Annotated in this window: 52 protein-coding genes (1 of these 52 cut by a window edge); 21 read left to right on the plus strand and 31 right to left on the minus strand. The window is 71.9% G+C overall.

The window, feature by feature from the left end:
- Positions 1–216: 216 nt before the first annotated feature.
- Both ACGF0J_RS30990 and ACGF0J_RS30995 read right to left on the minus strand, forming a co-directional pair.
- The gene (locus ACGF0J_RS30990) at positions 217–639 is read right to left on the minus strand and encodes a roadblock/LC7 domain-containing protein (RefSeq protein ID WP_393151476.1); all 423 of its coding nucleotides are present in this window, start codon (positions 637–639) and stop codon (positions 217–219) included.
- Positions 636–3,551, minus strand: coding sequence for a nitrate- and nitrite sensing domain-containing protein (locus tag ACGF0J_RS30995; protein ID WP_393151478.1), 2,916 nt, complete (start codon positions 3,549–3,551; stop codon positions 636–638). The genes ACGF0J_RS30990 and ACGF0J_RS30995 overlap by 4 nt, the downstream gene beginning before the upstream one ends.
- A gap of 493 nt (positions 3,552–4,044) precedes the next feature.
- Here ACGF0J_RS30995 and ACGF0J_RS31000 point away from each other — a divergent pair, with 493 nt between their 5' ends.
- The 5 genes from ACGF0J_RS31000 to ACGF0J_RS31020 all read left to right on the plus strand — a co-directional run bounded on the left by ACGF0J_RS31000 (position 4,045) and on the right by ACGF0J_RS31020 (position 8,957).
- On the plus strand, positions 4,045–5,040 hold the full coding sequence (locus ACGF0J_RS31000; protein ID WP_393151480.1) for an ABC transporter substrate-binding protein: 996 nt from the start codon (positions 4,045–4,047) through the stop codon (positions 5,038–5,040).
- Entirely contained in the window at positions 5,037–5,846 is an 810-nt protein-coding gene (locus tag ACGF0J_RS31005; RefSeq protein WP_393151483.1) for an ABC transporter permease, read from the plus strand. Before ACGF0J_RS31000 ends, ACGF0J_RS31005 begins: the two co-directional genes overlap by 4 nt.
- Positions 5,843–6,619, plus strand: coding sequence for an ABC transporter permease (locus tag ACGF0J_RS31010; protein WP_393151485.1), 777 nt, complete (start codon positions 5,843–5,845; stop codon positions 6,617–6,619). The genes ACGF0J_RS31005 and ACGF0J_RS31010 overlap by 4 nt, the downstream gene beginning before the upstream one ends.
- A 9-nt stretch (positions 6,620–6,628) precedes the next feature.
- Positions 6,629–8,086, plus strand: a complete 1,458-nt coding sequence (locus ACGF0J_RS31015; RefSeq protein ID WP_393151487.1) for a dihydroorotase family protein — start codon at positions 6,629–6,631, stop codon at positions 8,084–8,086.
- An 88-nt stretch (positions 8,087–8,174) separates the two neighbouring features.
- A complete protein-coding gene (locus ACGF0J_RS31020) occupies positions 8,175–8,957 on the plus strand; it encodes an ABC transporter ATP-binding protein (protein WP_393151489.1) in 783 nt (260 codons plus the stop codon).
- Between the two features lie 95 nt (positions 8,958–9,052).
- On the opposite strand, the gene ACGF0J_RS31025 is transcribed toward ACGF0J_RS31020, so the two are convergent.
- The 6 genes from ACGF0J_RS31025 to ACGF0J_RS31050 all read right to left on the minus strand — a co-directional run bounded on the left by ACGF0J_RS31025 (position 9,053) and on the right by ACGF0J_RS31050 (position 16,554).
- Positions 9,053–9,583, minus strand: coding sequence for an ATP/GTP-binding protein (locus tag ACGF0J_RS31025; RefSeq protein ID WP_357912534.1), 531 nt, complete (start codon positions 9,581–9,583; stop codon positions 9,053–9,055).
- A gap of 28 nt (positions 9,584–9,611) precedes the next feature.
- Positions 9,612–10,016: a DUF742 domain-containing protein gene (locus tag ACGF0J_RS31030; protein WP_235996047.1), complete on the minus strand. Its 405-nt coding sequence runs from the start codon at positions 10,014–10,016 to the stop codon at positions 9,612–9,614.
- 21 nt (positions 10,017–10,037) lie between these two features.
- Positions 10,038–10,460 (minus strand): roadblock/LC7 domain-containing protein, encoded by a 423-nt coding sequence (locus tag ACGF0J_RS31035; RefSeq protein ID WP_101790364.1) that lies wholly within the window; start codon positions 10,458–10,460, stop codon positions 10,038–10,040.
- The gene (locus ACGF0J_RS31040) at positions 10,457–13,636 is read right to left on the minus strand and encodes a nitrate- and nitrite sensing domain-containing protein (RefSeq protein ID WP_393151491.1); all 3,180 of its coding nucleotides are present in this window, start codon (positions 13,634–13,636) and stop codon (positions 10,457–10,459) included. Before ACGF0J_RS31040 ends, ACGF0J_RS31035 begins: the two co-directional genes overlap by 4 nt.
- A 249-nt stretch (positions 13,637–13,885) precedes the next feature.
- On the minus strand, positions 13,886–15,283 hold the full coding sequence (locus tag ACGF0J_RS31045; protein WP_393151493.1) for an aminobutyraldehyde dehydrogenase: 1,398 nt from the start codon (positions 15,281–15,283) through the stop codon (positions 13,886–13,888).
- Between the two features lie 2 nt (positions 15,284–15,285).
- On the minus strand, positions 15,286–16,554 hold the full coding sequence (locus ACGF0J_RS31050) for a glycosyltransferase (protein ID WP_393151495.1): 1,269 nt from the start codon (positions 16,552–16,554) through the stop codon (positions 15,286–15,288).
- Positions 16,555–16,678: 124 nt separating this feature from the next.
- On the opposite strand from ACGF0J_RS31050, the gene ACGF0J_RS31055 reads away from it, so the two are divergent.
- Positions 16,679–17,284 carry a TetR/AcrR family transcriptional regulator gene (locus ACGF0J_RS31055; protein ID WP_393151497.1) on the plus strand — a complete coding sequence of 202 codons (606 nt, stop codon included), beginning with the start codon at positions 16,679–16,681 and terminating at the stop codon, positions 17,282–17,284.
- Between the two features lie 17 nt (positions 17,285–17,301).
- Here ACGF0J_RS31055 and ACGF0J_RS31060 read toward each other — a convergent pair whose 3' ends face one another.
- Genes ACGF0J_RS31060 through ACGF0J_RS31075 form a run of 4 tightly spaced genes read right to left on the minus strand, consistent with a single transcriptional unit; the run spans position 17,302 to position 21,225 of the window.
- Positions 17,302–18,456, minus strand: a complete 1,155-nt coding sequence (locus ACGF0J_RS31060; RefSeq protein WP_393151499.1) for an ABC transporter ATP-binding protein — start codon at positions 18,454–18,456, stop codon at positions 17,302–17,304.
- A complete protein-coding gene (locus ACGF0J_RS31065; RefSeq protein WP_393151501.1) occupies positions 18,443–19,222 on the minus strand; it encodes an ABC transporter permease in 780 nt (259 codons plus the stop codon). Before ACGF0J_RS31065 ends, ACGF0J_RS31060 begins: the two co-directional genes overlap by 14 nt.
- The gene (locus tag ACGF0J_RS31070) at positions 19,215–20,084 is read right to left on the minus strand and encodes an ABC transporter permease (RefSeq protein ID WP_393151503.1); all 870 of its coding nucleotides are present in this window, start codon (positions 20,082–20,084) and stop codon (positions 19,215–19,217) included. The genes ACGF0J_RS31065 and ACGF0J_RS31070 overlap by 8 nt, the downstream gene beginning before the upstream one ends.
- A gap of 19 nt (positions 20,085–20,103) precedes the next feature.
- A complete protein-coding gene (locus ACGF0J_RS31075) occupies positions 20,104–21,225 on the minus strand; it encodes a spermidine/putrescine ABC transporter substrate-binding protein (protein WP_393151505.1) in 1,122 nt (373 codons plus the stop codon).
- Positions 21,226–21,394: 169 nt separating this feature from the next.
- Here ACGF0J_RS31075 and ACGF0J_RS31080 point away from each other — a divergent pair, with 169 nt between their 5' ends.
- The gene (locus ACGF0J_RS31080; RefSeq protein ID WP_393151507.1) at positions 21,395–22,528 is read left to right on the plus strand and encodes a hypothetical protein; all 1,134 of its coding nucleotides are present in this window, start codon (positions 21,395–21,397) and stop codon (positions 22,526–22,528) included.
- The gene (locus tag ACGF0J_RS31085) at positions 22,525–23,490 is read left to right on the plus strand and encodes an SIS domain-containing protein (RefSeq protein WP_393151509.1); all 966 of its coding nucleotides are present in this window, start codon (positions 22,525–22,527) and stop codon (positions 23,488–23,490) included. Before ACGF0J_RS31080 ends, ACGF0J_RS31085 begins: the two co-directional genes overlap by 4 nt.
- A 9-nt stretch (positions 23,491–23,499) precedes the next feature.
- Here the strand turns inward: ACGF0J_RS31085 and ACGF0J_RS31090 are convergent, their stop codons facing one another.
- Together ACGF0J_RS31090 and ACGF0J_RS31095 are read right to left on the minus strand one after the other, a co-directional pair.
- Entirely contained in the window at positions 23,500–23,814 is a 315-nt protein-coding gene (locus ACGF0J_RS31090; protein WP_393151738.1) for a DUF742 domain-containing protein, read from the minus strand.
- A 66-nt stretch (positions 23,815–23,880) separates the two neighbouring features.
- The gene (locus tag ACGF0J_RS31095) at positions 23,881–26,478 is read right to left on the minus strand and encodes a nitrate- and nitrite sensing domain-containing protein (protein WP_393151511.1); all 2,598 of its coding nucleotides are present in this window, start codon (positions 26,476–26,478) and stop codon (positions 23,881–23,883) included.
- A 343-nt stretch (positions 26,479–26,821) separates the two neighbouring features.
- Between ACGF0J_RS31095 and ACGF0J_RS31100 the strand changes: the two genes are divergently transcribed.
- The 5 genes from ACGF0J_RS31100 to ACGF0J_RS31120 are packed head-to-tail and all read left to right on the plus strand — an operon-like array spanning position 26,822 to position 32,697.
- Positions 26,822–27,988, plus strand: a complete 1,167-nt coding sequence (locus ACGF0J_RS31100) for a glycine betaine/L-proline ABC transporter ATP-binding protein (RefSeq protein WP_393151513.1) — start codon at positions 26,822–26,824, stop codon at positions 27,986–27,988.
- On the plus strand, positions 27,985–29,919 hold the full coding sequence (locus ACGF0J_RS31105; protein WP_393151515.1) for an ABC transporter permease: 1,935 nt from the start codon (positions 27,985–27,987) through the stop codon (positions 29,917–29,919). Before ACGF0J_RS31100 ends, ACGF0J_RS31105 begins: the two co-directional genes overlap by 4 nt.
- Positions 29,916–30,881, plus strand: a complete 966-nt coding sequence (locus ACGF0J_RS31110) for an ABC transporter substrate-binding protein (RefSeq protein WP_393151517.1) — start codon at positions 29,916–29,918, stop codon at positions 30,879–30,881. Before ACGF0J_RS31105 ends, ACGF0J_RS31110 begins: the two co-directional genes overlap by 4 nt.
- 51 nt (positions 30,882–30,932) lie before the next feature.
- Positions 30,933–31,865 (plus strand): ABC transporter substrate-binding protein, encoded by a 933-nt coding sequence (locus tag ACGF0J_RS31115; protein ID WP_393151519.1) that lies wholly within the window; start codon positions 30,933–30,935, stop codon positions 31,863–31,865.
- Between the two features lie 31 nt (positions 31,866–31,896).
- The gene (locus tag ACGF0J_RS31120) at positions 31,897–32,697 is read left to right on the plus strand and encodes a TetR/AcrR family transcriptional regulator (RefSeq protein ID WP_393151521.1); all 801 of its coding nucleotides are present in this window, start codon (positions 31,897–31,899) and stop codon (positions 32,695–32,697) included.
- Positions 32,698–32,769: 72 nt separating this feature from the next.
- On the opposite strand, the gene ACGF0J_RS31125 is transcribed toward ACGF0J_RS31120, so the two are convergent.
- Positions 32,770–32,970: a hypothetical protein gene (locus ACGF0J_RS31125; protein ID WP_393151523.1), complete on the minus strand. Its 201-nt coding sequence runs from the start codon at positions 32,968–32,970 to the stop codon at positions 32,770–32,772.
- 55 nt (positions 32,971–33,025) lie between these two features.
- On the opposite strand from ACGF0J_RS31125, the gene ACGF0J_RS31130 reads away from it, so the two are divergent.
- Positions 33,026–33,772 carry a helix-turn-helix domain-containing protein gene (locus tag ACGF0J_RS31130; protein ID WP_393151525.1) on the plus strand — a complete coding sequence of 249 codons (747 nt, stop codon included), beginning with the start codon at positions 33,026–33,028 and terminating at the stop codon, positions 33,770–33,772.
- Between the two features lie 168 nt (positions 33,773–33,940).
- Here ACGF0J_RS31130 and ACGF0J_RS31135 read toward each other — a convergent pair whose 3' ends face one another.
- The 8 genes from ACGF0J_RS31135 to ACGF0J_RS31170 all read right to left on the minus strand — a co-directional run bounded on the left by ACGF0J_RS31135 (position 33,941) and on the right by ACGF0J_RS31170 (position 43,368).
- Positions 33,941–34,519: an ATP/GTP-binding protein gene (locus tag ACGF0J_RS31135; protein WP_393151528.1), complete on the minus strand. Its 579-nt coding sequence runs from the start codon at positions 34,517–34,519 to the stop codon at positions 33,941–33,943.
- Positions 34,500–34,862 carry a DUF742 domain-containing protein gene (locus tag ACGF0J_RS31140; RefSeq protein WP_101790383.1) on the minus strand — a complete coding sequence of 121 codons (363 nt, stop codon included), beginning with the start codon at positions 34,860–34,862 and terminating at the stop codon, positions 34,500–34,502. Before ACGF0J_RS31140 ends, ACGF0J_RS31135 begins: the two co-directional genes overlap by 20 nt.
- A gap of 26 nt (positions 34,863–34,888) precedes the next feature.
- A complete protein-coding gene (locus ACGF0J_RS31145) occupies positions 34,889–35,311 on the minus strand; it encodes a roadblock/LC7 domain-containing protein (protein ID WP_113700549.1) in 423 nt (140 codons plus the stop codon).
- A 25-nt stretch (positions 35,312–35,336) separates the two neighbouring features.
- A complete protein-coding gene (locus ACGF0J_RS31150; protein ID WP_393151530.1) occupies positions 35,337–38,387 on the minus strand; it encodes a nitrate- and nitrite sensing domain-containing protein in 3,051 nt (1,016 codons plus the stop codon).
- A gap of 133 nt (positions 38,388–38,520) precedes the next feature.
- Positions 38,521–40,863 (minus strand): [protein-PII] uridylyltransferase, encoded by a 2,343-nt coding sequence (locus ACGF0J_RS31155; RefSeq protein ID WP_393151740.1) that lies wholly within the window; start codon positions 40,861–40,863, stop codon positions 38,521–38,523.
- A complete protein-coding gene (locus tag ACGF0J_RS31160) occupies positions 40,797–41,135 on the minus strand; it encodes a P-II family nitrogen regulator (protein WP_393151532.1) in 339 nt (112 codons plus the stop codon). Before ACGF0J_RS31160 ends, ACGF0J_RS31155 begins: the two co-directional genes overlap by 67 nt.
- Complete coding sequence (locus ACGF0J_RS31165) at positions 41,132–42,442, minus strand: ammonium transporter (RefSeq protein ID WP_393151534.1); 1,311 nt, start codon at positions 42,440–42,442, stop codon at positions 41,132–41,134. The genes ACGF0J_RS31160 and ACGF0J_RS31165 overlap by 4 nt, the downstream gene beginning before the upstream one ends.
- A gap of 182 nt (positions 42,443–42,624) precedes the next feature.
- Positions 42,625–43,368, minus strand: a complete 744-nt coding sequence (locus tag ACGF0J_RS31170) for a CGNR zinc finger domain-containing protein (RefSeq protein ID WP_393151536.1) — start codon at positions 43,366–43,368, stop codon at positions 42,625–42,627.
- Between the two features lie 57 nt (positions 43,369–43,425).
- Between ACGF0J_RS31170 and ACGF0J_RS31175 the strand changes: the two genes are divergently transcribed.
- On the plus strand, positions 43,426–43,794 hold the full coding sequence (locus tag ACGF0J_RS31175; RefSeq protein WP_393151538.1) for a nuclear transport factor 2 family protein: 369 nt from the start codon (positions 43,426–43,428) through the stop codon (positions 43,792–43,794).
- Between the two features lie 51 nt (positions 43,795–43,845).
- On the opposite strand, the gene ACGF0J_RS31180 is transcribed toward ACGF0J_RS31175, so the two are convergent.
- Both ACGF0J_RS31180 and ACGF0J_RS31185 read right to left on the minus strand, forming a co-directional pair.
- Positions 43,846–44,787, minus strand: coding sequence for an RNA polymerase sigma factor RpoD/SigA (locus ACGF0J_RS31180; protein WP_101790387.1), 942 nt, complete (start codon positions 44,785–44,787; stop codon positions 43,846–43,848).
- A 151-nt stretch (positions 44,788–44,938) separates the two neighbouring features.
- Positions 44,939–45,625 (minus strand): SDR family oxidoreductase, encoded by a 687-nt coding sequence (locus tag ACGF0J_RS31185; protein WP_393151541.1) that lies wholly within the window; start codon positions 45,623–45,625, stop codon positions 44,939–44,941.
- Positions 45,626–45,678: 53 nt separating this feature from the next.
- On the opposite strand from ACGF0J_RS31185, the gene ACGF0J_RS31190 reads away from it, so the two are divergent.
- From ACGF0J_RS31190 to ACGF0J_RS31200, 3 genes are read left to right on the plus strand one after another with little or no spacing between them, the layout of a single operon-like run.
- Positions 45,679–46,212 carry a PadR family transcriptional regulator gene (locus tag ACGF0J_RS31190; protein ID WP_393151544.1) on the plus strand — a complete coding sequence of 178 codons (534 nt, stop codon included), beginning with the start codon at positions 45,679–45,681 and terminating at the stop codon, positions 46,210–46,212.
- 11 nt (positions 46,213–46,223) lie between these two features.
- On the plus strand, positions 46,224–47,177 hold the full coding sequence (locus ACGF0J_RS31195) for an ATP-binding cassette domain-containing protein (protein WP_393151547.1): 954 nt from the start codon (positions 46,224–46,226) through the stop codon (positions 47,175–47,177).
- A complete protein-coding gene (locus ACGF0J_RS31200) occupies positions 47,174–47,932 on the plus strand; it encodes an ABC transporter permease (RefSeq protein ID WP_393151549.1) in 759 nt (252 codons plus the stop codon). The genes ACGF0J_RS31195 and ACGF0J_RS31200 overlap by 4 nt, the downstream gene beginning before the upstream one ends.
- Before the next feature lie 2 nt (positions 47,933–47,934).
- Here the strand turns inward: ACGF0J_RS31200 and ACGF0J_RS31205 are convergent, their stop codons facing one another.
- The gene (locus ACGF0J_RS31205; RefSeq protein ID WP_393151551.1) at positions 47,935–48,768 is read right to left on the minus strand and encodes a MurR/RpiR family transcriptional regulator; all 834 of its coding nucleotides are present in this window, start codon (positions 48,766–48,768) and stop codon (positions 47,935–47,937) included.
- Between the two features lie 49 nt (positions 48,769–48,817).
- Positions 48,818–50,524 carry an ABC transporter ATP-binding protein gene (locus ACGF0J_RS31210; protein WP_393151553.1) on the minus strand — a complete coding sequence of 569 codons (1,707 nt, stop codon included), beginning with the start codon at positions 50,522–50,524 and terminating at the stop codon, positions 48,818–48,820.
- Between the two features lie 187 nt (positions 50,525–50,711).
- Between ACGF0J_RS31210 and ACGF0J_RS31215 the strand changes: the two genes are divergently transcribed.
- Positions 50,712–51,293, plus strand: coding sequence for a PadR family transcriptional regulator (locus ACGF0J_RS31215; RefSeq protein ID WP_393151555.1), 582 nt, complete (start codon positions 50,712–50,714; stop codon positions 51,291–51,293).
- Entirely contained in the window at positions 51,290–52,066 is a 777-nt protein-coding gene (locus ACGF0J_RS31220; RefSeq protein ID WP_393151557.1) for an SGNH/GDSL hydrolase family protein, read from the plus strand. The genes ACGF0J_RS31215 and ACGF0J_RS31220 overlap by 4 nt, the downstream gene beginning before the upstream one ends.
- A gap of 45 nt (positions 52,067–52,111) precedes the next feature.
- Here ACGF0J_RS31220 and ACGF0J_RS31225 read toward each other — a convergent pair whose 3' ends face one another.
- Positions 52,112–53,026, minus strand: coding sequence for a hypothetical protein (locus ACGF0J_RS31225; protein WP_393151559.1), 915 nt, complete (start codon positions 53,024–53,026; stop codon positions 52,112–52,114).
- A gap of 3 nt (positions 53,027–53,029) precedes the next feature.
- Entirely contained in the window at positions 53,030–53,785 is a 756-nt protein-coding gene (locus tag ACGF0J_RS31230; protein ID WP_393151561.1) for a hypothetical protein, read from the minus strand.
- Between the two features lie 124 nt (positions 53,786–53,909).
- On the opposite strand from ACGF0J_RS31230, the gene ACGF0J_RS31235 reads away from it, so the two are divergent.
- Positions 53,910–55,787, plus strand: coding sequence for a DUF2264 domain-containing protein (locus ACGF0J_RS31235; protein ID WP_393151563.1), 1,878 nt, complete (start codon positions 53,910–53,912; stop codon positions 55,785–55,787).
- Positions 55,788–55,811: 24 nt separating this feature from the next.
- Here ACGF0J_RS31235 and ACGF0J_RS31240 read toward each other — a convergent pair whose 3' ends face one another.
- Positions 55,812–56,516, minus strand: a complete 705-nt coding sequence (locus tag ACGF0J_RS31240; protein WP_393151742.1) for a FadR/GntR family transcriptional regulator — start codon at positions 56,514–56,516, stop codon at positions 55,812–55,814.
- 153 nt (positions 56,517–56,669) lie between these two features.
- On the minus strand, positions 56,670–57,121 hold the final stretch of the coding sequence (eat, locus tag ACGF0J_RS31245) for an ethanolamine permease (RefSeq protein ID WP_393151565.1). 997 nt of this gene lie beyond the right edge of the window; 452 of the gene's 1,449 nt are visible here — the last part of the coding sequence; the start codon falls outside the window, past its right edge; it ends in the stop codon at positions 56,670–56,672.

The following is a 57,121-nucleotide window of genomic DNA, read 5'->3' on the forward strand; positions in this document are numbered from 1 at the left end:
TCGCCGACGACACCAACGCCTCCATCGCCAACTTCACCCGCGGCGCCGTCCGCCCACCCGTCACCGCGTACGGACGCACCGGCGAAGCGGGGTCGTAGGCCGGCACCGGCCGTGGCCCCGGGTAGGACCCGGAACCCGGTCCGGGAGCGGGCCCGTGGGCCGGCCCGTGGGCCGGCCCGGGGACTCCGCCGTTCCATCGGGGGTCGTTCACCTGCATCACCTGGACTGGCCGGCGCGCAGCTCGGCGCGCACAGCCGGAGTCAGCACCTGACCGGCACGGTCCACCATCAGCGTCATCTGATACGCCACCAGACCCATGTCACAATCAGGCGCGGCCAACACCGCCAGACACGAACCATCACTGATCGACATGATCAGCATCAACCCGCGCTGCATCTCCACAATCGTCTGACTCACCGCACCACCCTCGAACACCCGAGCGGCACCCTGCGTCAAACTCACCAACCCCGACGCGATCGCAGCCAACTGATCAGCCCGATCCGGCGGAAACCCCGCCGACGCCGCCAACGGCAACCCATCGGACGAAACCACGACCGCATGCGCCACACCCGGAACCGTGCTCACGAAATCCGTGATCAACCAATCGACCCCGCGCGCCGCATGGCTCAGATCCCTCACGCACCCTCCTCCCTGCCGTCGCCTGGAGACCCGTCGCCCGGGCCCTCCGGATAGGACTTGCCGTCGTTGATGTCCTCGCGTGCGGCCCGGAAGCCCTGCTGGAAGCTCGACAGCCGGTTGCGCACCCGGTCGGGCGAGACCGCCGGCATGGGTGTCACACCCTTCGGCGCGGCGGGCGTGCCGGCCGAGCCGGGCACCAGGTTGGCCTTCGGCACCCGCTTCGGCAGACCCGACGCCGTCGCCCCGTCACGCACCGGCTCCACCACGGCCTGCGCCGCGTTCCAGCCCTCGTCCGCCTTGGCGGACTCCCAGCTCGCCCCGCCGGCGAACCACGCCGACTCGACCGCGGCGAAGATCGGCAGGTAGTCGTCGCCGCCGGACGGCGGGGTGCCCATCCGGGGGATGGGACCGGTGGCGGCCGGGTCCGTGTCGGCGAAGTCGTCGCGAAGCGGCCGGAGCGGCCGGTCGCCGAACCTGTCACCGAACCTGTCGCCGAACCTGTCGGCCGGGCGGTCGCCCAGCGGGTCGCCGAACCGGCCCGAGGCGCCGTCCGCCGCCCGGTCCGCGGCCCGGTCACGGGGGTTCCACGGCTGGGGCGGATCGGCGCCGGGCCGCCGGGGCAGCCCGTTGCCCTCGCCGCCCCAGCCCGCCGGCCCGCGCGGGGTGAGCCGGTCGGCCGGCCCGCCGTGGTGCTCGTCGGACGGCCAGCCTCCGCTGTCGGACGGCCACTGCGGCATGGACGGCCACGCGCCGTTCGCCTCGGTCGGGTTCGACGGGTAGGAGGGGTGGCCGGGTCCGAGCCGCCCAGGGCCCAGGGCACCGGGACCCATGGCGCCAGGATTCATGGCGCCGGGCCCCATCGGGCCGGAGCCGAGCTGACCGGAGCCGAGCTGACCGGGGCCCATCTGGTAGGTGGCCTCGGGCCAGTGCGGCGCGGGGGCGAGCTGCGGTCCGCGGTAGGCGTCCTCCAGGCCCGGCCCGCCGCTCCCGGAGCCGGCGTACGCGGGCGACGGGGTGCCGAGCAGCGACTCGGGCAGCAGCACCATCGCGGTGAGGCCGCCGGAGGCGTGCGGGCGGAGCTGGACGCGGATGCCGTGCCGGTGCGCCAGCCGGGCGACCACGAACAGGCCCATCCGGCGCGACACCGCGACGTCCACGATGGGCGCGTCCGAGAGCCGCTCGTTGGCCTGGACGAGTTCGTCGTTGGTCATGCCGATGCCGGAGTCGGTGATCGACAGCATCACGCCGCCGCCGTCGATCCGGCTGCCGGAGACGGTGACGCGGGTCTCGCGCGGGGAGAACGACAGGGCGTTCTCGACCAGCTCGGCGAGCAGGTGGATGACGTCGTTGACGGCCTGGCCGGCGACCGAGACGCCGTCGGGCACCTGCAGGACGACCCGCTCGTAGCTCTCCACCTCCGACAGGGAGGCCCGTGTCACGTCCACCAGCTTGACGGGCTGGCTCCACCGGCGGGGCGGGTCCTGGCCGGCCAGGACCAGCAGGTTCTCGCTGTTGCGCCGCATACGCGTGGCCAGGTGGTCCAGCTTGAACAGGTTCGCCAGCCGGCTCTCGTCCTGCTCGCCCTGCTCCAGACCGTCGATCAACGTGATCTGCCGCTCCACCAGCGTCTGACTGCGCCGCGACAGGTTCACGAACATCGCGTTGACGTTGCTGCGCAGCCGCGACTCCTCACCCGCCAGCCGCACGGCCTCCCGGTGCACCTCGTCGAACGCCCGCGCCACCTCACCGATCTCGTCGTCCGACACGACGCCGATCGGCTCCACCTCCACCTTCGCCGTGGCGGCGTCCGACTCGCGCAGCCGCTGGACGGTCTCGGGCAGGCGGCGGCCGGCGATCAGCAGCGCCTCGCGGCGCAGCCGCCGCAGCGGGCCGCTCAGCGAGCGGGCCATGAGCGCGGTGACGAGCAGCACCAGGACCAGCAGGGCCACGATCGCGACGGCGAAGAGCACCGCGCCCTGCTGCTCGCCGCGCTGGACGTCCTGGCTGCGCAGCAGGATCGAGTCGGCGACCCGCTGCTCGACCTGGCGCATGCCGTCGATGGTCTCGGTGACGGCGCCGAACCACACCTGGCCGTCCTGGGTGAGGCCGAGCACCTCGTCGCGCAGCGGCAGCCCGGCGTCCTGCAGGGCCAGCGCGCGGGCCTGGATGAGCTCGGCGCGGTCCACCGCCTGACCGCTGACGGTGTCGTCGTAGGCCTGGCGCAGCCCGAGCGGCACGGCGGCCCGGAACGTGGCCAGCTCGCTGTTGCGCTGGGAGCGGGCGGCGATGAAGGCGTCCAGTTCGCGCTCGCCGAACCGGCCGACGGCCAGCGCCGACACCAGCAGGGCGCGCTGCCTGGAGACGTACTGCTTGGCGCGGGACAGGGCGGCGAAGCCGGCGACGCTGTCGGTGAGCTCCTTGTCGACGGCGCCCTGGTCGATGTTGTCGTTGAGTTCGAGGAAGTCGGAGATGGACTGGTCGTAGAGCTCGATCACGGAGGCGACGTTGAGCCGGGACTCCATCGCCGTCTTGCGGGAGTTGGGCAGTTCGTCGAAGCGGTTCTGGACGCGTACGGCCTCGGTGCGCAACGGGCTGTCGGAGGCGGCCAGTGCGGCGACGCCGGGGCGGGCCTCGGTGACGAGCCGGTCGACGGCGGAGTACTGGGCCGCCACCTCGTTGCGGTCGCCGTTTCGGCCCTGGGCGACGAACATGGCGGTCAGGTCGCGTTCCAGCTCGGTCTGGTGAGCCAGCTCGGTCAGCTTGCCGGCGAGGGCGGCGGTCTCGTTGACCCGCTCGTACTCGGTGGCGCTGCTGAGTGAGGAGGTCACCCGCAGCCCGCCGAGGGCCAGCGCGGCCGCGGTCGGGATGACGATCAGTACCAGGAGCTTCGTCCGTACGCGCCAGTTGCGCACGAACCCGCCGGTGCCCTGCGGCCGGCCGGACCGCGAGGGCGGGGGCCCGGTCGGGGCGTGAGGTGACGGGAAGGCGGACTCCTCCGGAGACGACCCGGAGTCCCCGCTTGCAGGGGGCACTGTTCTTCTCACTGGCCTCCGCAACCTCTCCTCGGGATGGTCTGGTGCAAGAGGATCAAGTTCTGGTGGTGCCGCCCCCGGCACCGGTGGTCCGAAACCCTTATTTATGTTCCACAATTAATCGGTCGACCGGAGCAAATGCCACAGTCAATCGATCTTGCCTTTATGTATCCACGTCCCGACAGTAGCCACACGCCCCCGATGAACGCCAGACATATCTTCACTCAATATCCGGACATACCTCCATAGAATCAGTGCGACGGAGACATGGCCATATATATTGATGAATTCCAGATTCGGGGGATCATGCGCAAGGGTTGACGGCACAAGGGCGCGACGGTCGTCGCTCACCCTCGTTCAAAGGAGACGCGAGATGAGGCTCGGCGCACCAGGGCGCATCGCCCTGTTCGGACTGGTGGTCACCCTTGCCCTGGCAGGGTGCTCCAGCTCCGGCGAACCGTCAGGCGGCGCCACCAACGCCGCCGGGCTGGAGAAGACCGACCTGCTCATCGGCCAGTACCCCGGCGCCGACTCCGCGCCCCTGTTCATCGCGATCGAGCGCGGCTTCTTCAAGGAGCAGGGCCTCAACGTGAAGACGGAGGCCATCCAGGCGCCCCAGGCCGTGCTGCCCAAGCTGTCCAACGGCAGCATGGACGTGGTCCTCGGCAGCTACGCGACCATCCTGACGATCCAGAGCGAGGGCGCGGAGAAGTTCAAGTACATCGCCGACTCCTACCAGGGGGCCACCGGCGCCTTCGGCGTCATGGTGGGCCGCGACTCCTCCGTCAAGAAGGTCTCCGACCTCAAGGGCAAGAAGATCGGCGTGAACGCGCTCAAGGGCCTCGGCGTGCTCACCATGAACCCGCATTTCAAGATCGCCGGCCTGGACCCGACACCGGGCAAGGACATCCAGTACGTGGAGGTGCCGACCACCAACTGGCTCCAGTCGCTGGAGAAGGGCGACGTGGACGCGGTCTGGATGACCGACCCGTACGTCAGCGAGGCCAAGAACAAGCTCGGCGCCACCATGCTCGTCGACACCATGTCCGGCCCGACGGAGTCGCTGCCCATCACCGGCTGGGCCGCGACCGAGAAGTGGGTGGCCGAGAACCCCAAGACGATGGCCGCCTTCCAGCGCGCCATGGCCAAGGCGCAGAACATCGCCGCCACCGACCGCAGCGCCGTGACGAAGATCCTGCCGACCTTCACCAAGATCCCCGCCGAGACGGCCGCCACGATCAACCTCGGCAACTACCCCACCACGCTCAGCGCCCAGCGCATCCAGCGCGTCGCCGACCTGATGCTGGAGTACGGCTTCCTCAAGGAGCAGATCAACGTCGACTCCATGATCGTGCCGTTCAAGGGATGACCCCTGCGACCACGCCGGCGCGGGCGCGACGCCCCGTCGTCTCCCGCGCCCGGCACGGAAAGCTCCTCCGCCACGCCGTCGGCGTGGCGGTCTTCCTGCTCGCCTGGGAACTGGCCGCCAGGAGCGGCCTGCTCGCCTGGCTGCCCGCCGCCTCCGCCTCGCTCGCCAGGGTAGCCGGGCTGGCCGCCGACCCCGTCTTCCTCGGCGACCTGCTCTCCACGCTCACGGCCGCCTTCATCGGGCTGCCGCTGGCCGTGCTCGTCGCCGTGCCGGTCGGCCTGCTGCTCGGCACGGTGCCCGTGGTCGAGGAGACCACCCGCGCCATCGTGGAGTTCCTGCGGCCCATCCCCTCCGTCGCGCTGATCCCGCTGGCGCTGTTCTTCTTCCAGCCGGAGATCAACGCCAAGGTCGCGCTGATCGTCTACGCCGCGTCCTGGCCGATCCTCATCAACACCTTGTACGGCGTGCGCGACGTCGACCCGGTGGCCACCGAGACGCTACGCTCGTTCGGCTTCGGCCCCGCCGCGGTCATCTGGCGGGTGTCGCTGCCCAGCGCGGCGCCGTTCATCTACACCGGGGTCCGGCTGGCCGCCTCGATCACCCTGATCCTCGCGATCAGCGTCGAGTACTTCGTCGGCGGATCGGGCGGCATCGGCGCCTTCCTCATCCAGGCCAGCACCGGCATCGGCGCCGACGCGATGCTCGACGTCGTCGCGACGCTCCTGTGGGCCGGCATCGTCGGCCTGGCCGTCAACACCGTGCTGCTCCGCGCCGAGCGGCGCCTGTTCCGCTGGCGGCACGTATGATCGGCACGCTCGTCAAGCGGCTGTGGCTGGTCCCCGTCGTCCTCGTGGGCTGGGAACTGCTGGCCAGGTCCGTGGCCAACCCGTTCCTGCCCCCTCCGACGCTGATCGCCTCGTGGATGGGCGAGCGGTGGTTCTCCGGTCCGCTGCTGCTCACCGACGAGGCGGTGGACAACTTCGTGCCCAGCATCGTGCGGGTGATCGGATCGTGGAGCGCCGCCGTGCTCATCGGCGTGACGCTGGGCGTGGCGATCGGCCGGATCGGCCGGCTGGCCGACTACGTCGACCCGCTCGTGGAGTTCGGCCGCGCGGTGCCGCCCCCCGCGATGCTGCCGGTCTTCCTCGTGCTGTTCGCCATGGGCACCCAGGTCCAGGTGGCGACCATCGTCTTCGGCATCATCTGGCCGATCCTGCTGAATTCCATCGACGGCGCGCGTAACGTCGATCGTATGCAGATGGAGACCGCGACGGTCTTCGGCGTCCCCGCCCATCTGCGGCTCTTCCGGATCATCCTGCCCGCCGCGTCCCCCAAGATCTTCGCGGGCCTGCGGCTGAGCGTCTCGCTCGCGCTCATCCTGATGGTCATCTCCGAGTTGAAGGGCAGCACGGACGGGATCGGCTACCTGCTGAGCGTGGCCAGCAACAACGCCGACATGCCGGGCATCTGGGCCGGCGTAGTGGTGCTCGGGGTGCTCGGCTTCGCGCTCAACTCCCTGTTCCTCGTGATCGAGCGCCGGATGCTCGGCTGGCATCGCGGCGCCCGCCGTACCGCGTAGGAGGCGGACGTGACGGACCTGCTCATCAAGAACGTGCGCGTCGTGACGCACGACCGCCCCCATCCCGTCCGGGCGGACATCTCCGTGACCGGCGGGCGGGTCGAGCGCGTTGCGCCCGGACTGCCCGCCGAGGGCGTGCCGGAGGTGATCGACGGCAACGGCCGGCTGGCGTTCCCCGGCGTGGTGGACGCCCACCAGCACTGGGGCATCTACAACCCGCTGTCGGACGACGCCGCCTCGGAGAGCAAGGCAGCCGCGCAGGGCGGGGTCACCACGGCGCTCACCTACATGCGGACCGGGCAGTACTACCTCAACCGGGGCGGCCCGTACGCGGAGTTCTTCCCCGAGGTGCTGCGGATGGCCGAGGACCGGGCCTACGTCGACTACGGCTTCCACCTCGCGCCCATGTCGAGCGAGCACATCGGCGAGCTGCCCGACCTGGTGGAGCGGTTCGGGGTGCCGTCGTTCAAGATCTTCATGTTCTACGGCGGGCACGGGCTGCACGGCCGCTCGGCCGACCAGGGCAGGTTCCTCATGCTGCCCGACGGCGAGCGCTACGACTACGCCCACTTCGAGTTCGTGATGCGCGGCGTGCAGGCGGCCCGCGAACGTTTCCCCGACCTCGCCGACGAGATCTCCCTGTCGCTGCACTGCGAGACCGCGGAGATCATGACCGCCTACACCAGGCTGGTGGAGGAGGCGGGCGAGCTGACCGGGCTGGCCGCCTACAGCGCGTCCCGGCCGCCGCACTCCGAGGGGCTGGCCGTCTTCATCGCCTCCTACCTGGCCCACGAGACGGGCCTCGGCAACGTCAACCTGCTCCACCTGTCCTCGCGCAAGGCGCTGGACGCGGCCGTGCGGATGGCCGCGACGTTCCCGCACATCGACTTCCGCCGGGAGGTGACGATCGGCCACCTGCTCGCCGACATCGAGACGGTCGGCGGCCTGGGCGCCAAGGTGAACCCGCCGATCAGGCCGCGCGAGGACGTCGAGGCGCTGTGGGAGCACGTGCTGGACGGCACCGTCGACTGGGTGGTCAGCGACCACGCCTGCTGCCGCGAGGAGCTGAAGTTCGGCGCCCCGGCCGACGACGTGTTCGTGGCCAAGGCGGGCTTCGGCGGCGCCGAGTACCTGCTGCCCGGCCTCATCACCGAGGGCCGCCGGCGCGGCCTGTCCTACGGGCGCGTCGCCGCGCTCACCTCCTGGAACCCCGCCCGCAGGTACGGCCTGCGCACCAAGGGCGCGATCGCCCCGGGCTTCGACGCCGATCTCTGCCTGGTGGATCCGGACGGCACGTGGACCGTCTCGGCCACGGAGTCGGAGTCCGCCCAGGAGTACACCCCGTTCGAGGGGTTCGAGCTGACCGCGAAGGTCACCGACACGTTCGTCCGGGGTCACCACGTGCTCGACACCGGCAAGATCGTCGGAGCTCCGGTGGGCCGCTACGTCCCCAGGCCCACCCGATGATCACACCTGCGTCTCGTCATGTTCACGGATCACCGGCTTCGGTAAAGTCGACCTGTCATCTCCGCTTCTGGCTGCCCAAGGACATCACTTGCTCGAGATCGAGAACCTCACGCACGTATACGGGCGCGGCAGTCCGAACGAGCACCACGCCATCGACGGCCTCAAACTGAGCGTGGCGGCGGGCGAGCTGCTGTGCATCGTCGGCCCCTCCGGCTGCGGCAAGTCCACCCTGCTGCGTTCCATCGCCGGGCTGATCAGGCCGACGGGGGGCGAGGTCCGGGTCGACGGCGAGCTGGTCCGCCAGACGCCCGACAACCTCGCCGTGGTGTTCCAGGACTACAGCCGCTCGCTGTTCCCCTGGATGTCGGTGGCCGACAACGTGGCCCTGCCGCTGCGCCGGCGCGGCATGGACAAGCAGGCGCGGCGCGCTGCCGCGCAGGAGGCGCTGGAGTCGGTCGGCCTGGCAGAGGCGGGGCGCAAGTACCCGTTCCAGTTGTCGGGAGGCATGCAGCAGCGGGTGGCGATCGCCCGCGCGCTGGCCTACCGGCCGTCGCTCATGCTCATGGACGAGCCGTTCGGCTCGGTGGACGCCCAGACGCGCGAGGACCTGGAGGACCTCGTGCTCAAGGTGCGCAGCCACCACCAGATGACGATCGTGCTCATCACCCACGACATCGACGAGAGCGTGTACGTCGGCGACCGGGTCGTGGTGCTGTCGAAGGCGCCCGCGCACGTGGTGGGCGACCTGCCGGTGGACCTGCCCGCGCCGCGTGACCAGATCACCACGCGCGAGCACCCGGACTTCGTCCGCCTGCGCGGCGAGGTCGGCCGCCTGGTGCGCGGGGTGGACGCGCCCGCCACCACCGCCTGAGCCCGGTCCTGAGCCCGGTCCTGGCCGCGAACGCCGAGTGCCGCCGGACGGTCCGTCCGGCGGCACTCGGCGTCTTCGTGCGTTGCCTTCGTGCGTTACGCCGGCGCGTGCATGTGCCGCGTCAGCGCGTGCTCCACCAGCGTGATGAGGGTGCTCTTCACCGAGTCCCGCACCCGGGCGTCGAGCCGGACGATCGGCGTGTGCGAGCCGAGCGACAGCGCCTCGCGGATCTCGTCGTCCTGGTGCGAGAACTGCCCTTCCCAGCCGTTGATGCCGATCACGAACGGCAGTTTGGCCTCCTCGAAGTAGTCGATCGCGGGGAAGCTGTCGGCCAGCCGCCGCGTGTCGGCCAGCACCACGGCGCCGATCGCGCCGCGGACGAGGTCGTCCCACATGAACCAGAACCGGTGCTGCCCGGGCGTGCCGAACAGGTAGAGGATCAGGTCACGGTCCAGCGAGACGCGGCCGAAGTCCATGGCCACGGTCGTCGTCGTCTTGTTCGGCGTGAGCGAGAGGTCGTCGACACCCGCCGAGGCATCCGTCATCACGGCCTCTGTGGTGAGCGGCAGGATCTCCGACACCGCACCCACGAACGTCGTCTTGCCCACGCCGAACCCGCCGGCCACGACGATCTTCGTCGAGGTTAGGCCGGCGTTAGAGCCTGCGAAGTCCACTGAGCACCCTTTCGAGCAAGTTGAGGTCCGGCTTTCCCGCGTCCAGCGCAGGCTGGTGCACGCGGATCAGGCCCTCGGACGCCATGTCGGCGATCAGCACCCGCACCACCCCGAGAGGCTGACGGAGGAGTGCGGAGATCTCGGCAACCGACCTGACGTTCCGGGTCAGTTGAATGATCGCCTGATACTCCGGACTCAGCAGAGAAATGTCTTGGTATTCCGACGTCACGGAGGACACCAGCGCCTCCATGGCGAACTTCATCCGCGGGGCCGTACGCCCCCCGGTCACGGCGTACGGCCGTACCAGGGAGCTCGACTTCTGCGGACGGGGAGCCGCCGGATGCGGCGGAGTGCTATCACCAGCCCAACCCTGACCTGACACCATGTTCTCCTGTCACCGCCCCCGCTAGCGGGGGCGGGCTGCCTGCAGTTCGGCGCGTACGGCGGGCGTGAGGACCTGCCCCGCGCGCTCCACCAGCAGCGTCATCTGATAGGCCACCAGGCCCATGTCACAGTCGGGCGCGGCCAGCACGGCCAGGCACGAGCCGTCGCTGATCGACATGATCATCAACAGCCCGCGCTGCATCTCGATGACGGTCTGGGTCACCAGGCCGCCCTCGAAGACCCGTGCCGCACCCTGCGTCAGGCTGATGACACCCGAGGCGACCGCGGCCAGCTGGTCCGCGCGGTCCTTCGGGAAACCCTCGGAGAAGGCCAGCGGCAAACCGTCGGACGAGACCACGACGGTGTGCGCGACACCTGGCACGTTGTTCACAAAGTCAGTGATCAGCCAGCTGATGCCACGCGCTCCCTGGCTCAGTTCTCTCATTTGTCCTCCTCGTTCTCTTCTCCGCGGGTGAACGCGCGGCCTTGTCGTACACCCTGCTGGAAGCTGGAGAGCCGGCTGCGCAGCCGCTCGGGGGAGATCTGCGGCGCGGGCGACGCGGCCTGCGGCTCGGCCAGGCTGGCGGTTCCCGGCACCAGGTTGGCCTTGGGCACGCGGCGCGGCAGGCCGGAGGCCGTGGTGCCGCCCTGGGCGGGCTCCGCCGCCGCCTGCGCGGCCTGCCAGCCGCTGTCGGCCGGCGACGACCACGACGCTCCGACGCCCGACTCGCCGGGCCGGCGCCTGGGCAGCGCCCCCGGCCGCTCGGCGCTGTCCGGAGCCTGGCGGCGGAGCTCGGCGGGCGGCTCGGCGTCCAGCCGCACCGCGGGCTGGACGGCCGTCTCCGGCTCCTCCGGCTCGGGTGAGGCGGCGTCCCAGGACGTCTGCTGGTGCTCGGGCTGGAACTCCGGTCGCGGCTCGGGCCTCGGCTGCAGCTGCTCGGGGTCCGGCTTGCGGAACCAGTCGGAGCCGACCGAGGAGAAGATCGGCAGGAAGTCCTCGCTCTGCTCCTCCATCGGCGAGCTGCGCACGACGGGCAGCGGGCCCGTCAGGTCCTGCGAGGAGTACTCGCCGGGGCCGAACGGGTCGAAGGCGGAGTGCCCGTTGCGCTCGTACGGGTCCGACGGCTTGGCCGTCTCGGCGAACGACGGCCACGGCATCTCGCCGGCGCCGTACGGCGGCTGCTCGGGGCCGTCGGCGGCGAACGGCGACGGCCTGGCCGGCTGCGCCGGCTCGGGCGCGTCGAACATCGACGACCTGAGCGGCTGCTCGCCGACCGGCGGCCAGCGGGTCTCCTGCTGCGCGGGGTCGAGCGGCGGCGGCTCGGTCGCGAACGACGGCCAGCGCGGCTCCTCCTGGGCGGCCGGCGGGGGCGGCTCGGTCGCGAACGACGGCCAGCGGGGCTCGTCGGCCTGCGCCGCCCCGTCGGCGAACGACGGCCAGCGTTCCTGCTGGGCGGGCGGCGGCGGCTCCTCCGCGAACGACGGCCAGCGCGGCTCCTCGGCCTGCTTGGGCGGCTCCTCCGCGAAGGACGGCCAACTGGTGCCGGTGCCGCCGGGGACGGGCAGGTTGCCGGGCCACTCGGTGTTCACCGGGACGTCGTCGGTGCCGAAGCCCATGGGCGCCGCCGGCGCCGACGGCGCGGCGTAGGCGCCGTTGGCGGCGGGCTCCATGGCCGACGGGTCGAAGGAGGTGAAGGCGTCGTACTGGCCGTGCGCCGGGGCGCCGGGGGCGCCGGCGATGAGCGTGTCGGGCACCATGACCATGGCGCTCAGGCCGCCCGTGTCGCGCATGCGGAGCTGGACGCGGATGCCGTGGCGCAGGGCCAGGCGGCCGACCACGAACAGGCCCATACGGCGCGAGACCGCGACGTCCACGACCGGCGGGTTGGCCAGCCGCCAGTTGGCCTCGGCCAGCTCCTCGTTGGTCATGCCGATGCCGAGGTCGTTGATGGTGACGAGCACGCCGCCGTCGGCCGGCGCCTGGGTCACCTGCACCTTGCTCTCGCGCGGGGAGAAGGAGATGGCGTTCTCGATCAGCTCGGCGAGCAGGTGGACGGTGTCGGTGACGGCGGGGCCGACGATCTGGATGCCGGACGGGATCTGGATCTGGACCCGCTCGTAGTTCTCGACCTCCGACAGCGAGGCGCGGGCCACGTCGACCAACGGGACGGGCTCGCTCCACTTGCGGGCGCCCTCCTGGCCGGCGAGGACCAGGAGGTTCTCGCTGTTGCGGCGCATGCGGGTGGCCAGGTGGTCCAGCCGGAAGAGGTTGGCGAGCCGCTGCTCGTCCTCCTCGCCCTGCTCCAGGCCCTCGATGAGCTGGAGCTGCCGCTCGACCAGGGTCTGGCTGCGCCGGGAGAGGTTGACGAACATCGCGTTGACGTTGGCGCGCAGCTTGGCCTCGTCGCCGGCCAGCCGGATCGCCTCGCGGTGCACCTCGTCGAAGGCCCGGGCCACTTCCCCGATCTCGTCACGGGTGTTGATGCCGATCGACGGCACCTCGGGCACCGCGGCGCCGTCGCCGGACTCGCGCAGCACGCGGACGGTCTCCGGCAGCCGGGTGGTGGCCACCTGGAGCGCCTCGGCGCGCAGCCGGCGCAGCGGCCGGACGAGCGAACCGGCCACGCGGGTGGTGAAGATCAGCACGAGGAGCAGCAGGACGAGGATCATCGCGCCGGAGATGATGGCGTTGCGCTGCTCGCCGTCGCTCAGGTCGCGGGTCTGGGTCACGATCCGGGTCGTCAGCCCGTCCTCGACCTTGCGCATGGCGTTGACGGACGCCGCGGTGCTGTCGTGCCAGAGGGTGATGTCGCGTGCGGAGGTGACGTCGAGGTCGGCGATCCGCTGGTACTCGCGCATCTGGGCGAGCGCGCGCTGGCGCATCGCGTCGGCGCGGTCGATCTGCAGGCCCCGGAGGTTCCTGCGGTAGGCCTGCAGGTCGGCGGCGCTCGCGCTCTGCTCGAACACGGCCTGCTCGGCCTGCTGGCGGTTCCAGGAGCCGAGGAAGTCGGACAGGTCGTCGTAGTCGAGCCTGCGGCCGATCAGGGCGACCACGAGGATCGCCTGCTGGCGGGAGACCTCCTCCTTGGCGCGGGCCAGGCCGCCGAGCGCGGAGATGTTCTCCTGCAGGTCTTCGTCGCTGACGCCGTTGGCCAGGTCGGTCTGGAGGTGGGAGATCGTGTCGATCATCGTGGAGAACGTGCGGATCGCCGCTCGCGGCGGCACGCTGTCACCGTCGAGGATCGACTCGCGCAGGCCGTCGATGCCGCGCAGCCACCGGCGGATCTCCGAGACGTCGGACAGGACGTGCTGGGCGTGGGTGGCGTCGATGGCGGACACGGCCGTCAGGACGCCCTCCTTGGCCTTGTCGACGGCCTGGCGCTGCGCCCTGAGCGCGGTCAGCCGGGTGGGGCGGCGCCGGTCGGCCATGTACCAGGCGGTGAGCGTGCGCTCCTTGCCCAGCTCGTGGTTGAGCGCGTTGACGCGCTGCACCACCTCGGCCAGCTGGGTGAGCTTGCGGTACTCGGTGCTGGTGTTGATGGCGTTGGCCAGCTGCACACCGGCGAGGAGAACGCCCACGACGGTGGGGATGAGAATCAGCGCCACCAGTCGCGAGCGCACACGCCAGTTCCCCAGCCGGAACCTGCTGCCTGTGTACTCCCCAGGTCTGATGTGCTTGGGGTTATCCGTCCTCACTGACTCTCGCAACCTCTCGCCGGTACGTGCTCGAAAATCTGACACGCTTGGGGCGCATGGGATTTGTGCGGGCTGGGTAATTGGAACACAACCCGTACCACATCGGCCAACCGTGCATATCCCACCAAATGCGACCAAACGTGCCTTCGAGGTCGCATATCGCCGTGCCTGTCCTCAGGCGGGCCGGAAGCCGTCTCGCTCCTCGGACACCGCATGCTTGATCATCAGGTGACGGGTCACCGAATACTCCTGCACCGCCTCCTGGCTCATGTCCTTGCCGAACCCACTCCCCTTGACCCCGCCGTGCGGGGCCTCGCTGGCGATGGGCAGGTGGTCGTTGACCCAGGTGACGCCCACGTCCAAGCGGTGCGACACCCGCATCGCCCTGGCCACGTCGCGCGACCACACCGACGACGCCAGGCCGTAACGGGTGTCGTTGGCGAGCTTGACGGCCTCGTCCTCACCGTCGAAGGGGAGGACCACGAGGACAGGGCCGAAAAGTTCCCCTTGGACGATATCGCTGTTCTGAGCCACATCTGTCACAAGAGTTGGCGGATAGTAGAACCCTGGCCCATCCGCCAGGGCCCCACCCTGCAGGATCCGCCCGCCGGAGCCCCGGACGAAGCCGTGCACCCGGTCACGGTGCCCCGCCGAGATCAGCGGGCCGATGTCCGTGGCCGGATCCCAGGGGTCACCGACATTGATTTCGGCAAGATTTGCCCGTAGCGCCTCCACCGCATCCTCGTACGCCGGGCGGGACACGTAGACGCGCGTGGCCGCCGTGCAGTCCTGGCCGGTGTTGTACGTGGCGCCCAACGCCACCCCGGCGGCCATCGCCGTCATGTCGGCGTCGTCGAAGACCAGGGCCGGCGCCTTGCCACCGAGCTCCAGGTGGACCCGCTTGAGCGTGGTGGCGGCCCCCGCCATGACGGCCCGGCCGGTCTCGGTCGAGCCGGTGACGCTGACCATGTCCACGCCCGGGTCGGTCACCAGCGCCGTGCCCACCTCGGCGTCACCGGTGACCGCCTGCACGAGCCCGCGCGGCGCGCCCGCCCTGGCGAACAGCTCCACCAGGCGCAGCGTGCTGCGCGGCGTCTGCGGCGCCGGCTTGATGACGACGGCGTTGCCCGCGGCGACGGCCGGACCGAGCTTCCAGACGGCCATCACGAGCGGGAAGTTCCACGGGGCGATGGAGGCGACCACGCCGACGGGGCGGCGCACCATGACCGAGGTGTAGCCGCGACTGAACACCCCGGCCCCCGTGCCCTCCAGCGACCGGGCGGCGCCGGCGAAGAAGCGCAGGTTGTCCACCGCGAACGGCAGCTCGCCGTCCCGCACGACCGTGGCCGGCTTGCCGGTGTCCTCCACCTCCAGCCGGGTCAGCTCCTCGGCCTCGGCCTCGACGAGGTCGGCGAGGCGCAGCAGCAGCCGCGCCCGCTCGGCGGGCGTGGCCTGCGACCACTCCGCGAAGGCGGCGCGCGCCCGCGCCACGGCCCGGGCCACGGCCTCGACGGGGGTGTCCGCGACCATGTCGTGCAGCGCGCCGGTGGCCGGGTTGATCAGTTCGCGCATGTCTACTCCTGGCCCAGCCGCTCGATCAGGTCGGCCGCGGTGCGCAGGCCGTCGCGGCCGCGGATCTCCTCGCCCGTCGCGGCCAGCCGGGCGCGCAGGGCCTCGTCACCCAGCAGGCGGTCGAGGGCGCCCGTGAGCTCCTCGTCGGTGAAGGCGTAGGTGGCCAGGCGGACGCCGTAGCCGAGCTCGTGGACGCGCTGGGCGTTGTCGTACTGGTCCCAGAAGAGCGGCAGCAGGATCATCGGCTTGCCGAAGTGCAGCGCCTCGGTGGTGGTGTTGTTGCCGCCGTGGGTGATCACCAGGTCGCAGAGCGGGATGATCTTGGTCTGCGGCAGGAACTCGGCGCCCCACATGTTGTCGGCCAGCTTGATCTCCTCGTGCAGCGGGCCCTTGGAGACGATGTACTGGTGCGGCGTGGTGGCCAGCACGTCGATCACCCGCTGCATCAGCTCCACGTCGGAGGAGCCGAGCGAGCCGAGCGAGAAGTAGACCAACGCGCCGTCGCCCCGGGTGAACGGCAGCTCGAACTCCTCGTCGGTCTCGCGCACCGACGAGTCGAGCCGGTGCCAGGAGGGCCCGAGCGGCCGCTCGGCCGTGTAGTCGAGGATCTCCGGGTAGACGTAGAGGTTGAGGTCGCCCTCGTGGATGAAGTCGAGGTCGGGCAGTGGCCGCGTGCCCTGCTCGACGCACCACTCGTTGAAGGCGGCCCACAGCTCGCGGTGGGTGCGGTCGTACTCGGCGCGGAAGGCGTCCCACTCCGACCGGTCGTCGGCGGGCAGGCCGGAGAAGACCGGCGGGATGTTCTCGCTGCGGACCTCCAGCGGGTTGCACGAGACGATCCGGACGAACTTCTTGCCCGTGGTGAGCAGCGCCGGGAACGTGATGACGTTGTCCTCGACGATGACGTCCGGCCGGACCCGCTCGATGATCGCCTTGAGCTGCGGCTCGCAGTACTTGACGCCGTCGATCAGCGACTCCCAGATCGGCTTGGTGACCGTCTCGAGCTGCTCCAGCGTGCTCTTGCGGTACTCGGGCGCGGTCTCCCGGATGAAGTCCTTCCAGAACTGGCCCGCGTCCTGCTCCTCCTCGGCCGGGGGCGCCAGGTCGACGAGGTCCTCCTCGAAGCCGAGGGCCTCCAGCTTGCCCTTCCACGAGGACTCGGCGGCGAAGACCACCCGGTGCCCGCGACGGCGGAGGATGTCGCCGATGCCGATGCTGTTGTTGGTCGGGCCGTAGGCGCTCTCAGGCATGAACAGGATGGTGAGGGACATCACGCACTCCGGATGAGAGAGGATGGTAGTTGAAGATACATTCAAAAAACTCATCTAGCGTAAAGCGCTACTTCGCGGCACTATGGTCACGGTCTTCTGAACGCAGCGGTAACAAAGGGGGAGAATGGCCCAGCGTAAGAGCCGCACTGACCGCCGCATCGACCTGATCGAGGCGGCACGCCGGGCCATCATCCGCCACGGCATAGACGGCGTACAGCTCTCGCACGTGGCCGAGGAGGCGGGGCTCACGTCGGGCGCCGTGCTCTACCACTACCCCGACCTGGGCGAGCTGCTGGTCGAGGCGCAGCACTCCGGGATGGAGCGCTTCTACGAGCAGCGGCAGCGCCGGCTCGCCACCGTCACCGACCCGGTCGCCAAGCTCGTCATGACCATCAGGTCGGGCCTGCCGACCGGGCCGCTCGATCCAGACGTCCGGCTGCTCAACGAGCTCGGCGGAGCGGCGGGCCGCAACCGCGTGTACGGCGTCCTGCTCACCTCGCTGTACGACCGGCAGGTGTCGATGTACCAGTCGATCCTGGACACGGGGGCGGCCCTCGGGGTCTTCCGGCTGAGCGGCGACTCGCTGACGCTGGCGCGCAACCTGGTCGCCCTGGAGGACGCCTACGGCTACCGCATCACGGCCAGGCACCCGCTGATCGGTCCGGCGGAGGCCGCCGAGCTGATCCTGTCGTACGCCCGCACGGCGACGGGCAACGACCTGGTCCACTGAGCCCGCGCGGCGTCCGCTCACCGCGGGCTCCTGGGGATCACCACGGCGTCCGCCGCGTCCCAGCCCAGCCGGACCTTGGCGCCCGGCCGCACGGCGCTGGCGCCCTGCACGGCCACCAGGACCGGCTTGGGATGACCGGGCACGTCGATCGACAGGTGCGAGACGCCGCCGTAGAAGCTGACGTCCAGCACGCTGCCCCGCAGCACGCCGGCCTCGGCCTCGTCCCCGCCGTCCGCCACCCCGTCGGCGTCGCCCACCGCGTCCGCGTCGTCCGCGTCGTCCGCGTCGTCCACGGCGTCCGCGTCGTCCACCGCGTCGGCGTCGTCGGTCAGGATGACGCCCTCGGGGCGGACGCAGAGCAGGGCGTCGGCGCCGGCGGCCACGTCCGGCAGCGGGGTGCCGGGCAGCACGCCGAAGCCGTCGGTGCTCAGCCCGCCGTCCTCGCCGGCCGTGCCCTCGAAGAGGTTGCTGGCGCCGACGAAGCCCGCGACGAACGGCGTGCGCGGCCGTTCGTAGAGCGTGACCGGCTCGTCCACCTGACACACCCGCCCGTCGGAGAAGACGGCGATGCGGTCGGCCAGCGACATGGCCTCCTCCTGGTCGTGCGTGACGACCACGAACGTGATGCCGACCTCGTGCTGCAGCCGCTTCAGCTCCAGTTGCATGTCGGCGCGGACCTTCTTGTCCAGCGCGGACAGCGGCTCGTCCAGCAGCAGCAGGCGGGGCCGCTTGACGATGGACCGGGCGAGCGCGACGCGCTGGCGCTGGCCGCCGGACAACTGGGCGGGCCTGCGGTCGCCGTGCTCGGCCAGCCCGACCGTCTCCAGCACCTCGCCGACGCGCTTCCTGATCTCCTGGCGGGGCAGCTTCTCCTGCTCCAGCCCGTAGGCGACGTTCCGGGCCACGGTCAGGTGCGGGAACAGCGCGTACGACTGGAACATCAGGCTGATCGGCCGGCGGTTGGGCGGCGCGGCGAGCAGGTCGTCGCCGTCGAGCGTCACCGTGCCGCTGTCGGGTGTCTCGAAGCCGGCGATGATGCGCAGCAGCGTCGTCTTGCCGCAGCCCGACGGGCCGAGCAGGGCGAAGAACTCGCCCTGGCCGATCTCCAGTGAGACGCCGTCGAGCGCCGTGACGTCACCGAACCTGCGGGTGACCCCGTCAATCTTGAGCACGTGCCTCACCGATCCTGGTCATGCGCTGTCCGATGATCACCGCGGTGAAGCTCACCAGGAGCAGCAGCGTGCCCAGCGCGTTGATCTGGGGCTCCACCCCGAAGCGGACCATCGAGTAGATGACGATCGGCAGGGTCTGCTCCAGGTTGCCGATCGTGAAGAAGGCGATCACGAACTCGTCGAGGGAGAGCGTGAACGCCAGCAGCGCGCCCGCCACGATGCCGGGGGCGAGCTGCGGGAGCGTGACCCGCACGAACGTGGTCACCGGCCCCGCCCCGAGGTCGCGCGAGGCCTCCTCCAGTGACGGGTCGGCGCCGGTGAGCCGGGTGCGGACCACCGCCGCGACGAACGCCATGGAGAACACGGCGTGCCCGAGGATCACCGAGGTGAGGCCGAGGGTGAACTGCACCAGGCCGTAGAACATCAGCAGGCCGATGGCGAGCACCAGGTCGGGCAGCACGGCCGGCATCAGCGACACCGCGTCGAGCGTCCGGGAACGGGTGTGCCTGGCCAGGCCCACCGCCAGCAGCGTGCCCAGCACGGTGGCGAGCACGGTCGAGCCGGTGGCCACGATCAGCGTGTTGACCAGGCCGTCCAGAACGCGCTCGTTCGCGGCCAGCACGCCGTACCACTTGAGGCTGAACCCCTCGAAGGTGTAGGCCGAGTCCCCCGAGTTGAACGACATCGCCACGACCACGGCGATCGGCGCGTACAGGAAGACGAGCGTCGCCCAGAACGGGATGTACAGCAGTCGGGGCCTACGCACGGCGGGCCGCCCACGCCTGCGCGAGGAGGAGCAGGACGAGCACCGCGACGAGCGCCATCGCCAGCGTCGAGCCGAACGGCCAGTCGCGCGCCTTGAGGAACTCGTTGCGGATCAGGTTGCCCACCATGAGCGTCTTGCCGCCGCCCAGCATCTCGGGGATCACGAAGTTGGCGAAGCTCGGCACGAACACGAACATCGACCCGGTCAGCACGCCCGGCAGGGTGAGCGGCAGCGTCACCCGGCGGAACGTGGTGAACCCGGAGGCGCCCAGGTTGGCCGACGCCTCGCGGAGCTGGGGGTCCAGCCGCTCGATCGCCGCGTACAGCGGCAGCACCATCAGCGGCAGGTAGGAGTAGAGCAGCCCGACGACGATGGCGCCCTGGTTGTAGAGCAACTCGTACGGCCCGAGGCCGAACAGCTCGAACCCGGAGTTCACCAGGCCCGGCCCGTTGAGCAGGATGATCCAGGCGTACATGCGGATGATGAAGTTCGTCCAGAACGGCAGCACGATCGCGATGAGCGCGGCCGTCTTCCACTTGCGCGGCAACTGGGCGATCAGGTAGGCCGTCGGGTAGCCGAGCGCCAGCGCGAGGATCGTGGCCAGCGCCGCGAGCTTCAGGGAGGTGCCGACGACCCCCAGGTAGAGGGGGTCCATCACGCGGGCGAAGTTCTCGGTGGTGAACTCGTAGATCACGCCGCCGAAGCGTCCGCGCTGGAAGAAGGTGAAGCTGAGCACCAGGGCCAGCGGCACGAGCACCAGCACGAGGATGTACGTCAGGCCCGGCGCGAGGAATACGAGCGCGCCCAGCCGGCGCCCTCCCCGAGAGGTGGTCACCGGCCGGGCCGCGGATTGCGCCTTCACAGCTTGTGTCGTGCCGATCTCACTGCGCGGCGACCTCGGAGGCCAGGCGCGTGTACTTCGTCGAGGCCTGTCCGAGGTCGATGATCGACTCGCCGTTGAGCAGCTCGGCCGGCTTGGTGCCGAGCAGGGAGCCCTCCGGCGGCCGGACCCTCTCCATGGCGGCCTTGTTGGGCACCTTGTAGTTGATGTTCTCGGCGGCCCAGCTGTGGATCTCGGGGTCGAGGATGTAGTTGATGAAGGCGTGCGCGGCCTCCTTGTTCTTGGAGGACTTCATGATCACCATGGTGTCCACCCAGAGGTCGCTGCCCTCCTTCGGCACGACGAACTCGATGTTCTTCTTCTCGTCCGTGGTCGGGCACCAGCCGTCCCAGGCCTCCACCATGACGGCCTCGCCGGTCTTGAGCTTCTCGCCGAAGGTGGTGTCGTCGTAGCCGAGCAGCTTCGGCTTCTGCTGCAGGAGCAGCTCCTTGACCTTGGCGATCTCCTCGTCCTTGTCGGTGTTGACCGAGTAGCGGAGGGCCTTGATCGCGGGCAGGGCCAGCCAGCGCTCCGTGGTCATCATGGTGATCTTCTTCTCGGCCCAGGCCGGCGGCTTGAGAAGGTCGTTCCAGCTCGTCGGCTTGGCCTTGACCAGGTCGGAGCGGTAGCAGATGCCGGTCGTGCCCCAGGTGTAGGGCACGGAGTACTTGTTGCCCTTGTCGTAGGAGAGCTGGGTCGCCTCGGGGTAGAGGTTGGCCAGGTTGGGGATCAGCTCGGCGTGGATGGGCTCCAGCAGGCCCTGCTCGTTGAGCGCCTGGGCGTACTGGCCGGACACGAACGCCACGTCGATGCCGCTGTCGCCGCCGACGGTGAGCTTGGTCATCGCCTCCTCGTTGGTGGCGTGCAGCGTGACGGTCATGCCGCTGACCTTGAGCTTCTCCTTGACCTTCTCCGGCAGCTCCTTCGGCGTGTACCCGTCCCACACCGTGATGTTGATCGACTGCTTCGTCAGGTCGGCGTTGGGGTTGAGCTGTTCGGCCGTTGCTCGCGGAGCCGACTCCGCACTGTCGGTCGATCCACCACCGCACGCCGCGACGGCGAGTGCGAGGCCGGCCACCGCTGCGACGGCCGGAAGACGACGGGTGAACCGGGAACGGAACACGGCCGCTACTCCTTCTTTGTTCCGAGGGACGAGGGGTCTCGCGACCAATCAGGCACTGCAGACCAAAGCAGGAGTGTTGCAGCAGATATCAACATCGGCAAGACTTTTCCTGACATTGTCACCTGGAAGTATGGTCATGTTGTTGAATCGAGATTCAATATGGGATCGGTTGGTCTCGCTGGGTGAGACCCCTCTCACCGAGCGGGATCATGGCGCGTCGGCCGCGCTTCTCGCCGCGCTCGGCGGTGAGGTGCCGGCCCCGTTCGCCGTCCGCCGGTTCCGTCCGCTGCCCACCTTCTCGCACGGCGACAACGGCCGCCACCCCGGGGGGCCCGCGGAACGCGATTTCGGTAAGCACGTGGACCAGACAAACTATTCGGTCGTCGTGGGTGATCGGGTCGTCGTCAAGTGGCTGACGCCCCCGGTGCCGATGCCCCACCCCACCCCCGAGGTGTTCGCCCACCTCGTCGAGGTGGGCTTCGAGCAGACGGCGCCGCCGTACGCGGCCCTGAGCCGGGTGGACCCCACCGGCGAGACGCTGCTGGCCCTGGTGACGGGCTACCTGCCGCAGGCCCGGGACGGCTGGGAGTGGTGCGTGGACGAGGCCGAGGCGGACCGCACCGCCTTCGCCGCCGACCTCGGCCACCTCGCCGCCGACCTGCACCTGGCGCTGTCCACCTTCCCCGGCGCGCCGGGGAAGACCTCCCCCGCCGGCCAGACCTCCCCCGCCGCCGGATACGCGGCCGCCGAGCGGGCCGGGCGGGCGCTGCGCGAGGCGCTCGACCTCACCGGCGGCGACGACGGCGCGTGGCTGGCCGGCCGGGCCGCCGCACTCCGGCGCGAACTGGAGCCGCTGACCGCCCCCGTCACCAGCCCGCTCATCCGCATCCACGGCGACCTGCACGTGGGCCAGATCCTGCGCTGGCGCGACGGCTACGCCGTGATCGACTTCGACGGCAACCCGACCGTCACCGGCGCGGAGCCGTACCAGCCCGCCGCCCGCGACGTCGCCCAGCTCGCCACGAGCCTGGAGCACGTGGCCCAGGTCGCCGTCAGACGACGCGGCACTCCGCCCGCCGCGGCGGCCGGCTGGGCGCGGCGGGCCCGCGAGGCCATGCTGGCCGCCTACCGGAGCCGGCTGGCCGAGCGCGACAGGTCCGGCCTGCTCGACGAGTCGCTGCTCCGCCCGTTCGAGATCGAGCAGGAATGCCGGGAGCTCATCTACGCCGCCCGGCACCTGCCCCGCTGGCGCTACGCCCCCATGGGCGTGCTGCGCACCTGGTATCCCGAGGAGACCCCGTGAACCCCGAGCTGTACCTGGCCGACCTGGAGGCCAAGCCCGCCACCCTCGCCACCCTCGCCGCGACGCTGGAGGAGACCGACCCGTTCACGGGACTCCCGTCGCGGGTCGAGCGAGTGCTGTTCCTCGGCATGGGCAGCTCCCGGTACGCCGCCGGGGTCGCCGCCCTGCGGCTGCGAGCCGCCGGGATCGACGCCCACGCCGACTACGCCTCGGCCGCCGCCACCTACCCGGCCACACCCGGCACGCTGGTCGTGACGATCTCTGCGACGGGCGGCAGCCGCGAGACCCTCGACGCCGCCGCCCGCTACGCCGGCACCCCGGCGTTCACGGCCGCGGTCACGAACGCGCCAGGCTCCCCCGTCACCGAGGGCGCCCGCCTGGTGGTCCCGCTGCACGCGGGCGAGGAGCGTGGCGGGGTGTCCTGCCGGACGTTCCAGCACACGCTGGCGCTGCTGCTCGCCCTGGAGTCACGACTCACGGCCACCGGCCGCGACGTGCCGGCCCTGGTCCGGCGCACCGCCGAGGCCACCGCCGACCTGCTGGACCGCCGCGACGCCTGGCTGCCCCGCGCGCTGGAGCTGCTGGACGGGCCGCACGGCGTCTACACGATCGCCCCCGCCGAGCGGCTGTCGTCGGCGGAGCAGTCGGCGCTGATGGTGCGCGAGGGGCCGCGCCGCCCCGCGGACGCGTGCGAGACGGGCGACTGGGCGCACGTGGACGTGTACCTCACCAAGACGCTCGACTACCGCGCGCTGCTGTTCCCCGGCTCCCGCTACGACGCGCAGGCCATGGACTGGGTGCGGCAGCGCGGCTCCACGGTGCTCGCGGTCGGCGGCGAGGTGGACGGGGCCGCGGGGACGATCCGCTACCGGCACGACGACGACGCCGAGGTCGCGCTGCTGACCGAGACGCTGGTCGCCGAGCTGGTGGCCGCCCACTGGTGGTCGGCCACGGCCGGGTGACCAGGCCGCTCACAGGCGGCGCAGGCCGGTGAGGACCCGTTCGAGCAGACGCGTGTCCGGGCGGCCCGCCTCGTGCTGCGGCTGGTAGACCCGGACGAGCCCTTCGGCCTCCATGTCCGCCACCAGCACCCTGGCCACCCCGAGCGGGATGGCCAGCAGCGCGGACACCTCCGCCACCGACCGCACCTGACGGCACAGCTCGCTGATCGCCCGGTACTCCCGGGGGTAGGCCAGGCCGAGCTGGGCGGACGTCGCCGAGGAGACGAGCGCCTCCATGGCCAGCCCGTTGCGCGGCGCCGTGCGCCCGCCGGTGACGGCGTACATCCGGACCAGGGAGCTGCGCTCGGGCTCCGGCTCGCCGTCATGCCACGATGCCAACGTCGCCTCCTCTCACTCGTCCTCCTGCAGCTCGGCCCGGCCCTTGCGGACGCCCTGCTGGTAGCTGGCCAGCCTGCTGCGCAGCCGGTCCGGCGACACCGGTGGCGGTGGCGGGGCCGGCGCGGCGGGGGCCGCCGAGCCGGGCACGAGGTTGGCCTTCGGTGTCCGCTTGGGCAGCCCGGACGACGTGGTGCCGTCGCGCAGCGGCTCGCCGACCACGCCGGCGGCCTGCCATCCGGTGTCGGCCGGGGTCGCCCAGGTCTGCTCGCGCTGTTCGGGGACGACCGGCTGCTTGGTGAACCAGCTGCTCGGCTCCATGGAGGCGTAGATCGGCAGGAAGTCGTCCGGCGCCTCGGCGGGCGGGGCGGGCTGCGGGGTGGGGGCGGGCACCGGTAGCTCGACCGAGTGCGTGTGGTCCTGGGCGAACCAGGACGATTCCTCGCCCGGGATGACGCCGTCGAACGACGGGTGCCCGTGGCCGGGCATCGACGGGGTGGGCGCCGACGCCACGGGCGCGAACGGCGCGGTCTCGGCGAGACCGGGCGCGCGCCTGGGCGCGGAGCCGTGCATCGGGACCTGCAGCGGGACCTGCGGGACCTGCATCGGGATGTGCGCCGCGGGCCCGTGTGCGGCCGCGGGCGGCGTCGCTCCCGGGATCGGCGTGAGCAGTGTCTCGGGCAGCAGGACCATGGCGGTCAGCCCGCCCACGTCCTGGCGGCGGAGCTGGACGCGGATGCTGTGCCGCAGCGCCAGCCGGCCGACCACGAACAGGCCCATCCGCCGGGAGACCGACACGTCGACGACGGGCGGGTGCGCCAGGCGATGGTTGGCCTGGGCGAGCTCCTCCGGTGTCATGCCGATGCCGTGGTCGGACACCGCGATCATCAGCCCGCCGCCGTCGATGTGGTTGCTGGAGACGACGACCCTGGTGTCGCTGGAGGAGAACGAGACGGCGTTCTCCACCAGCTCGGCGAGCAGGTGCACGACGTCCGTCACGGCCTGGCCGGCGATGGCCGCCTCGGAGCGCACCTGGACGCTCACGCGGTCGTAGCTCTCCACCTCGCCGAGCGCCGCGCGGACCACGTCGAGCAGCTCGACCGGCTGGCTCCACTTGCGCGCGGCCTCCTGACCGGCGAGGACGAGGAGGTTCTCGCTGTTGCGGCGCATGCGGGTGGCCAGGTGGTCGAGCTTGAACAGGTCGCCCAGCCTCGTGTCGTCGCGCTCGCCGCGCTCCAGCCGTTCGATCAGCGTGAGCTGCCGTTCGACGAGGGTCTGGCTGCGCCGTGACAGGTTGACGAACATGGCGTTGACGTTCGAGCGGAGCCTCGCCTCGTCGCCCGCCAGCCGTACGGCCTCGCGGTGCACCTCGTCGAAGGCGCGGGCCACCTCGCCGACCTCGTCCCTGGAGAAGACGCCGATCGGCTGGATGTCCACGTCCACCGCGCCGTCGCGGGCCTCGCGCAGCCGCTGGACGAACTGCGGCAGCCGGTGGCCGGCGATCTCCAGTGCCTCGCCGCGCAGCCGGCGCAGCGGGCGGACCAGCGACCTGGCCACGCCGGTGGTGATCAGCAGGACGGCCACGAGGAGCGCGAGCACGGCGGCGGCGACGACGTAGGCGCGCCGCTGCTCGGTCTCGCTGAGCGCCTGGCTGCGGGCGACGATGCCGGCCGCCTGGCGGCGCTCGACCGTGCGCAGCGCGTCGACGATCACGCCGGCCGCCTCGGACCACTCGCGGGCGTCGTCGCGTCTGGCGAGGTCGAGGCCGCGCAGCGGCTGCCCGGCCGTGGCCCGGATGAGCACCAGCTCGCGCAGGAACAGCATGCGGTCGGAGGGGCGGCCGTTGACGGTCTCGTCGAAGAAGCGGCGTTCGGCGGCGGTGGCCTCGGCGGCGAAGCGGCGGCGCTCGGCCTGCTCGCGGGAGATCTCGCCGAGGAATCGCTGGAGCTGCTGGGCGTCGAAGGCGCCCTCCGCCAGGACGGTGGTGACCAGGGCCTGCTGCACCGCGACGCTCTCCTTGGCCCTGGCCAGCGCGTCGAGCATGCGGATCTGGCGGAAGAGCTCGTCGTCCTGGCTGCCCTTGACCAGTTCGGTGTGGACGGACAGCAGGTCGCCGAGGATCGTGGTGTAGAGGTCGACGGCCGCGGCGGGCAGCAGGTCTCCGTCGAGGGCCTGGTCGCGCAGGGCGACGAGGTCGCCGAACCTGCTGACCATGGCCTCCAACTGGTCGGCGGTGCGGCCGGTGACCGCGCCGCGCAACTCGTCGGCGCCGCTCCTGACCTGCTCGATCGACTGGTCCACCGCTGCCGTGCGCTGGCGGACGGCGCGCACGGCGTCGTCGGGGCGGCCTCTGGCGATGTGCCAGGCGACCTGCGCCCGTTCCGCCGACAGCGCGTGGGTGAGGCCGCCCACCCGCTCCGACAGGCGCGCGAGCTGGTTGGTGCGGGCGTAGTCGGCCGCCGCGCCGGTCGAGGCGAACACCTGCACGCCGCCGAGCAGCACGGTGGCGGCGGTCGGGACGAGGATGAGGGCGACGAGCCGGGCGCGGACGCGCCAGTTGCGCAGGCGCCAGCTCCCCCCGTGCGCCTGCCGCACGTCTGTTTCTGTACTCACCGAACGCAACCCCTCGCCCGATATCGGCGTATGTGGAGGCCTGGGACTCCGGAGAAAAATGCAACAGGTCCGGGCAATTGGAGCACAATGCTCACGGTCCAGCCAAGGATCAAAAGGTGACAAAAGTTAACTGGCGTCTCCCGCGCACCGCAAAGTTGGGGCTCCATCTTCTTGATCGCTTTGCCGGATGGCGTGAGAGGAAAGCCGCTGCCCTCCCTCTCTGGGCGGATAAATACGGCCATCCGATATCGCCGGAGGTGACAGGGGGCCGACGCGCCGCGGCGGCATTGAGATTTGCGTTATACGGGCCCTATGTTGAGCCCCGATCAACGAGGAGGCGAGCGTGGGGGATTCTCCCGACAGTGCGGCCATCGAGGTCGCCGGGCTGTGGAAGATCTTCGGCCCGAGAGCGGAACGGGTGCTGGAACGCGACGACAGGTTCCTCGACCCCGCCGCGCTGCGGGCGAAGACGGGCTGCACCGCCGCCGTCAGAGACGTCGGCTTCACCGTACGGCCCGGCGAGGTGTTCGTCGTCATGGGCCTGTCCGGCAGCGGCAAGTCCACCCTCGTCCGGTGCCTCATCCGGCTGGTCGAGCCGACGGCCGGGCGGATCAGCATCGACGGCGAGGACATCGGCCGGGCCTCCCCCGCCCGGTTACGCGACATCCGGCGCCACCAGGTCAGCATGGTGTTCCAGCATTTCGGCCTGCTGCCGCACCGGCGGGTGATCGACAACGTCGCCTACGGCCTGGAGATCCAGGGCATGGCCAAGGCGGCCCGGCACGCCCGCGCCACGGAGATCCTGTCGCTCGTCGGCCTCGACGGCCATGCCGGTTCCTACCCCGACCAGCTGTCCGGCGGCATGCAGCAGCGGGTGGGCCTGGCCAGGGCGCTGGCCGTCGATCCGCGGGTCATGCTGTTCGACGAGCCGTTCAGCGCGCTCGACCCGCTCATCCGCCGCGACATGCAGGCCGAGGTCATCCGGCTGCACCGCGAGGTCGGCAAGACCATGGTCTTCATCACCCACGACCTGTCGGAGGCGCTCAAGCTGGGCGAGCGCATCGCGATCATGCGGGACGGACGGATCGTCCAGGTCGGCACCCCCGAGGAGCTGGTCGGCGCCCCCGCCGACGACTACGTGGCCGACTTCGTCCGCGACGTGCCGCGCAGCCACGTGCTGACGCTGCGCTGGATCTGCCGCGACCCCGAGCCGGGAGAGCCGCTCGACGGCCCCGAGCTGCCCGCGGCCACGCTGGTCAAGGACGCCATCGCCGCGGCGTCGGCGTCCTCGCGCCCCATCAGGGTCGTCGACGGCGACCGGCTGGCCGGGGTGGTGGACCGGGTCGACCTGCTCACCTTCCTGTCAGGCCTCTCCGGCCACGACACCCACCCCGGCGCCAACACCGGCCCCGACACCGGCCACGGCGACCGGCACGACACCGACCGGCGCGACACCGACGGGCGCGGCACCGACCGGCGCGACACCGGCCGGGCACGGGCGGGCACATGAGCACCGCGGCCGTCTCCACCCCCTCCCGCCCGCACCTGCCGAGATGGGCCGCCCCCGCCGGGGTCGTCGTGCTGTTCGCCGTCGCCTACCTCGCCTTCCGGGGCACGGCGACGCTGCCCCACGACGACGAGGCCGCGCCGTTCGTGGCGATCACCGAGGCGCGCGAGTGGGTGGACCTGAGCAAGGACTCCAACCCGCTCTTCCTCTACTTCGTCAACTACGTCCGCCTGCTGGTCGGCTGGATCCACGTCACCTTCGCCGGGGCGCTGCACGCGCTCGGCTGGCCGGGCCTGCTCGGGCTCATGGGCGCCGTGGGCTGGCTGGCCGGCGGCTGGCGGATCTCCCTGCTGGGCGTGGCCGGCTTCGCCGCGTTCGGCGTGCTGGGCGTGTGGGAGTCGAGCGTCGACACGCTCGCCCTGGTCGGCACGGCGGTGCTGCTGTCGCTCGGCGCCGGCCTGCCGCTGGGCGTGTGGGCCGGGCGCTCGCCCCGGCTGCGCCGGGCGCTCAACCCGGTGCTGGACGTCATGCAGATCATGCCGACCTTCGCCTACCTGGCGCCGATGGTGCTGTTCTTCCACATCGGCGCGCCGGCGGGCGCGATCGCCACCATGATCTACGCGATCCCGCCGGCCATCCGCATCACGGCGCTGGCCATCGACCAGGTCTCCCCCGCCGCCGTCGAGGCGTCCTCCTCGCTCGGCGCGACGCGCTGGCAGACGCTGCGCAAGGTGCACCTGCCGCTGGCCCGCTCGACGATGACGCTGGCGGTCAACCAGACCATCATGATGGCGCTGTCGATGGTGGTCATCGCCAACCTCATCAGCGCGCCGGGCCTGGGCTCCGACATCATCCGCGGCCTGTCGCGGCAGAACGTCGGCATCATGCTCCCCGCCGGGCTGGCGATCGTCGTCATGGCGGTGGTGCTCGACCGGACCACGATGGCCGCGGCGCGGCGGCGCCCGGGCGACGGCGGGCAGCCCGCCGGGCCGGTCGGCGGGTGGACGCGCGTGGCCGGCGCCGCCGTGCCGGCCGTGGCGGGCCTGGCGCTGGCGTACGCGCTGCCGGGCGCCTGGCCCGCCGGCTGGGTGCTGCCGATGGCCGGCCCGGTCAACGACGCGGTGCGATGGGCCGAGACCACCTGGTACGGCGTCACCGAGTCGGTCAAGGACGTGACGAGCGAGGTCGTGCTCAACCCGCTGCAGGGCCTGCTCACCTCCGCGCCGTGGTGGCTGGTGGCCGCCGCCGTCCTGCTGGCCGCCTGGTGGGCGAGCGGGCCGCGGCCGGCGCTCACGGCGCTCGGCTGCCTGCTGGCCATCGCGCTGCTGGGCCTGTGGGAACACAGCATGGTGACGCTGTCCATGGTGATCGTCGCCGTGCTGGCCGTGCTGGGCGTCGGCCTGGTGCTGGGCGTGGCCGCGGCCCGCTCGCCGCGCCTGTCCGCCGTGCAGCGGCCGCTGCTCGACGCGGCCCAGACCATGCCGTCGTTCGTCTACCTGCTGCCCGCCCTGGCGTTGTTCGGGCCCACCAAGTTCACCGCGATCTTCGCCTCCGTGATCTACGCGGCGCCGCCGGTCGTGCGGCTGGTGGAGGAGGGCGTGCGGAACGTGCCGCCCGCGGTCGTCGAGGCCGCCCTGTCCGCCGGTTCCACCCCCGGCCAGTTGCTGCGCAAGGTGCAACTGCCGATGGCCCGCGAGTCGATCCTGCTGGCCGCCAACCAGGGCATCGTGCTCACCCTCGCCATGGTCGTCCTGGGCGCGCTCGTCGGCGGCGGGGCGCTGGGCTACGACGTGGTCTCCGGGTTCTCCCAGCGCACCGACTTCGGCATGGGCTTCGCCGCCGGAGTGGCGATCGTGCTGCTCGGGATCATGCTCGACCGCATCACGCAGGGCGCCGACAGCCGCCCGTCCCCCCACCGAAGGATGTCTCCATGAAGATTCGCCTGCTCGCAGGCCTGCTCGTGCTCGGACTCGCCGCGGGATGCGGTGGCGCCAAGGTGGCGGACACGCCCACGTCCGCCGCCTCGCGACCCGCCGCGAGCGCGTCGGGAGGCGGCACCGTGAAGATCGCGGTCAACCCCTGGGTGGGGTACGAGGCGAGCGCCAACGTGCTGGCCTACCTGCTGAGGAACGAGCTGGGGTACACCGTCGAGCTACCGGAGATCAAGGAGCAGCTCGCCTGGGAGGGTTTCGAGACCGGCGACGTGGACGTCATCGTCGAGAACTGGGGCCATCCCGACCTGAAGAAGAAGTTCATCGAGGAGAAGAAGGTCGCCCAGGAGGCCGGCTCGACGGGCAACAAGGGCGTCATCGGCTGGTACATCCCCAAGTGGATGGCGGACGAGCACCCCGGCATCACCGACCACAAGAACCTCAACAAGTACGCCCACCTGTTCAGGACCTCGGAGTCGGGCGACAAGGGCCAGTTGCTGTTCGGCGACCCGTCGTACGTGAGCAACGAGGACGCGCTGATCAAGAACCTCAAGCTGGACCTCAAGGTGGTCACCGGCGGCAGCGAGGCGGCGCTGATCAAGGCCGCGCAGCAGGCGCAGGCGCAGCGGGAGCCGCTGCTGTTCTACTTCTGGGACCCGCACTGGCTCTTCAGCAAGACCGAGCTGGTCAGGGTCAACCTGCCGCCGTACACCGAGGGCTGCGACGCCGACCCCAAGAAGGTAGCCTGCGACTACGCGGAGATGGACCTCGACAAGATCGTGAGCACGAAGTTCGCGCAGTCCGGCGGCAAGGCCTACGAGCTGGTGAAGAACTTCAGCTGGAGCAACGAGGACCAGAACGCGGTCGCCGACGACATGACCAACAACGGCATGACCGGTGAGCAGGCCGCGAAGAAGTGGATCGAGGCCAACCCCGCCAAGTGGCAGGCCTGGATCCCGACGTAACCCCCCTCGACCGGGCTCCGCCGCGGCGGGGCCCGGCACCCGGAGATCCCCATGCGAAAGACACTCCTGGCGCCGCTCGCGGCGGTCCTGATGCTGACGGCGTGTTCCGGCGAGGAGCCCGCGCCCATCCCCCAGGCCACGAAAGTGGTCAAGATCGACGTGCACGCCTGGGACGGCTACGCGGCCCAGGCCGCCGTGCTGGCCCACCTGCTGGAGCGCCGGCTCGGTTACGAGGTGCGCACGCGGGAGATGAAGGAGGAGGACTCCTGGGCGGACCTCGAGACCGGCGAGGTGGACGTCATCGTCGAGAACTGGGGCCGTGCCGACCTGAAGAAGAAGTTCATCGAGGAGAAGAAGGTCGCGCTCTCGGCGGGTCTCACCGGGAACAAAGGCGTGATCGGCTGGTATGTCCCCGAATGGATGGTCAAGAAGTATCCGGACATCACCGACTGGCGCACCCTGAATAAGTACGCGCCGCTGTTCCGGACCGACAAGTCCGGGCAGGCCGGCCAGTTCCTTGCCGGCGACCCGACGTTCGTGACCAACGACGAGACTCTCGTCAAGAATCTCGGCCTCAATTACAAGGTCGTCTACTCCGGCAGCGAGGCGGCGTTGATCAAAGCCGCGCGGGAGGCGACCAAGAACCGCGAACCGCTGCTGATGTATTTCTACGACCCGCAGTGGCTGTTCGCGAAGATCAAACTCGTCAAGATCAACCTGCCGCCGTACGCCATAGGCTGCGACGCGCAACCGGCGAAGGTCGCCTGCGACTATCCGCCCTACCTCCTCGACAAGATCGTCAGCCGGTCGTTCGCCGAGCGGGGCGGCAAGGCCTACGAGCTGGTCCGCAACTTCTCCTGGACCAACGAGCACCAGAACGCGGTGGCCGGCGACATGGTCGACAACGACCTGACGCCCCAGCAGGCCGCCGAGCGGTGGGTGGCCGAGAACAAGATCGTGTGGAAGGACTGGATCCCGCGCTGACCCAGCCGGCCGTACGGTGTACCGTACGAAGATGACCATGGAGTACAGCGGCAAGGGCGACCCGGCGCGCAGTCTCGCGCTGCTCTGGCGCACCAGCGAACGGGCCAGCCGCAAGGGCAAGCCCGATCTCAGCGTCGACCGGATCGTCCGCGCCGCGATCGAGGTCGCCGACGCCGAAGGGCTCCACGGGCTGTCCATGCGCCGCGTGGCCGAGCGGCTCGGCGTGGGCACGATGTCGCTCTACACGTACGTGCCCGGCAAGCCGGAGCTGCTCGACGTCATGCTCGACACCGTCTACGGCACCGTCTACGACACTGCCTACGGCGAGACCCTCCCGGAGGACATGCCCGGCGGCTGGCGCGAACGGCTGACGCACATCGCCCGCGCGAACTGGGCGCTCTACCGCCGCCACCCCTGGCTGCTGCAGGTCGCGACCAGCCGGCCGGTGCTGGGGCCCAACGTCACCGCCAAGTACGACCACGAACTGCGGGCGATCGACGGCATCGGGCTGACCGACGTGGAGATGGACCAGGTGATCACCCTGGTGACCGGGTTCGTGCACGGCACGGCCCGCGGCGCGGTGGAGGCGTCGCAGGCCGAGAGCCAGACGGGGATGTCCGACGAGCAGTGGTGGGCGGCGCACGCGCCGTTCCTCGGCCGGATCGGCGACGCCGCCCGCTATCCCACCGCCGCGCGGGTGGGCCAGGCGGCGGGTGAGGCGCTGGGTGCCGCCTACAGCGCGGAGCACACCTTCGAGTTCGGCCTGGAATGCCTTCTGGACGGCATCGAGGCCCTCATCAACCGCCGCACGGGGCCTTCCGCCCGGCCCTGAGCCCCGTCCGGGGCCCGCGGCCGTCAGGCGCGCTCCTGCCGGCTTTTCGGGGCGGGCTCAGCGGGGAGGGGCTCAGCGGGGCTCGGGTGAGGTGGCGGCCACCAGCGCGATCCGGTGCTGGCGGGGGCTGGGCGGGTAGGCCCAGGTGACGCCCGGGCCGTCGCCCGCGATCACGTGTGACACGACGGTCCGCAGCAGCGCGTCGGCGGTCGCACCCGGCTGTTCGGCGCGCGCCACCCGGTAGCGGTCCAGAATCCGGCCCAGGTCCACCATCAGAGCCTCCCGAGGGGACCGGCGGCTTCGGCCGCCGGGGGAATGCGTGCATGTCGTGATTGTTGCCTCCAGCCGCGCATGGGAGCTTGTACGAAACGATCGACGGCTCGTCTTCGTCTCCAGCCCTGAAGCGACACTCTTCGCCGAGACCCGCGCGTGCAGCGTCACCCGCCCCTGCCACCCGGCGTGGAAGGTCGTCCTGCCGATCGGCGGCCACGTCGAGGCCGAGGCGGGCGGGAGCCGTACCGTCGCGGCGGCTGGAGTGATCGTGCCCCCTCAGCTCGCCCACACCTGTGCCGCGTCGTCGTCCTATGCCGCCCTCTTCATCGACCCCTGGGTGCTCCGTCCCGGACTGGGGCTCATCCCCCTCGACAGGGCCGCGGCACGGCGGATGCTCGCGGCACTGGGTCCCGCCGGCTTCCCTGGCACCGGGGCCGATCTCGCCGCCGCCAAGGCCGAGCTCACCGAGCTGACCGGAGCGGGTCACGCCCTCGATCCACGCGTGGCCCACGCAGTCCAGGAGAGCACCCGTGCCGATTCCGCCGCGCAGATCCGAGGAATCGCCGCCGATGTCGGGCTTTCGCCGTCCCGGATGCGCGCCCTCGTCCGTGCCTCCGTCGGGATCCCACTCGTGCGGCTGCGGCGATGGTCACGGCTGCGCGCGGCCATCGCCGGCCTCCCCGGCGAATCGGTGGCCGCAGCCGCGGCATCCGCGGGCTTCGCCGACCAGGCTCACCTGACCCGCACGGCGCGAGACCTCCTCGGACGCGCACCTGCCTCCATCGGACGGGCACATCGCTGAGTCGGCCGGACGTCTGCCGAGTGCGGCCGGACGTCGCCCGGCTCATGCCGCTGCCGCACGCCGTCCCCGGGCGCGGCAAGCACTGCCGTTCACGGCAGGGCCCTCAGCCTGGCCTGCGCGCTCACCTGCCGGCGCCGCCTCGCCTCATCGCGTCAGGCCCTCCAGGCGCTAGGAAACGGGCGCGGCGCGCAGCCGGACGACGTGCTCGACCAGCGAGATCAGCGTCGCCTTCACCGACTCGCGGTTCCGCGCGTCCGTCCGCACGATCGGCACGTGGGCCGGCAGGGCCAGCGCCTCGCGCACCTCGTTCTCCGAGTGCGGGAACTGCCCGTCCCAGCCGTTGACGCCGACGACGAACGGCAGCTTCGCCTCCTCGAAGTAGTCGATCGCGGGGAAGCTGTCAGCCAGCCGCCGCGTGTCGAGCAGCACCACCGCGCCGATGGCGCCGCGGACGAGGTCGTCCCACATGAACCAGAACCGGTGCTGTCCCGGCGTGCCGAACAGGTAGAGGATCAGGTCCCGGTCCAGCGACAGCCGGCCGAAGTCCATGGCGACGGTCGTCGTCTGCTTGTTGGGGGTCATGCCGAGATCGTCGATGCCCGCGGACGCGTCGGTCATGACGGCCTCCGTGGTCAGCGGCAGGATCTCCGAGACCGCCCCCACGAACGTCGTCTTGCCGACGCCGAACCCACCCGCGACGACGATCTTCGTCGATGTGAGGCCGGCGCTAGAGCCTGCGAAGTCCACTGAGCACCCTTTCGAGCATGTTGAGGTCTGGCTGTCCCTGGCTGAGGCGCGGCTGGTGGAGGCGGACGAGTCCTTCGTCGGACATGTCCGCCACCAGCACCCGCGCCACGCCCAGCGGGACGCGGAGCAAGGCCGAGATCTCGGCGACCGACCGGAACGTGCGGCAGAGCTGCATGATGGCCTCCTGCTCGGGGGTGAGCAGGGCCATCTCGTCGTCCGGGATCGACATGGACGAGATCAGCGTCTCCATCGCCAGGTGGTAGCGCGGCTCGGATCGGCCGCCGGTCACCGCGTACGGACGGAACAGGGGCTCGTCGTCCCCGGTCCCGTCAACGCCGTACACGACCCACTCCCATCAGTGTCATCCCATCACCGAGTCCTTGCCGCCTGCAGCTCCGCGCGCAGTGCGGGAGTCAGCACCTGTCCGGCCCGGTCCACCAGCAGGGTCATCTGGTAGGCGACGAGCCCCATGTCGCAGTCGGGCGCGGCCAGCACGGTGATCACCGAGCCGTCGCTGATCGCCATCACGATGAGCAGGCCGCGCTGCATCTCGACCACGGTCTGCGTCACGGCTCCGCCCTCGAACACGCGGGACGCGCCCACGGTCAGGCTCAGCAGGCCGGCCGACACCGCGGCGAGCTGGTCGGCCCGGTCCGGCGGGAAGCCCTCGGAGCTCGCCAGGCACAGACCATCGGCGGAGACGACGACCGCGTGCGCGACCCCGGGCGTGTTCCGCACGAAGTCGGTGATCAGCCAGTCGAACCGATGCGCCTCGTGGCTAAGGGTTGTCACTCGCCCTCCCTGGCAGGACGCTCGCTCACTCTCGTTCCTCCTGTTCGCGTACTTCCGCACGCCCGCGCCGCACTCCCTGCTGGAAGCTGGCCATCCTGTTGCGCATGCGCTCGGCGGACACCGGCGGCGCCGGAGCCCGCTGCGCCTGCCGCTGCGGCTGGGCGCTCGACGTGCTCGCCGTGCCGGGCACCAGGTTGGCCTTGGGGGTGCGCTTGGGCAGCCCGGCGGCGGTGATGCCGCCGAGACTGGGGTCGCTGGCGGCCGCCGCCGCACGCCAGCCGGCGTCCGCGGCGGTTCGCCATGCTTCCTCCCCAGAGGGTACGGCTTGTGCGGCCGTTACCTCACCCGGGTTACCGGCTGGCGCGGCCGAAGCGGGCGCCTGCTCACCGGGTGGCCTGCGGAACCACGCCGACTCCACCGAGGCGAAGATCGGCAGGAACTCCTCGCCGGAGTCCATGGGTGAGACGTCCACCGACGGATGCGGGTCGGGCCGGCGCACCTCCGCCGTGCTGAACGACGGCGTGGGCGGCGCTGCGGGAGGCGGGGCCGGGAAGCCCCGGCCCGTGGACTCGGTGCTCGGGTAGGACGGGAAGCCGGGCCGGTCCGTGCCGGGCCCGCCCGCGCCGAGCCCGTCCGCGCCGAGCCGGTCCGCGCCGGGCCGGTCCGTGCTGGGCCGGTCCGTGCTGGGCCGCTCCGTGCTGGGGTAGGAGGGGCTCGGGTACGACGGGTAGCCGCCGGTGTCGAACGACTGCTGCCGGAAGGCGCCGCCGTCCGTGTCGGCCGTGAAGCGGGACGCGCCGTTGCGCCCGGGCAGGGGACCGTTCGCGCCGCCGGCGCCTTTCGCGCCGCCGCTCCCCGTTCCGTTCACGCCGGTGCCCGGAGCCGTGACCGGCCCGGCGGCGGAGCCGGGACCCGCCGCGGGACCCGTGGCGGCCGGGCCGCCGCCGCGGGCGGCGTGCGCGCCGAAGGTGTCGAGGCTGTTGAACGAGCGGAACGTGCCGTTCTGCACCGGGACGGCGCCGGGCCCGCCCGCGGGCGGCACGGCTGCGCCGGAACCGCCGAAGGCGGGACGCTGCGGCAGCGGCTTCTGGGTCCCGTCGGGGATGAGCGCCGGAGGCAGCAGCACCATGGCGACCAGGCCGCTGCCGCCGGCCTTGCGGAGCTGGACGCGGATGCCGTGGCGCAGCGCCAGGCGGCCGACCACGAACAGGCCCATCCGGCGGGAGACGGAGACGTCGACCACGGGCGGCTCGGCCAGGCGGCGGTTGGCCTCGGCCAGTTCCTCCTCGGTCATGCTGATGCCCGCGTCGGTCACCGACAGCAGCGCGCCGCCCCCGTCGACGAGGCTGCTCGTCACCACCACGGGCGAGTTGCTCGGGGAGAACTGCAGGGCGTTCTCGACCAGCTCGGCCACCAGGTGCACGAGGTCGTTGGCGACGCTGCCGAGGACGGAGGTGCCGCGGTGCACCTTGACCTGGACGCGCTCGTACCCCTCGACCTCCGACAGGGAGGCGCGCACCACGTCGACGAGCTTGGCGGGCTGGCTGCGCCGGCGGGACGGCTCGTGCCCGGCGAGGACCAGGAGGTTCTCGGAGTTGCGGCGCATGCGGGTGGCCAGGTGGTCGAGCTTGAACAGGTCGGCCAGCCGGCCGCCGTCCTGCTCGCCCTTCTCCAGGCCGTCGATGAGCGAGATCTGCCGCTCCACCAGCGTCTGGGTGCGCCGCGAGAGGTTGACGAACATGGAGCTGATGTTGCTGCGCAGCTCCGCCTCCTCGCCGGCGAGCCGGACGGCCTGCCGGTGCACCTGATCGAAGGCGCGCGCGACCTCGCCGATCTCGTCGTTGCCGTCCACGTCGATGGGCCGGACCTCGGGGACCGAGTCGCCGGAGAGGCGGAGCTGGCGCACCACGTCGGGCAGGCGGAACCCGGCGACCTCCAGGGCCTCGGTGCGCAGGCGGCGCAGCGGCGTCACCATGGAGCGGGCGATGGCGACGGTGAGCAGCAGCACGAGGAGCAGCAGCGCCAGGATCAGGGCTCCGGCGATGACCGCGGCGCGGATCTCGGTGTCGCGCAGCTCGCCGCCGCGCAGGGCCAGCGCGCCGCTGATCTCCCTCTCGACCTTGTGCAGAGCGCTGATCGTGGTGGCGTTGTCGGCGAACCACTGGTCGGCCGGGGTGACCTTGGCGTCGGTGGTGGCGAGCAGGTCCTGCCGCAGCCGGACGCCCGGCGCCTTGCCGCTGGCCAGCGTGATCGCGCGGGCCTTGGTCAGCTGGGTGTTGTAGTACTGCGGGATCGTCAGCTCCTTCTGGAGCTTCAGGCCGACCTGCGGGCCCGCCTCCAGGGAGACGGTGGCGATCGCGGCGCGCTGGGCGGCGTTGGACGCGATGAAGCGCTCGACCTCCTTGGCGTCCACGCTGGCGGAGTTGTAGTAGCCCCGCAGGAGCTGGACGCGCTGCCGGGAGACCTCCTCCTTGGCCCGGGCGAGCGCGCTCAGCGCCCGGAACTGGCCGATGATCTGCGGGTCGTCGCTGATGAGGCCGAGCTCGTCGTGCAGCCGGAGCATCGTGTCGAGCAGGGAGTCGTAACGGGTGGTGTCGCGCTGGCCCTCGCCGCGGGTCCGGCCGAGCTGGCTGAGGTCGAGGCGCGCCCGGCGGACGACCTCCTGCACGCGCGTGCCGTAGGACGTGTCCATCGTGTCGAGGTCGGCCTGCACCCGCTTGACCAGGTCGTCCACCGCGGCCTTGCGCTCGGCGTACGGCTTGGCGAGCCGCTTGCGCAGGCTGCGGGCGGCGTCCAGCCAGCCGCCGGTGTCGCGCTCCGCCCCCACGGCCTGGACCAGGTCGCGGATCCGCTCGGCCTGCTGGGCCGCGCGCGTCGTCCGGTCGTAGTCCTCGATGCTCTGCACCGAGCCGACCACGCGCGTTCCCCCGAGCGCGACGCAGACGACGGTGGGAACGAGGATGAGCGCGGTCAGGCGCCACCTGACGCGCCAGTTCCGCAGCCTCAGCCGGGCCAGCGAGCGCTTCCCACGGCCCCGCTCGGCGGGTGTGCCGCTCTCCGAGATCCCCGTTGTCACTGCTCCCGTTACCCCTCAATCATGCCGATTTGTCCCATCTGGCCCTGTAGGACGTCCACAAGGTACTCGTAGCGTCAGACTAAATACGCCAAACCGGACACAATCGTTACACATGCCATCGCCGCCATGTCGGCTACCGCAACGCTGCGAGCACCTGATCGCGGACGAGGGCCCGCTGCGCGTCGTCGCTGAGGGGGCGTCCGGCGCGGTCCACCACATAGAAGACGTCCACCGCCTCCGCGCCGAGAGTCTCCACGCGAGCAGCTCTCACGTCAAGACCGCAGTCGCCGAAGGCCCTGCCGATGCGCCACAGGAGCCCCGGCCTGTCATGGGCCCTGACTTCGACCACCGTGGCGGTCGCCGAAGCGTCATCCACCAACGTCACACGGGGTGGGGCGACCGGCACGCGCGGAGGCCTGGCGGCCCTGCTCCGCCGCGCCAGGCGCTGCTCGATGTCAAGACGCCCAGCAAGGACCAGACGCAGATCCGCCTCCAGCGTGGCGGGGTCGGGCGGCGAACCGTACTCGGGCACGACCGAGAACTCGATCACCGCGGTGGAGCCGGCCGAGGCCGACGCCGCCGAGCGGACGATCAGCCGGTGGGCCGCCAGCACCCCGGCGGCGCTCCACAGCAGGCCGATCCGGTCCGGGGCGACGACCGTGACCGCTCCGCCGTTGACGCGCACGGCGCCGCCGCCGTGCCGGGCCAGCGCGGCCTGCTCGGGCGAGAGCGTCGGCGGTTTCGGCGGCGGCGAGCCGGACAGCACGGAACGCACCCGGCGCACCAGGTCGGCCACGAGACCGGCCTTCCAGGAGTTCCAGGCGGCCGGGCCCGTGGCGTGGCCGTCGGCGACGGCCAGGGCCGCCAGCAGGTCGAGCACCTCGCGCGAGCCGACCGTCCCGGCGACCTTCTCGATGGTGACCGGGTCGTCCAGGTCACGGCGGGTGGCGGTCTCGGGCAGCAGCAGGTGGTGGCGGACCACCGTGGCGAGGATCTCCACGTCGGAGGGGGGCAGGCCGATGCGGGCGCCGATGTCGCGCACCACGACCTCGCCCGTGGCCGAGTGGTCGCCCGGCCAGCCCTTGCCGATGTCGTGCAGCAGCGCGCCGATCAGCAGCAGGTCGGGGCGCGAGACGTCACGGGTGTGGCCGGCGGCGTTCGCGGCGGCCTCGATCAGGTGCCGGTCCACGGTGAACCGGTGGATGGGGTTGCGCTGCGGGCGGTGCCGGACGCGCTCCCAGTCAGGAAGCAACTTGACAAGGATGCCGGCCTGGTCGAGCTCCTCCCACACCGGCACGGCGGCACGGCCGGCGCCGAGGATCGACACCAACAGGCCGCGGGCCTCCTCCGGCCACGGCACGGCCAGCGGAGGCGACTGAGCAGCCAGGACGGACACCGTGGCCGGCGCCATGGGCAGTCCCGACTCGGCCGCCGCCGCGGCGGCGCGCAGCACGAGCAGCGGGTCCTTGCGAGGGTCGGCGCCGCGGGCGAGCACCACCTCACCGCCGTGCTCGACGATCCCGTCGGCCAGCGGACGGCGCCCGCGCGGGGCCGGCCCTGACACCAGCCTGTCAACCGTGCGCCAGGTGGCGTCGAACGCGTGGGAGACGGTCCGGCCGGCCTCGGCCAGCCGCCGCATCAGCGCCTCGGCGTCGAGCAGCCCGAGCAGGCCGGCGACCGCGTCCTGCTCCTGCAGGACGAGCCGGTCGGTGCCGCGCCCGGTGACGACGTGCAGCGCGTGCCGCACGTCGAGGACGAACTCGTACGCCTCGCGGGCCCGCGGGCCGGGCGCCGAGGCGACCCAGGCGGCGGCCACCGCCTGCATGGCCTGCACGTCGCGCAGGCCGCCGCGGCCGTCCTTGAGATCGGGTTCGAGGAGGAAGGCCAGCTCGCCGCTGGTCTGCGCCCGCTTGTCGGCCGCGTCGCGCAGCTCGCCGAGCCGGCGCCGGGAGTCGGCCCGCCACTCGGCGAGCACCGCCTCCCTGGCCCCGCGGGTCAGGGAGGGATCGCCCGCCACGTGCCTGGCCTGGATGAGGCCGAGCACCGCCTTGAGGTCGTCGCGGGCGACCGTCACGGCCTCGTCCACGGTCCGCACCGAATGGTCGAGGCCGACCCCGGAGTCCCAGACGGGATACCAGATGCGGTCGGCGATCCGGCCCACGTCGTCTCGGCCGTGGTGGAGCAGGACCAGGTCGAGGTCGCTGCCCGGGGCGAGCTCACCCCGGCCGAGGCTGCCGACGGCGACCAGGGAGACGCCTTCACCGTCGCTCGCCGTCCGGAAGAGGTCCTTGAGCCACCGGTCGGTGTCCGCCGCCCGCTCCTTGCGGGCGGCGGCGTACGAACGCGCTTCTCCCCTCAAGGCTTCCCCTCGCCTCGATGTGATCTGACGGTCCCGGCTACGGCTTTGCGCTACAGGGCGTCGGGGCCGCGTTCGCCCGTGCGGACCCGGACCACGGTGTCCACGGGCACCGACCAGACCTTGCCGTCGCCGATCTTGCCGGTCTGGGCGGCCTTGACGATGACGTCGATGACGTCCTCGGCGTCGTCCTCCTCGGCCAGGACCTCCAGGCGAACCTTGGGCACCAGGTCGACCTGGTACTCGGCGCCCCGGTAGACCTCGGTGTGGCCGCGCTGGCGGCCGTAGCCGCTGGCCTCGCTGACGGTCATGCCCTTGACGCCGAACTGCTCGAGCGCTGCCTTGACGTCATCGAGCTTGAACGGCTTGATGACCGCGGTGATGAGCCTCATGCCTCTACCTTCTTGCCTGCCGGGACGACGGAGCCGTTCGGGGAGGTCACGCCGGAGGCGTGCACCGTGCCGAGGTCGTAACCGGTCTCGGCGTGGGTGGTGATGTCGATGCCGGTGACCTCTTCCTCGACCGGGATCCGGAAGCCCATCACCTTGTCAATGATCTTGGCGATGACCCAGGTGACGACGAACGAGTAGCCGCCCACCGCGACCGGGCCGAGCACCTGCAGGCCGAGCTGGGTGAACCCGCCGCCGTAGAACAGGCCCTCGTTCTGCTGCTCCAGGAACGGGTAGCGGGCGAGGAAGCCCAGCGCCACCGCGCCGACCAGGCCGCCGACCATGTGGACGCCGACCACGTCGAGCGAGTCGTCGTAGTTGAACCGGTACTTCAGGCCGACGGCGTAGGCGCAGGCCGCGCCGGCGAGCAGGCCGATGACGATGGCCGCCCAGGGGTCCACGAAGCCACAGGCCGGGGTGATGGCGACCAGGCCCGCGACCGCGCCGGAGGCCACGCCGAGGGTGGTGGCGTGACCGTCGCGCCTCTTCTCGACCAGCAGCCAGGCGCCCGCCGCCGCGGCGGTGGCGATCTGCGTGTTCATGAACGCCAGGGCCGCCGTGCCGTCGACCGCCAGCTCCGAACCGGCGTTGAAGCCGAACCAGCCGAACCAGAGCAGACCGGCGCCGAGCAGGACCAGCGTGAGGTTGTGCGGCCGCATCGGCTCCTTGCGCCAGCCCTGCCGCCTGCCCAGCACGAGTGCCAGGGCGAGCGCGGCGGCGCCGGCGTTGATGTGGACCACGGTGCCGCCGGCGAAGTCCTCGATGCCGAGGGTGTTCAGCCAGCCGGTGCCCCAGACCCAGTGGGCGACGGGGAAGTAGACGAGCGTCGCCCAGACGATCGTGAAGAGCACCCATGCCCCGAACTTGGCCCGGTCCGCGATCGCGCCGCTGATCAGGGCGACGGTGATGATGGCGAACGTCAGCTGGAAGGCCGAGAAGATCAGGCTGGGCATGCCCGTGCCGTCGTCCTTCGTGGCCGTGTCCACCAGGCTCTGCAGGCCGAAGTGCTCGAAGCCGCCGACGAAGTTGTTGAGCCAGGACATCGGGTTGTCGCTGAAGGTGAGCGAGTGCCCGTACAGGACCCAGGTGATGGACACCGTGATGATGGCGACGAACGACATCATCATCATGTTCAGGACGCTCTTGGCCCTGGTCATGCCCCCGTAGAAGAACGCGAGGCCCGGAGTCATCAACAGCACCAACGCGGTGGCCGTGAGCATCCAGGCAGTCGTGCCGCTATCGATCTTCACGACGCGACCCTCCTTACATGTGACGTGTGGACACAGCGTGTTCGTCCTCGGTTTCGTGGCTCGACCAGGTGTGTTTCACGTCGGTGAATCTCGCGGAACGGGTGTTTCGCCGGTGTTTCGGATAAATCACACCCTGTATTCCGGACACGCGGGAACGCCGGAGCCGTGGCTCCGCAGGAAGGTCAGGAGCGGCGTGCGCGCATCTTGTGCCGGTTGCCGCACCGGCTCATGGAGCACCAGCGGCGCGCGCCGGGCCGGGAGGTGTCGAGGAAGATCAGGGCGCACCGCTCCCCCTCGCACATCCGGACCCGGTCCACCAGCGGGCTACTGAACAGCTCGATCGCGTCCCGCGCGACGGCCGAGAGGAACTGCGCGGCCGTCACCGGCTCGGCCCACCCTCGTTCCAGCCCCGACCCGGCGTCCCGGCCGGGCGCCCGGCTGACGACCGGCACGGGCGGCGGCGCCGCTGCGGCCTCGTTGACCGCTTCCAGCGCCCGCACGACGCCGGCCTGCCCGTCCCGGGGCGCCCCGCCGGGAGACGACCCGCCGACGGGCGACCTGCCGACGGACGACCCGCCGGGAGGCGACTCGCCGACGGACGACTCGCCGGGAGACGATCCGTCGAGGGGCGGCTCGGGGAAGGGCCGGGCGCCCGGGACGCGGCGGCCGGTGGCGTGTTCGGCGAGATGCAGGACGGCGGCCCGCAGCCGCTTGGCCGCCCGCAGGTCGCTCTCGTCCACGCTCACCGGGCCGGGAAGGCCGAGCCGCGATCGCGGGATCCAGGCCGCCAGGTCCTCGGGCGCGTGCAGTTGCTCCCACGGGTCGGCGGCCCCGGTGAGCAGGAACTCCAGGCACAGCGTCCCCGCGTCGAACCTGAATCGTTGCCCGTCGCGAGCCGTCAGCGTCATGCCACTTGCGTCGTCCACGAGCGAACTGTAACACTGACACCGGTTAAACCGGTGTCAGTGTGACATGAGAGGACCATGATGGACGAGCTGATCGAGCTGACCGAGCGGGCCTGGGAGGCCAACAGGAACGGCGACGCGGCCTTTTACGACCGCTTCCTCACCGACGACGTGGTGAGCGTGTCGCAGTGGGGCGTGCAGACCGACCGCGACGCGATCCTCAAGGGGTTCGCCGACAACCGGAACCCGTACACGCGGACGGACCAGTCCGACCACAGGGTCGTCATGCTCACCGACGACAGCGCCGTGCACAACAGCACCGTGGAGATCGACGTGCTCATGAACGGCACGACGAAGCAGACGATGCGCGTCTACGCCACGACGGCGCTGGTGCGCAGGGACGGCGCGTGGAAGGCCGCGTTGTTCCAGATCACGCCCGCCCCCTGAGCGGTCGGCCCGCCGCCGGGGCCCCGGGAGCCGCCCGGCCCCGCAAGGGGGTCAGGCGGCGGCGGTGGCCATCCGGCGCAGCCGGGCGAGCGCGTCGCGCTCGATGCGGCGGGCGCGGTCGCGGCCGATGCCGTAGCGCTCGCCCACCTCGGTGAGCGTGTGCTCGCGCCCGTCCACCAGCCCGTAGCGCCAGCGGAGCATGTCACGGGTGTCGCCCTCAAGATCGGTCAGCCACTCGTCGAGCCGCTCGCGCTCCAGGATGTCGATCGCCTGCTGCTCCGGGTCGGCCCAGGTCTCGTCAGCGATCATGTCGCCCAGCTCGGTCTCGTCCTCGTCACCCACGCCGAGCTGCAGCGACACCGGGTCGGAGGCCCAGCGGCGCAGCTCGCGCACCCGCTCGATGGGCAGCTCCAGGATCGCCGCGAGGTCGTCGTCGGTCGGCTCGACGTCGAACTCGGCCAGCAGGTCGCGGCGCACCCGCATCAGCCGGGTCATCTGCTCACCGGCGTGGGTGGGCAGCCGCACCGGCCGCGCCTGCTCGTGGATGGCCCGCCCGACCGACTGCCTGATCCACCAGGTGGCGTAGGTCGAGAACTTGTAACCCCGCCGGTAGTCGAACTTCTCGACGGCCCGGACCAACCCCAGGTTGCCCTCCTGGACCAGGTCGATCAGCGGCATCCCCCGGCCGGAGTACTTCCGTGCCACCGCCACGACCAGGCGCAGGTTGGCCTGGATGAACTCGTCCTTCGCCCGCCGCCCGGAGATCGCCAGGCGCTCCAGCTCCTCGTCGGCCGCGTCCCCGATGCGCGGCTCCGAGCCTCCGCGGTCGAGCAGGTGCTCGGCGAAGAGCCCGGCCTCTATCCGCTTGGCCAGCTCGACTTCTTCCTCCGCCGTGAGCAGCGGGACCCTGCCGATCTCGGCGAGGTAGGTCCCCAGCAGATCGCGCTCGGCGACGTGCTGCTCCTGCGCGCGACTCCCCGTTGGCCTTGCCATCCCCAGCGCACCTCGTTCCGCAGCTGCGTTCTATACCCGGCCAACGTCCGGACCGATGCAAAGATTCCCTAAAGGGGTACGACCAGCGGACGGTTCCGCGCGTCCTCCTCAAGGAGGAGGCGGGGGCCGAGGCGCAGAATCGGCGGCCGGGTCAGGAGACGGGACCGGCGGCCGGCCGCAGGGTCAGCTCGGTCAGGTGTGCGTCGGGACCGGCGGTGACGGCGGCCAGCACGGCCCGGGCGACGCTCTCGGGCCGCAGGTAGCGGCCCGGCTCGTACGGCCCGCCTTCGTGCTCGCGCACCCCGCGCTGCATGTCGGTGTCGATCCGGCCGGGGTACACGCTGGTCACCCTGAGCCGGGGCTCCTCGGCGCGCAGCGCGTCGGCGAAGGCGCGCAGGGCGAACTTGCTGGCCGAGTAGGCGCCCCAGCCCGCGCCGGTGCGCTGCCCCTGGCCGGAGTTGACGCACACCACGTGGCTCTCGGCCCGCCGCAGCGCGGGCAGCAGCAGCCGGGTCAGCTCGGCGACGGCGACGACGTTGACCTCCATCGCCGTGCGCCAGGCCGCGGCGTGGCTGTCGGCGATCCGGCCGAGCGGGGCGATGCCGGCGCTGTGCACCAGCACGTCGAGGCGGTCGACGCCCTCGACGTCGGCCGCGGTGACCTCGGTCAGCTCGACCGGCCAGGGCCGCGCGCCGGGCAGCTCGCCCGCCAGGCGGGCCAGGGCGCTCTGGTCGCGTCCGCCGAGCAGGAGGTCGTGGGTCGGCGCCAGCGCCCGCGCGACGGCCTCGCCCACGCCTCTGGAAGCTCCGGTGATCAACGCGGTGGGCCGTGTGGTCATGCGCCCAGTTTAGGACCTTGACGATGTACTCAAATTTGAGTACAAATTTGAGTATGTCCTCCTCGACCCGGCTTCTCATCCTCGGCACGCTGCTCGACGAGCCGCTGAACGGCTACCAGGTGCGCAGGCGACTGGAGGTGATGGGCGCCGACAGCTGGGCCAGCGTGGCGTTCGGCTCGATCTACCACGGGCTGTCCAAGATGGCCGACGAGGGCCTGCTCACCGTGGTCGAGGGCGGCAAGGGCGGCAAGACCGTCTACGCGATCACCGAGGCCGGCCGCGAGGAGTTCCACCGCAACCTGCTCCTGTCCTGGCACGAGGTGCGGCCCATCGTGGACCCCTTCCAGGTCGCCCTCACCTACGCCGACCGCCTCGACAGGGCGGACCTCATCCCGGCGCTGCACCACCGGATCCAGGAGCTGCGGCGCTCGATCTCACTGATCGAGCACGCCTACGGCGCCAAACAGCGCTACGGCGCCCCCCGCCACATAGACGAGAACCTCCGCCTCACCGCCGCGATGTTCGCCGCCCAGCTCACCTGGGCCGAGGACGCGCTCACACGGGTGGAGGCGGGCGAGCTGTTCTGAAGGAGGCTCACATGATCATCGAGGCCCACGACTTACGCAAGACGTTCACGACCCGCGGCCGGAAGGGCGGACAGACCGTCGAGGCCGTGCGCGGCGTCGACCTGGAGGTGAGGAAGGGCGAGATCTTCGGCGTCCTCGGCCCGAACGGCGCGGGCAAGACCACCACGATCAGGATGCTCGCCACGCTGATCGTCCCCGACTCCGGCGCGGCCACGATCGCCGGTCACGACCTGCTGCAGGATCCGGGCGGGGTGCGCCGCAACCTCGGCTACGTCAGCCAGGCCGGCGGCGTGGAGGAGAACACCACGCCCCGCGCCCAGGTCATGATGGCCGCGCGGATCCACGGCGTGGCCGACCCCGCGCGGGCCACCGCCGAGGTGCTGGAGCGGTTCGCGCTGACCGAGACGGCCGACCGGCCGGGCCGCACGCTGTCGGGCGGCCAGAGGCGGCGGGTGGCCATCGCCCTCGGCCTGGTGCACGGCCCGCCGCTGCTGTTCCTGGACGAGCCGACCACCGGCCTCGACCCGCAGAACCGGGCCAACCTCTGGGACCGCATCCGCCAGTTGCGCGAGCTGGGCACCAGCGTGCTGCTCAGCACCCACTACCTCGACGAGGCCGACGCGCTGTGCGACCGCCTGGCGATCGTGGACCACGGGCGGGTGGTGGCCCAGGGCACGCCGGGAGAGCTGAAGAGGGACGTCTCGGGCGACGTGGTGACGCTCCGGGTGGACGACCCCGCTCGGGCCGCCGAGACGCTCAGCCCGTACGCGCGGGAGACCCGCCTGGACGACGAGGTGCTGCGCGTGTACGTCGACGACGGGGAGCGGGCGCTGCCCGCGCTGCTGCGCACGCTGCAGGACGAGGACCTCGCGCTCACCTCGATCGCACTCGACCGGTCCACGCTCGACGACGTCTTCCTGGCCAGGACCGGCCGCTCCCTGCGCGACACCGGAGCCGCCGCGTGATCCGCCACGTGGTCGGCCACACGGGCCTCTTCCTCGGCTACGAGCTGCGCAACACGTTCCGCAACCCGGTCTGGCCGCTGTTCGGCATCGTCCAGCCGGTGCTCTACCTCCTGCTGTTCGGCCCGCTGGTCGCCGGGTCGGCGGGGCAGTCCACGGCCGACATGCTGACGGGGTTCACCCCGGGCATGCTGGTGATCACCGCGCTGTTCGGCTCGATCGGCGTCGGCTACGGCATGATCTACGAGCTGCGCAGCGGCGTGCTGGAGCGCGTCGCGGTCAGCCCGGCCTGGCGCCCGTCGATCGTGCTCGGGCGGACCCTGCGCGACGGCGTCGTGCTGATGCTCCAGTCGGTCGCCGTGGTGCTCATCGCGCTGGCGATGGGCATGCGGGCCAGCCTGCCCGGCGTCGCCGTCACGGTGCTGCTCATCGCGGTGACCGGCCTGTTCGCCTCCGGCATCGGTTACGGCCTGGCGCTGTCGCTGCGCGACGAGAACGGCATGGCGCAGATCATGCAGTTCTTCGCCCTGCCGATCATGCTGCTGTCGGGCGCCCTGCTGCCGATGGCCCTGGCCCCGGAGTGGATGCAGCGGGTGGCGGTGCTCAACCCGATGTACCACCCGGTGGTGGCGGGCCGGGCGCTGTTCGCCGGCGACCTGGCCGACCCCTCGATCCCGGTGGCGTTCGCCGTCATGCTGGCGCTGGCCGCGCTGACCGTGACCTGGTCGGTGCGCTCGCTGCGCCGGCTGGCCGGGTAGGGCTAGCGGCGGTCCACGGGCGCGAACGTCCCGATCTCGCCGGTCATCCGCTCCCACTCCTCCAGCCGCGCCCTGGTGCGCAGCGGCGCCGCTTCGGCCATGGCCTCCACCAGCGCCATGGCCAGGGCCAGCGGCGCCGCGTGGGTGCTGGACACCGGCCGGTCGCCGACGGGCGCGTCGAGCACCACCTCCGCCGGGAAGTCGGGCCGGTCGGTGATGACCGCCGTCTTCAGCCCCAGCTTCCCCGCGTACTCCAGGGCTCGCACCGCGTCGGCGGGATACGGGGGCAGGACGACCGCGAGCACCCATTCCGCCCCGGCCCGGCGGGCCGCGTGCAACGCGTCGGACAGCTCGCAGCCGCCGTGGCTCAGCAGCCGCACGTCCGGGTGGATGCGCCGGGCGAAGTGGGCGAGGGTGGTCGCCGGCCCGCTGGAGGCCAGCAGCCCGACCACGGGCAGCGGCTCGGTGGCGGCCAGCGCCTCGCCCAGCTCCTTGAGCGGCAGCGCCGGCAGCCGCTCACGCAGCCGGGTCAGGCCGCGGATCTCGTCGTCGATGGCGCCCCTCAGCAGGCTCTCGTGCGAGCCGTCGGCCGCGCCGCCCAGCACCAGCGGCCGCAGTGCCTGCCGCAGCTCGGGATATCCGGCGAACCCCAGCACGACCGCGAACCTGGTCACGGACGGCTGGCTCACGCCGGCCCGCTCGGCCAGCTCGACGCTGGACAGGAAGATGGCCTCGTCGAGGTGCTCGGACAGGTAGTGGGCGATCCGCCGCTGCACGGGCGACAACCTCCGGCCGTCCAGCAACCCGTCGAGCCCGCTGTGGTATCCGCCTGTCACGCCACCTCTAACGCCCCTCCCCCCGCTCCGTCATCCCCCGTCCCACATGTCAGGACACGAGGAACTGGGTGGCGGCCAGCTCGCGGTAGAGCTCGTCGTGCCCGACCAGCTCGTCGTGGGTGCCCACGGCCCGCACCTCGCCCCCCTCCATGACGACGATGCGGTCGGCGTTGGTCACGGTCGACAGGCGGTGCGCGATGACGAGCACAGTCGTCTCGGCGGCCACCTCGGCGATGACCTCGCGCAGCCGCAGCTCGTTGACCGCGTCGAGCTGCGAGGTGGCCTCGTCCAGCAGCAGCAGCCGGGGCTTGCGCAGCAGCGCGCGGGCGATCGCGACCCGCTGCCGCTCGCCGCCCGACAGCAGCACGCCGCGGTGGCCGACGGCCGTGTCGAGGCCTTCGGGCAGCCGGGCCACGAGGTCGTCGAGGCGGGTGCGGGTGACGGCCCGCCGCAGGTCCTCCTCGGTGGCGTCCTGGGCGGCGAACAGGAGGTTCTCCCGCAGGGTGCCGGCGAGCACGGGGGCGTCCTGCTCGACGTAGCCGAGCGCCGCGCGCAGCTCGGCCAGCGGCCAGTCGCGGATGTCGCGGCCGCCGACCGTGATCGTGCCCTCCTGGTGCTCGTAGAAGCGTTCGAGCAGGGCGAACACGGTGGACTTGCCGGCGCCGGACGGCCCCACCAGGGCGGTCAGGCCACCGGGCGGCACCTCGAAGCTCACCCCGTGGTGGACGGCCGGCCGGTCCTCGCCGTACCGGAAGACCACGTCCGCGAACCGCACGCCGACCGGCTCGGCCGCGGAGGGGGTCGCGACCGCGACCGGCTCGGCGGGCAGGTTCTCGATCTCCTTGATCCGTTTGACAGCGGCCAGGCCCTGCTGGAGCTGGACCGCGCCCTCGACGAGCTGCCCGATGGGCGCGACCAGGTAGAACAGGTACAGCAGGAACGCAATGAGCGACGACACCTCCAGCGTGCCGGCGGAGACCCGCGCGCCGCCGACGCCCAGCACGCACAGGAACGCGATCTGCACCGCCATCCAGGTCGCCACCCCGGCGAGCGACGTCCAGCCGGCGACCTGGAGGCCGCGGTCGCGGGCGCGCTCGGCCGCGACCGCGACGACGCCGATCTCGCGCTCCTCCGCCCCGCTCGCCTTGACGGTGCGGTACGCCTGCAGGGCCCGGTCGAGCACCGCGCCCATCTCGCCCACGGCCTCCTGCGCGTCCTGCTGGGCCCGCTGGATCCGCGGCATGAGCAGCCCGGTCATGCCGCCGATGACGACCACGACGAGCAGCGTGACCAGCAGCAGCACGCCGTCCATGGTGGCCATCATGACGATGGCGCCGACCAGCATGAACACCGAGCCGACCGAGTTGACGACGCCGTTGGTCAGCACGGCCCGGAGCAGGGTGGTGTCTCCGGTGACCCGGGACATCAGGTCGCCTGGCTTGAGCCGGTCCACGTCGGCCACCTTGAGCCGGAGCAGGCGGTCGACCAGCTTGCGCCGCGCGCCCAGCACGATGCCCTCGCCGGTGCGCTCCATCAGGTAGTTGCCGCCGGCCGAGACCACCGCGCCCACGAGGACGGCCACGGTGAGCCCGATGAGCGGCCCGGCCATCGACCGGTCCGCGCCGAAGGCGTCCACGACGTACTTGGCGAGCAGCGGCATCGCGAGCCCCGCGACGGACCCGACCAGGCCCAGCAGCCCGCCGATCACAAGGATGCCCCGGTGCGGGCGCATGTAGACGAGTAAGTCCTTGATCACCAGTTGTCCTCTCCAGAGGTGCTCCGACAACGCCAACGAACGGCGACGCGCGATCCACACCCGTCAACCTAAATTGACAACCGAAGTATGTCAACTTTGATTGACGCCTCATCCTCCAGGAGGAGACGACCGCTCAATCGCTATAGTCATGAACATGACTACTCATCATCATGATCAGGCCTAGCCGGTGGCGCTCCGGCACGCCGTGCTCGCCGCCCTGCTCGACGGCGAGTACAGCGGCTACCAGCTCGCCAAGGTCTTCGACGTGGGCGTCGCGAACTTCTGGTACGCCGCCCCGCAGCAGCTCTACAGCGAGCTGACCAGGCTGGAGGGCGAGGGCCTGATCAGCGGCCGGGAGGTCGTCCAGCACGGCCGCCCCAACAAGCGGGTCTTCACCGTCACGACGGCCGGCCTCGACGAGCTCGCCGCCTTCGCCGCCGCCCCCGCCAGGCCGCTGCTGCTCCGCGACGAGCTGGTCGTCAAGGTGCACGCCGTGGACGTGCTCGACCCGGCGCCCGTCGTCGCCCAGCTCCGGGAGCGGGCCGACCAGGCGGCGGCCAGGCTGGCGCTGTTCGAACGGACGCTGGAGCGCCTGCGCGGCGACGTGGACGAGGAGACGTTCCTCCGGCACGGCGAGCGCGTCGGCCCGTACCTGTCCTGCCTGGCCGGCTGCCGGCTGGAGCGGGAGACGCGCGACTGGTGCCTGGCCACCGCGCGAACGCTGAGCGAGCGCGCCACCCGCGCCCGCGCCGGAAGGGAGCCCCGATGACCTACACCCGCTACGTGGCGCTCGGCGACAGCCAGACCGAGGGCCTGGGCGACGGCGACGACCTGCGCGGCCACCGGGGCTGGGCCGACCGGCTGGCCGAGCACCTCGCGCGGTGCGAGCCCGGCCTGCTGTACGCCAACCTCGCCGTCCGGGGCCGCCTGGCCGCCGAGGTCCGTGACGAGCAGCTCGCCCCGGCCCTGGCGCTGCGGCCCGACCTGGCGACCGTCATGGCCGGGATGAACGACCTCATCCGCCCAGGCTTCGACGCCGCGAAGGTCGTCGGCGTGCTGGAGGAGATGTTCGCCGCCCTTTCCGGCGCGGGCGCGCGGGTCGTCACGGTCACCTTCCCCGACCTCGGCAAGATCGCCCCGGCGGCCCGGCCGCTCCTGCCCCGGGTGCTCGCCTACAACGCCCACGTGCGCGCCGCCGCCGCCCGCCACGGCGTCACGGTGGTCGACACCTTCCCGTACGCGTTCTTCACCGACGCGCGCATGTGGAGCACGGACCGGCTGCATGCCAGCCCGCTGGGCCACGCCCGCTTCGCGGCCGCCGTCGCCCACACCCTCGGCCTGCCGGACAGCGACGACACCTGGACGCTCCCCCTGCCGCCGCTGCCTCGCCCCACCGTCTGGCGGGCCGCGGTCACGGAGGCGCGCTGGCTCGCGGGGTTCGCCGCGCCGTGGATCCACCGCCGGCTGCGCGGCCTGTCGTCCGGCGACGGCCGCACGGCCAAGCGGCCCACGCTGTCCCCGGTCGTCCCCGTGCCGGACTGACGGCCCGCCCGGGAGAGCGCCCCGCCACGAGGGCCGGCCGCCGGATCAGTCGACGGCGGGCAGGTCGGGGTCGTCGTAGTCGGCGTCGCCGTCCTCGGACCGCCGCAGCCTGATGTCCTCCGCCCAGGCGCGGGCGAACGCCCGTACGCGCGCGGTCTCCGTCCCGTCCAGCCCGCACGCCCGGAACGCCTCGTCCGGCATCAGCTCGGCGAACTCCAGCCGCATGACCAGCTCGGGCGGCGCGAAGTCGTCGAGGTACGGCCTGGCCAGCGCCTCCAGGTCGCGGAAGGCGCGCGACCGGCCGGCCCGGGCGGCCACCGCGAGGTCACCGGCGAGCCCCCGGTCGTGCAGCGCCCGCAGCGCCAGCCCGACCGCGTCGTCCACGTCGAGCACCCGCAACCCGACCCCGTCATCCACGTCGAGCACCCGCAACCCGACCCCGTCATCCGCGTCCAGCACCCGCAACCCGGCCGCGTCATCCGCGTCCAGCACCCGCAGCCCGGCCGCGTCGAGCGTCCGCGGCCCGACCAGCGTGACGGCCGGTCGCTGCAGCGCCTCCCGGTGCAGGACGACCTCCCGGCTCTCGCCCGTCACCGGCTCGCGCACCGCCAGCCTGGCCTCCCGGTGCGCCACCGAGCCGGACCCCGCCTCCAGCCCCGCCTCCAGCCCGGCCTCCAGGAACCCGCGCCACAGCGCCTCGGCCACCTCCGTCGGGGACCGGCCGGCGTCGGCGACGAAGTGGATCTCCTCGCCCGGCCGGTCGGTGAGGCCGTGGAACGCCAGGGCGTGGCCGCCCGCGAGCACCAGTCCGCGGCGGCCGGCGACGGGCAGCACGGCGGCCGGCAACGGGCCGTCCAGGCCCGGCACGCGCGCCCGCGAGCCGTCCGGCGCGTCTCGTCCCGGCAGCGTCCCCGGCGGCGTCCCCGGCGGCGTCCCCAGCGGTGACTCCTCTGGCGGCATGGATCAAGTATGCCGACGGCCGCGGCGGGTGGAGGGCAGGTCGTGCCGCCCCGACAGGAACTCCTGGAAGGCGATCTTGGCGACGATCACCGGCCGCCGCCAGCGTTCCTCCCGGTGGATGGCCGTGGCCATCTTGCGCGGCGAGCGCCTGGCGAAGAACCAGTGCGCCCACGGCGACCCCGGCCGCGCCAGCCGGATCGCGCCCACGACGAGCAGCACCGGCACGAACAGCCCGACCAGTCCCGTCCAGATCTTGCCCTTGAGCAGGGTGACGACCGCGAGCACCAGGTTGGCCACGATGAGCACGGCCGGGTTGACGGGTGTGCCGTAGTCCCAGGTGAGCGGGCGCAGGCCGATGAGCAGCAGGCCGGTGACGGCGACCGCGACGAACACGGCGTCGACCGAGGTGCGCCCCTCCTCCTCCCAGTAGACGTCGTGCAGGTGCAGGATCAGCGCGAACTCGTCCAGCACCAGCGCCGAGCCGACTCCGAAGACCGAGGCCGCGGCGGCGTAGCCGACCTGCGAGGCGGAGGAGACGACTAATCCGGTGACGCCGCCGACGAGCATGAGGATCACGCCGAAGACCACGTGGTGGATGTGCATCTCGCCGACGTTTACGTTGCGGAACCAGCCGACCTTGGCCCTGATCAGGCGGACGTTGATCCGGGTGGCGATGAAGGCGACGATGAGCGCGACGAAGTAGCAGAACAGCGGTAGCCGCCCCGTCGCGATGATGCTCTGCTGGAACCAGTTGGCCATGTCTCCAGCTTCGATGGTACGAGCCCGCGCGGGCGGGCACGCTCGCGCGGGCTCCTCTGTTCCGGTCGGAGGTTCGGGGGCCATAATGACGGAAAGCGCTTTCCAGACCTGGAGTGTGTGCCGCATGATCCCGTTGCCGCCCGAGAACCGCTCACTCAGCCCGCACACCGGCTGGACCCGTGCCCACTGGGAGGCGGTCGCCGACGGGCTGCTCGCGGCCGTCGAGCCGTTCCGCTCCCCCGACGGCGCGGAGGTGAACCTGCCCGGCCGGGAGAGCTGGTCGCGCTGCGACGGCATGGAGGGCTACGCGCGCACGTTCCTGCTCGCCGCCTTCCGTGTCGCGGGCGGCGGTGACCCCGCGCCGCTGGAGCCGTACGCGCGCGGCCTCGCGGCGGGGCCCCGCGTGTGGCAGCCGGTCGGCGACCGCACGCAGTCCATGGTGGAGGCCGCCTCGATCGCGCTGGGCCTGTGGCTGACCCGTCCGCACCTGTGGGACCGGCTGGACGGCAGGACGCGGGCCGTGGCGGCCGACTACCTGTCCGCCACGCTGCGCCACCAGCCGGCCAACAGCAACTGGTGGCTGTTCCCCGCCACGGTCGGCGGCTTCCTCGCCTCGGCCGGGCTGCACACCGGGGAGGCCGAGGCGGCGGTGCGGCGCGGGCTGGCGCGCATCGAGCCCTGGTACGCGGGCGACGGCTGGTACTCCGACGGCCCCGGCCGCGCCTTCGACCACTACAACGGCTGGGCCCTGCACCTCTACCCGGCGTTGCTCGCCCACCTGTCGGGCCGGCAGGCGGGGGTGCACGGCGAGCGGTTGCGGGACTTCCTGGCCGGGTTCGCGCTGACGTTCGACGCCGACGGCGGCATGCTCTACCACGGCCGCTCCCTGACCTACCGGTTCGCCTCGGTGACCGCGCTGTTCGCCGGGGCGCTGGTGGACGCGACGCCGCTCGCGCCGGGGCAGACGCGGCGCATCGCCTCCGGCGTCCTGCGGCACTTCCTGGACCGGGGGGCGCTGTCGCCCGACGGCCTGCTCACCCTCGGCTGGTACGGCCCGTACGAGCCGGCGCTGCAGCCCTACTCCGGCTGGGCGTCGCCGTACTGGGCCGCGAAGGCGTTCCTCGGACTGCTGCTGCCGCCGGACCACCCCGTGTGGACCGCCCCCGAGGAGCCGGGGCCGACGGGGACCGCCGCCCTGCCCGGCCCCGGCTTCCTGGTGCGGAGCTCGGACGGCGTCGCGACGCTGGTCAACCACGGCAGCGAGAAGTACGCCGACGACCCCCTCTACGACCGCTACGCCTACTCCTCCCGCACCGCCCCCACCACGGCGGGCGCCGTCCCGGACAACCACTTCGGCACGGTGACCGAGGACGGCACGCCGGCCCCGCGCGGCCCGTTCACCCCCGTGGGCGCGGGGACGCTCGACGACGTCGCCTGGGCGGCCTCCCGCAGCGCGGGAGCCGAGAGCGTCAGCGTGCTGCGCGGCCCGGTCGAGGTGCGGATCCACCGGGTCGCGCCCGGCTCGCGCGTCCGCCAGACCGGCTGGGCCCTCCCCCACGCGACGCCCGCCGACGCCGCCGGTCCCACCGACTCCGCCGACGCCGCCGGTCCCGCCGGTCCCGCCGGTCCGGTCGTCGCGTTGCGCTCCCCGGACGGGCCCGAGACGCTGCTCGCCGGCCTGCACGGCTACGAGACGGCGGCGGCGGTCGAGGCTCCGGACGGCACCGCGTTCGGCTCTCCGGCGCTGGTGCCCGTGCTGGACGGCGTCGCGCTGGACGGCTGGGCCGTCGCCGTGGCCGTCCTCGTGGGCCGGGACCCGCAGGCCGGCCCGACCGGGGCGGGCGCGCAGGCCGGTCCGACCGGGGCGGGCGCGCAGGCCGGTCCGACCGGCGCCCGCGCCGCGGGTCTGCCCACGGCGCGGGCGGACGGCGGGCGGGTGCTGGTGACCTGGCCGGACGGCACCGCGCACGCCTTCACCACGGACGGCCCCGTAACCGCCTGACGGGAGCCACTGGGTCGGCCGGGACTACCCGAGGAAGGCCCGCAGGAGGGCGGCCGTGCCCTCCAGGTGCTCGGCGACCGCGCGGCGGGCCGCCTCCGGGTCGCCCGCCAGGATGGCCGCCACGATGGCCTGGTGCTGGCTGGCGGCGTGGTCGAGGTTCACCTGCAGCATGGGAATGGCGTTCAGCAGGTCGCTGACCCGCAGCCGGGCGTCGGCGCAGGCCGCGGCGAGCAGCGCGGAGCCCGTCAGCTCGGCGATGGACAGGTGGAAGGCCGTGTCGAGGCGGCGGTAGTCCTCGACACGGGCCTCCTCCAGGTCCATCAGCCTGCCGCGCAACAGCGCCCGCTGCTGCGCGGTGAGCGGGGTCGCGGCCAGCACCTGGGCGGCTCCGCACTCCACGGCCATCCGGAAGGTCAGCGCGTCGTTGAGGTCGGCGGCGCCCATGTCGGTCACCACCTGGCGCAGCACTCCGGTGCCGGGGGCGGGCGGGGTGTAGGTGACGAACGCGCCGCCGTAGCGGCCCCGCCGTACGTCGAGGTAGCCCGCGTCCTGCAGGGCGCGGATGGCCTCGCGCAGGGTGACGCGGCTGATGCCGAGCCGGACGGCGAGCTCCCGCTCGGGCGGGAGCTTCTCGCCCGGCGCCACGACGCCCAGCTTGATCACTTGGAGGAGGCGCTCGACGGTCTCCTCGAAGGCGTTGCCGGCGCGCACCGGGCGCAGCACCGTCAGCGGGCCCGGGCCCGCTGAGGGGCGATCGCCGTCGCCCCGCGGCGTGTCCGCCCGTGTCTTCTGCCGCTCCTGCCGCGCTGGCTGTTCCACGTCGTCCTCTGGGTCGGGGTCAGGGCACCGATGGGTTCACTGGCCGACCCTAACCCGCCGGCGTCAGGCCAGTTCCTGCTCGGCCCGCTCGATCGCCTCGAACTCCTCCTCCGGGGCGTTGGCGACCAGCCGGTGCCGGCTGTAGAACCAGAAGTACGCCAGGTGCGCGACGAAGATGCCGGCCACCCACAGCGCGGCGACGATGTCGACCAGGAAGACCGCGACGACCGCGGCCAGGGCGAGCACCAGCGCGATGCCGGTGGTGACGACGCCGCCCGGCGTGCGGTAGGGCCGGTCCAGGTTCGGCTCGCGCCTGCGGAGCACGATGTGCGACAGCATCATCAGCACGTACGAGATCGTCGCCCCGAAGACCGCGATCTGGATCATCAGGTCGCCCGCCTGGGTGATCGCCGCGAGCAGGAAGCCGATCGTACCGGGCACGATGAGCGCCAGGTACGGCGTGCGCCGCTTGCTCGTGACGGACAGCCAGCGGGGCAGGTAGCCGGCCCGCGAGA

It is taken from the genome of Nonomuraea sp. NPDC047897 (assembly GCF_043204415.1).
Classification (GTDB): Bacteria; Actinomycetota; Actinomycetes; order Streptosporangiales; family Streptosporangiaceae; genus Nonomuraea.

Excerpts from the sequence above, each read along its gene's own strand:
- ACGF0J_RS31000 (WP_393151480.1), top strand. The coding sequence starts at position 4,045 with ATGAGGCTCGGCGCACCAGGGCGCATCGCCCTGTTCGGACTGGTGGTC.
- ACGF0J_RS31005 (WP_393151483.1), top strand. The coding sequence starts at position 5,037 with ATGACCCCTGCGACCACGCCGGCGCGGGCGCGACGCCCCGTCGTCTCC.
- ACGF0J_RS31010 (WP_393151485.1), top strand. The coding sequence starts at position 5,843 with ATGATCGGCACGCTCGTCAAGCGGCTGTGGCTGGTCCCCGTCGTCCTC.
- ACGF0J_RS31030 (WP_235996047.1), bottom strand. The coding sequence starts at position 10,016 with ATGGTGTCAGGTCAGGGTTGGGCTGGTGATAGCACTCCGCCGCATCCG.
- ACGF0J_RS31035 (WP_101790364.1), bottom strand. The coding sequence starts at position 10,460 with ATGAGAGAACTGAGCCAGGGAGCGCGTGGCATCAGCTGGCTGATCACT.
- ACGF0J_RS31045 (WP_393151493.1), bottom strand. The coding sequence starts at position 15,283 with ATGCGCGAACTGATCAACCCGGCCACCGGCGCGCTGCACGACATGGTC.
- ACGF0J_RS31050 (WP_393151495.1), bottom strand. The coding sequence starts at position 16,554 with ATGTCCCTCACCATCCTGTTCATGCCTGAGAGCGCCTACGGCCCGACC.
- ACGF0J_RS31055 (WP_393151497.1), top strand. The coding sequence starts at position 16,679 with ATGGCCCAGCGTAAGAGCCGCACTGACCGCCGCATCGACCTGATCGAG.
- ACGF0J_RS31090 (WP_393151738.1), bottom strand. The coding sequence starts at position 23,814 with ATGTACGCCGTCACCGGCGGGCGCACGGCGCCGCGCAACGGGCTGGCC.
- ACGF0J_RS31105 (WP_393151515.1), top strand. The coding sequence starts at position 27,985 with ATGAGCACCGCGGCCGTCTCCACCCCCTCCCGCCCGCACCTGCCGAGA.
- ACGF0J_RS31110 (WP_393151517.1), top strand. The coding sequence starts at position 29,916 with ATGAAGATTCGCCTGCTCGCAGGCCTGCTCGTGCTCGGACTCGCCGCG.
- ACGF0J_RS31115 (WP_393151519.1), top strand. The coding sequence starts at position 30,933 with ATGCGAAAGACACTCCTGGCGCCGCTCGCGGCGGTCCTGATGCTGACG.
- ACGF0J_RS31120 (WP_393151521.1), top strand. The coding sequence starts at position 31,897 with ATGACCATGGAGTACAGCGGCAAGGGCGACCCGGCGCGCAGTCTCGCG.
- ACGF0J_RS31125 (WP_393151523.1), bottom strand. The coding sequence starts at position 32,970 with ATGGTGGACCTGGGCCGGATTCTGGACCGCTACCGGGTGGCGCGCGCC.
- ACGF0J_RS31160 (WP_393151532.1), bottom strand. The coding sequence starts at position 41,135 with ATGAGGCTCATCACCGCGGTCATCAAGCCGTTCAAGCTCGATGACGTC.
- ACGF0J_RS31175 (WP_393151538.1), top strand. The coding sequence starts at position 43,426 with ATGATGGACGAGCTGATCGAGCTGACCGAGCGGGCCTGGGAGGCCAAC.
- ACGF0J_RS31180 (WP_101790387.1), bottom strand. The coding sequence starts at position 44,787 with ATGGCAAGGCCAACGGGGAGTCGCGCGCAGGAGCAGCACGTCGCCGAG.
- ACGF0J_RS31185 (WP_393151541.1), bottom strand. The coding sequence starts at position 45,625 with ATGACCACACGGCCCACCGCGTTGATCACCGGAGCTTCCAGAGGCGTG.
- ACGF0J_RS31190 (WP_393151544.1), top strand. The coding sequence starts at position 45,679 with ATGTCCTCCTCGACCCGGCTTCTCATCCTCGGCACGCTGCTCGACGAG.
- ACGF0J_RS31195 (WP_393151547.1), top strand. The coding sequence starts at position 46,224 with ATGATCATCGAGGCCCACGACTTACGCAAGACGTTCACGACCCGCGGC.
- ACGF0J_RS31220 (WP_393151557.1), top strand. The coding sequence starts at position 51,290 with ATGACCTACACCCGCTACGTGGCGCTCGGCGACAGCCAGACCGAGGGC.
- ACGF0J_RS31225 (WP_393151559.1), bottom strand. The coding sequence starts at position 53,026 with ATGCCGCCAGAGGAGTCACCGCTGGGGACGCCGCCGGGGACGCCGCCG.
- ACGF0J_RS31230 (WP_393151561.1), bottom strand. The coding sequence starts at position 53,785 with ATGGCCAACTGGTTCCAGCAGAGCATCATCGCGACGGGGCGGCTACCG.
- ACGF0J_RS31235 (WP_393151563.1), top strand. The coding sequence starts at position 53,910 with ATGATCCCGTTGCCGCCCGAGAACCGCTCACTCAGCCCGCACACCGGC.